This is a genomic window from Cobetia sp. UIB-001 (genome assembly GCF_044789135.1).
Lineage (GTDB): Bacteria > Pseudomonadota > Gammaproteobacteria > Pseudomonadales > Halomonadaceae > Cobetia > Cobetia amphilecti.
On record NZ_CP058244.1, the window covers coordinates 2,933,787 to 2,991,457 of the forward strand.

Annotated in this window: 45 protein-coding genes and 4 tRNA genes (2 of these 49 cut by a window edge); 20 read left to right on the forward strand and 29 right to left on the reverse strand. The window is 63.3% G+C overall.

Annotated elements, in window-relative coordinates:
* The 8 genes from lon to HA399_RS12260 form a co-directional block, all read right to left on the reverse strand.
* Nucleotides 1-1,965 carry the 5' portion of an endopeptidase La gene (gene lon, locus HA399_RS12225; protein WP_404325124.1) on the reverse strand. It extends 444 nt beyond the left edge of the window, so 1,965 of the gene's 2,409 nt are visible here — the first part of the coding sequence; its start codon is at nucleotides 1,963-1,965; the stop codon falls past the left edge of the window.
* Between the two features lie 232 nt (nucleotides 1,966-2,197).
* Nucleotides 2,198-3,487, reverse strand: coding sequence for an ATP-dependent Clp protease ATP-binding subunit ClpX (clpX, locus tag HA399_RS12230; protein WP_043331299.1), 1,290 nt, complete (start codon nucleotides 3,485-3,487; stop codon nucleotides 2,198-2,200).
* 84 nt (nucleotides 3,488-3,571) lie between these two features.
* A complete protein-coding gene (clpP, locus tag HA399_RS12235) occupies nucleotides 3,572-4,192 on the reverse strand; it encodes an ATP-dependent Clp endopeptidase proteolytic subunit ClpP (protein ID WP_043331300.1) in 621 nt (206 codons plus the stop codon).
* A 122-nt stretch (nucleotides 4,193-4,314) separates the two neighbouring features.
* Complete coding sequence (gene tig, locus HA399_RS12240; RefSeq protein WP_043331301.1) at nucleotides 4,315-5,667, reverse strand: trigger factor; 1,353 nt, start codon at nucleotides 5,665-5,667, stop codon at nucleotides 4,315-4,317.
* 316 nt (nucleotides 5,668-5,983) lie between these two features.
* Nucleotides 5,984-6,058, reverse strand: a tRNA-His gene (locus tag HA399_RS12245).
* 68 nt (nucleotides 6,059-6,126) lie between these two features.
* Nucleotides 6,127-6,201, reverse strand: a tRNA-His gene (locus HA399_RS12250).
* Nucleotides 6,202-6,294: 93 nt separating this feature from the next.
* Nucleotides 6,295-6,371: transfer RNA gene (locus HA399_RS12255), tRNA-Arg, on the reverse strand.
* An 86-nt stretch (nucleotides 6,372-6,457) separates the two neighbouring features.
* Nucleotides 6,458-6,534, reverse strand: a tRNA-Pro gene (locus tag HA399_RS12260).
* A gap of 620 nt (nucleotides 6,535-7,154) precedes the next feature.
* Here HA399_RS12260 and folD point away from each other — a divergent pair.
* Complete coding sequence (folD, locus tag HA399_RS12265) at nucleotides 7,155-8,024, forward strand: bifunctional methylenetetrahydrofolate dehydrogenase/methenyltetrahydrofolate cyclohydrolase FolD (protein ID WP_054555494.1); 870 nt, start codon at nucleotides 7,155-7,157, stop codon at nucleotides 8,022-8,024.
* Nucleotides 8,025-8,109: 85 nt separating this feature from the next.
* Nucleotides 8,110-8,820 carry a 5'-methylthioadenosine/S-adenosylhomocysteine nucleosidase gene (mtnN, locus tag HA399_RS12270; RefSeq protein WP_054555495.1) on the forward strand — a complete coding sequence of 237 codons (711 nt, stop codon included), beginning with the start codon at nucleotides 8,110-8,112 and terminating at the stop codon, nucleotides 8,818-8,820.
* Nucleotides 8,821-8,939: 119 nt separating this feature from the next.
* Here the strand turns inward: mtnN and cysS are convergent, their stop codons facing one another.
* Nucleotides 8,940-10,322, reverse strand: a complete 1,383-nt coding sequence (gene cysS, locus HA399_RS12275) for a cysteine--tRNA ligase (RefSeq protein ID WP_404326975.1) — start codon at nucleotides 10,320-10,322, stop codon at nucleotides 8,940-8,942.
* 202 nt (nucleotides 10,323-10,524) lie between these two features.
* On the reverse strand, nucleotides 10,525-12,204 hold the full coding sequence (locus HA399_RS12280; RefSeq protein ID WP_043331306.1) for a glutamine--tRNA ligase/YqeY domain fusion protein: 1,680 nt from the start codon (nucleotides 12,202-12,204) through the stop codon (nucleotides 10,525-10,527).
* Nucleotides 12,205-12,442: 238 nt separating this feature from the next.
* Between HA399_RS12280 and HA399_RS12285 the strand changes: the two genes are divergently transcribed.
* Nucleotides 12,443-12,937 (forward strand): peptidylprolyl isomerase, encoded by a 495-nt coding sequence (locus HA399_RS12285; RefSeq protein ID WP_043331309.1) that lies wholly within the window; start codon nucleotides 12,443-12,445, stop codon nucleotides 12,935-12,937.
* 152 nt (nucleotides 12,938-13,089) lie between these two features.
* Complete coding sequence (locus tag HA399_RS12290) at nucleotides 13,090-13,863, forward strand: UDP-2,3-diacylglucosamine diphosphatase (protein ID WP_054555497.1); 774 nt, start codon at nucleotides 13,090-13,092, stop codon at nucleotides 13,861-13,863.
* Nucleotides 13,864-13,964: 101 nt separating this feature from the next.
* Here the strand turns inward: HA399_RS12290 and HA399_RS12295 are convergent, their stop codons facing one another.
* The 3 genes from HA399_RS12295 to HA399_RS12305 all read right to left on the reverse strand — a co-directional run bounded on the left by HA399_RS12295 (nucleotide 13,965) and on the right by HA399_RS12305 (nucleotide 19,281).
* Nucleotides 13,965-17,879, reverse strand: a complete 3,915-nt coding sequence (locus tag HA399_RS12295) for an AAA family ATPase (protein ID WP_043331312.1) — start codon at nucleotides 17,877-17,879, stop codon at nucleotides 13,965-13,967.
* 78 nt (nucleotides 17,880-17,957) lie between these two features.
* Complete coding sequence (locus HA399_RS12300) at nucleotides 17,958-18,779, reverse strand: tRNA-(ms[2]io[6]A)-hydroxylase (RefSeq protein ID WP_404325125.1); 822 nt, start codon at nucleotides 18,777-18,779, stop codon at nucleotides 17,958-17,960.
* Between the two features lie 7 nt (nucleotides 18,780-18,786).
* Nucleotides 18,787-19,281 carry a DUF1289 domain-containing protein gene (locus HA399_RS12305; protein ID WP_404325126.1) on the reverse strand — a complete coding sequence of 165 codons (495 nt, stop codon included), beginning with the start codon at nucleotides 19,279-19,281 and terminating at the stop codon, nucleotides 18,787-18,789.
* A 420-nt stretch (nucleotides 19,282-19,701) separates the two neighbouring features.
* Between HA399_RS12305 and acnB the strand changes: the two genes are divergently transcribed.
* Nucleotides 19,702-22,305 (forward strand): bifunctional aconitate hydratase 2/2-methylisocitrate dehydratase, encoded by a 2,604-nt coding sequence (gene acnB, locus HA399_RS12310; protein ID WP_404326977.1) that lies wholly within the window; start codon nucleotides 19,702-19,704, stop codon nucleotides 22,303-22,305.
* Nucleotides 22,306-22,464: 159 nt separating this feature from the next.
* On the opposite strand, the gene HA399_RS12315 is transcribed toward acnB, so the two are convergent.
* Nucleotides 22,465-23,085: a porin family protein gene (locus HA399_RS12315; RefSeq protein WP_107336268.1), complete on the reverse strand. Its 621-nt coding sequence runs from the start codon at nucleotides 23,083-23,085 to the stop codon at nucleotides 22,465-22,467.
* A 347-nt stretch (nucleotides 23,086-23,432) separates the two neighbouring features.
* On the opposite strand from HA399_RS12315, the gene rraA reads away from it, so the two are divergent.
* Complete coding sequence (gene rraA / locus HA399_RS12320) at nucleotides 23,433-23,933, forward strand: ribonuclease E activity regulator RraA (protein ID WP_043331314.1); 501 nt, start codon at nucleotides 23,433-23,435, stop codon at nucleotides 23,931-23,933.
* Between the two features lie 91 nt (nucleotides 23,934-24,024).
* Here rraA and HA399_RS12325 read toward each other — a convergent pair whose 3' ends face one another.
* Nucleotides 24,025-25,305, reverse strand: a complete 1,281-nt coding sequence (locus tag HA399_RS12325; RefSeq protein WP_199852301.1) for a dicarboxylate/amino acid:cation symporter — start codon at nucleotides 25,303-25,305, stop codon at nucleotides 24,025-24,027.
* 383 nt (nucleotides 25,306-25,688) lie between these two features.
* The gene (gene ppsA / locus HA399_RS12330) at nucleotides 25,689-28,076 is read right to left on the reverse strand and encodes a phosphoenolpyruvate synthase (RefSeq protein WP_043331316.1); all 2,388 of its coding nucleotides are present in this window, start codon (nucleotides 28,074-28,076) and stop codon (nucleotides 25,689-25,691) included.
* Nucleotides 28,077-28,471: 395 nt separating this feature from the next.
* Between ppsA and HA399_RS12335 the strand changes: the two genes are divergently transcribed.
* The gene (locus tag HA399_RS12335) at nucleotides 28,472-29,305 is read left to right on the forward strand and encodes a pyruvate, water dikinase regulatory protein (RefSeq protein WP_043331317.1); all 834 of its coding nucleotides are present in this window, start codon (nucleotides 28,472-28,474) and stop codon (nucleotides 29,303-29,305) included.
* Nucleotides 29,306-29,426: 121 nt separating this feature from the next.
* Nucleotides 29,427-29,714: a pyrimidine/purine nucleoside phosphorylase gene (locus HA399_RS12340; RefSeq protein WP_043331318.1), complete on the forward strand. Its 288-nt coding sequence runs from the start codon at nucleotides 29,427-29,429 to the stop codon at nucleotides 29,712-29,714.
* A 134-nt stretch (nucleotides 29,715-29,848) separates the two neighbouring features.
* Here the strand turns inward: HA399_RS12340 and HA399_RS12345 are convergent, their stop codons facing one another.
* The 7 genes from HA399_RS12345 to HA399_RS12375 all read right to left on the reverse strand — a co-directional run bounded on the left by HA399_RS12345 (nucleotide 29,849) and on the right by HA399_RS12375 (nucleotide 37,793).
* A complete protein-coding gene (locus tag HA399_RS12345; protein WP_404325127.1) occupies nucleotides 29,849-31,228 on the reverse strand; it encodes an MATE family efflux transporter in 1,380 nt (459 codons plus the stop codon).
* 120 nt (nucleotides 31,229-31,348) lie between these two features.
* Complete coding sequence (locus HA399_RS12350) at nucleotides 31,349-31,762, reverse strand: rhodanese-like domain-containing protein (RefSeq protein WP_404325128.1); 414 nt, start codon at nucleotides 31,760-31,762, stop codon at nucleotides 31,349-31,351.
* Nucleotides 31,763-31,824: 62 nt separating this feature from the next.
* Nucleotides 31,825-32,739, reverse strand: a complete 915-nt coding sequence (gene mmsB / locus HA399_RS12355) for a 3-hydroxyisobutyrate dehydrogenase (protein ID WP_404325129.1) — start codon at nucleotides 32,737-32,739, stop codon at nucleotides 31,825-31,827.
* 85 nt (nucleotides 32,740-32,824) lie between these two features.
* A complete protein-coding gene (locus HA399_RS12360) occupies nucleotides 32,825-34,009 on the reverse strand; it encodes an enoyl-CoA hydratase/isomerase family protein (RefSeq protein WP_404325130.1) in 1,185 nt (394 codons plus the stop codon).
* On the reverse strand, nucleotides 34,006-34,824 hold the full coding sequence (locus HA399_RS12365) for an enoyl-CoA hydratase (protein WP_404325131.1): 819 nt from the start codon (nucleotides 34,822-34,824) through the stop codon (nucleotides 34,006-34,008). Before HA399_RS12365 ends, HA399_RS12360 begins: the two co-directional genes overlap by 4 nt.
* Nucleotides 34,825-34,877: 53 nt before the next feature.
* The gene (locus HA399_RS12370) at nucleotides 34,878-36,044 is read right to left on the reverse strand and encodes an acyl-CoA dehydrogenase family protein (RefSeq protein ID WP_404325132.1); all 1,167 of its coding nucleotides are present in this window, start codon (nucleotides 36,042-36,044) and stop codon (nucleotides 34,878-34,880) included.
* Nucleotides 36,045-36,197: 153 nt separating this feature from the next.
* On the reverse strand, nucleotides 36,198-37,793 hold the full coding sequence (locus tag HA399_RS12375) for a CoA-acylating methylmalonate-semialdehyde dehydrogenase (RefSeq protein ID WP_404325133.1): 1,596 nt from the start codon (nucleotides 37,791-37,793) through the stop codon (nucleotides 36,198-36,200).
* Nucleotides 37,794-38,107: 314 nt separating this feature from the next.
* Between HA399_RS12375 and HA399_RS12380 the strand changes: the two genes are divergently transcribed.
* The 3 genes from HA399_RS12380 to HA399_RS12390 all read left to right on the forward strand — a co-directional run bounded on the left by HA399_RS12380 (nucleotide 38,108) and on the right by HA399_RS12390 (nucleotide 41,683).
* The gene (locus HA399_RS12380; RefSeq protein WP_317292249.1) at nucleotides 38,108-38,629 is read left to right on the forward strand and encodes a MerR family DNA-binding transcriptional regulator; all 522 of its coding nucleotides are present in this window, start codon (nucleotides 38,108-38,110) and stop codon (nucleotides 38,627-38,629) included.
* A 364-nt stretch (nucleotides 38,630-38,993) separates the two neighbouring features.
* Complete coding sequence (locus HA399_RS12385; protein WP_404326979.1) at nucleotides 38,994-40,691, forward strand: AMP-binding protein; 1,698 nt, start codon at nucleotides 38,994-38,996, stop codon at nucleotides 40,689-40,691.
* Entirely contained in the window at nucleotides 40,688-41,683 is a 996-nt protein-coding gene (locus HA399_RS12390) for an SAM-dependent methyltransferase (RefSeq protein WP_404325134.1), read from the forward strand. The genes HA399_RS12385 and HA399_RS12390 overlap by 4 nt, the downstream gene beginning before the upstream one ends.
* 482 nt (nucleotides 41,684-42,165) lie before the next feature.
* On the opposite strand, the gene HA399_RS12395 is transcribed toward HA399_RS12390, so the two are convergent.
* Genes HA399_RS12395 through HA399_RS12405 form a run of 3 tightly spaced genes read right to left on the reverse strand, consistent with a single transcriptional unit; the run spans nucleotide 42,166 to nucleotide 44,638 of the window.
* Nucleotides 42,166-43,128, reverse strand: coding sequence for a biotin-dependent carboxyltransferase family protein (locus HA399_RS12395; RefSeq protein WP_404325135.1), 963 nt, complete (start codon nucleotides 43,126-43,128; stop codon nucleotides 42,166-42,168).
* Nucleotides 43,125-43,871 carry an allophanate hydrolase subunit 1 gene (locus HA399_RS12400; protein WP_404325136.1) on the reverse strand — a complete coding sequence of 249 codons (747 nt, stop codon included), beginning with the start codon at nucleotides 43,869-43,871 and terminating at the stop codon, nucleotides 43,125-43,127. The genes HA399_RS12395 and HA399_RS12400 overlap by 4 nt, the downstream gene beginning before the upstream one ends.
* Nucleotides 43,871-44,638, reverse strand: a complete 768-nt coding sequence (locus tag HA399_RS12405; RefSeq protein WP_054555509.1) for a 5-oxoprolinase subunit PxpA — start codon at nucleotides 44,636-44,638, stop codon at nucleotides 43,871-43,873. The genes HA399_RS12400 and HA399_RS12405 overlap by 1 nt, the downstream gene beginning before the upstream one ends.
* A 282-nt stretch (nucleotides 44,639-44,920) precedes the next feature.
* On the opposite strand from HA399_RS12405, the gene HA399_RS12410 reads away from it, so the two are divergent.
* The 5 genes from HA399_RS12410 (at nucleotide 44,921) to HA399_RS12430 (ending at nucleotide 49,773) form a co-directional block, all read left to right on the forward strand.
* Complete coding sequence (locus tag HA399_RS12410; RefSeq protein ID WP_404325137.1) at nucleotides 44,921-45,361, forward strand: VOC family protein; 441 nt, start codon at nucleotides 44,921-44,923, stop codon at nucleotides 45,359-45,361.
* Nucleotides 45,362-45,493: 132 nt separating this feature from the next.
* Complete coding sequence (locus HA399_RS12415; protein ID WP_107336255.1) at nucleotides 45,494-46,405, forward strand: LysR family transcriptional regulator; 912 nt, start codon at nucleotides 45,494-45,496, stop codon at nucleotides 46,403-46,405.
* 224 nt (nucleotides 46,406-46,629) lie between these two features.
* Complete coding sequence (locus tag HA399_RS12420) at nucleotides 46,630-47,649, forward strand: TRAP transporter substrate-binding protein (protein WP_404325138.1); 1,020 nt, start codon at nucleotides 46,630-46,632, stop codon at nucleotides 47,647-47,649.
* A gap of 260 nt (nucleotides 47,650-47,909) precedes the next feature.
* Nucleotides 47,910-48,467, forward strand: a complete 558-nt coding sequence (locus HA399_RS12425; RefSeq protein ID WP_043331335.1) for a TRAP transporter small permease — start codon at nucleotides 47,910-47,912, stop codon at nucleotides 48,465-48,467.
* Nucleotide 48,468: 1 nt separating this feature from the next.
* Entirely contained in the window at nucleotides 48,469-49,773 is a 1,305-nt protein-coding gene (locus HA399_RS12430) for a TRAP transporter large permease (protein ID WP_043331336.1), read from the forward strand.
* 364 nt (nucleotides 49,774-50,137) lie between these two features.
* Here the strand turns inward: HA399_RS12430 and HA399_RS12435 are convergent, their stop codons facing one another.
* From HA399_RS12435 to HA399_RS12445, 3 genes are all read right to left on the reverse strand, one after another.
* Nucleotides 50,138-50,305 (reverse strand): hypothetical protein, encoded by a 168-nt coding sequence (locus HA399_RS12435; protein WP_404325140.1) that lies wholly within the window; start codon nucleotides 50,303-50,305, stop codon nucleotides 50,138-50,140.
* 225 nt (nucleotides 50,306-50,530) lie between these two features.
* Nucleotides 50,531-52,096 carry a glycine betaine ABC transporter substrate-binding protein gene (locus tag HA399_RS12440; RefSeq protein WP_404325141.1) on the reverse strand — a complete coding sequence of 522 codons (1,566 nt, stop codon included), beginning with the start codon at nucleotides 52,094-52,096 and terminating at the stop codon, nucleotides 50,531-50,533.
* Between the two features lie 8 nt (nucleotides 52,097-52,104).
* Complete coding sequence (locus tag HA399_RS12445) at nucleotides 52,105-52,845, reverse strand: ATP-binding cassette domain-containing protein (RefSeq protein WP_131432512.1); 741 nt, start codon at nucleotides 52,843-52,845, stop codon at nucleotides 52,105-52,107.
* A gap of 533 nt (nucleotides 52,846-53,378) precedes the next feature.
* On the opposite strand from HA399_RS12445, the gene HA399_RS12450 reads away from it, so the two are divergent.
* From HA399_RS12450 to HA399_RS12465, 4 genes are all read left to right on the forward strand, one after another.
* Nucleotides 53,379-54,548 carry an isovaleryl-CoA dehydrogenase gene (locus HA399_RS12450; RefSeq protein ID WP_404325142.1) on the forward strand — a complete coding sequence of 390 codons (1,170 nt, stop codon included), beginning with the start codon at nucleotides 53,379-53,381 and terminating at the stop codon, nucleotides 54,546-54,548.
* Nucleotides 54,549-54,604: 56 nt separating this feature from the next.
* A complete protein-coding gene (locus HA399_RS12455; RefSeq protein ID WP_404325143.1) occupies nucleotides 54,605-56,212 on the forward strand; it encodes a carboxyl transferase domain-containing protein in 1,608 nt (535 codons plus the stop codon).
* 83 nt (nucleotides 56,213-56,295) lie between these two features.
* The gene (locus HA399_RS12460) at nucleotides 56,296-57,135 is read left to right on the forward strand and encodes an enoyl-CoA hydratase-related protein (RefSeq protein WP_404325144.1); all 840 of its coding nucleotides are present in this window, start codon (nucleotides 56,296-56,298) and stop codon (nucleotides 57,133-57,135) included.
* A gap of 166 nt (nucleotides 57,136-57,301) precedes the next feature.
* On the forward strand, nucleotides 57,302-57,671 hold the 5' end (the start) of the coding sequence (locus tag HA399_RS12465) for an acetyl/propionyl/methylcrotonyl-CoA carboxylase subunit alpha (protein ID WP_404325146.1). The gene runs 1,892 nt beyond the window's last position; 370 of the gene's 2,262 nt are visible here — the first part of the coding sequence; its start codon is at nucleotides 57,302-57,304; its stop codon lies off the right edge, out of view.

Genomic DNA, 57,671 nt, shown 5'->3' on the forward strand with positions numbered 1-57,671 from the left:
CTCGGCACGCGCACGTACCACGGTGTGGGCCGCACTCACCGATTCCTTCATGACGTCGCCCAGTGACCCGGTCTTGCTGACACGTCCCTTGCCCGGCGTGACGACAGACTCGATGGTCAGCAGCTCACCGCCGACGGAGGTCCAGGCCAGGCCAGTGACACGGCCGATCTGGTCCTCGGCATCGGCAAGGCCGAAGCTGTACTTGCGCACACCCGCGTAGCGCTCGACCTGCTCGGCCTCAAGGTGCATGGAAGACAGTGCACCCTCCTTTGCCTCGGCGACCACACGCTCACGCACGATCTTGCGGCAGACCTTGGCGAGCTGGCGCTCAAGTTCACGCACACCGGCTTCACGCGAGTAGTAACGGATCAGCTCGAGCACGGAGGCTTCGCTGAAGGTCAGCTCGCCCGGCTTCAGACCATTGGCCTTGAGCTGCTTGGGCGCCAGGTAGCGCATCGCGATGGCCAGCTTCTCGTCTTCGGTGTAACCCGGCAGACGGATGATTTCCATGCGGTCGCGCAGCGGGCCCGGAATGTTCATCGAGTTGGACGTACAGATGAACAGGGTCTCGGACAGATCGTAATCAAGCTCGAGGTAGTGATCGGCGAACTTGTCGTTCTGCTCCGGGTCCAGCACCTCAAGCAGCGCCGAGGCCGGATCACCGCGGTGGTCCATGCCCAGCTTGTCGATCTCGTCGAGCAGCACCAGCGGATTCTTCACGCCTGTCTTTGCCATGCGCTGGATGATCTTGCCCGGCAGTGCCCCGATATAGGTGCGACGGTGACCGCGGATCTCGGACTCATCGCGCACGCCGCCCAGCGCCATACGGGTGTACTGACGGTTGGTGGCACGTGCGATGGACTTGCCCAGCGAGGTCTTGCCGACACCCGGCGGACCGACCAGACACAGCACCGGCCCCTTGAGCTTCTTGACGCGCTTCTGCACGGCGAGATACTCGAGGATGCGTTCCTTGACCTCATCCAGACCGTAGTGGTCCTCGTCCAGCACCTTGGCGGCGTGGTCGATGTCATGACGCACACGCGTGCGCTTCTTCCACGGCACGTCGCACAGCCAATCCAGGTAGGTGCGCACCACGGTCGCCTCGGCGGAAGTCGGCCCCATCATCTTGAGCTTGTTGAGCTCCTGAGTGGCCTTCTCCTCTGCCTCCTTCGGCATGCCGGCGTCCTTGATGCGACGCTCGTACTGCTCGACCTCGTTGGGCACGTCATCCAGCTCACCCATTTCCTTCTGGATGGCCTTCATCTGCTCATTGAGGTAGTACTCGCGCTGCGACTTCTCCATCTGCTCCTTGACGCGGGTACGAATGCGCTTCTCGACCTGCAGCAGGTCGATCTCCGCTTCGATCAGCGTCATCAGGTGCTCGATGCGGTCACGCACCTTGTCCATCTCGAGCAGCGCCTGCTTGTCATTGATGCCCAGCGACAGATGCGCGCTGATGGTGTCCACCAGACGGCTCGGGTCTTCAATGCCCTGCAGGCTGCCCAGCACCTCGTTGGGCACCTTCTTGGAAAGCTTCACATACTGCTCGAACTGGTTGAGCAGCACGCGCACCAGGGTTTCCTGCTCCCGCTCGGACAGCGGCTGGCTGTCACGCAGCGCGACGTCGGCGATGGTGTGGCCGTCGTCGTGCAGGCGAATTGCCTGGATATCGGCGCGCGAGCTGCCCTCGATCAGCACCTTGACGGTGCCATCGGGAAGCTTGAGCAGCTGCATGATGTCGGCAACGGTGCCGATGGCGAACAGGTCTTCCGCCGTCGGGTCGTCCTGGCTGGCTTCACGCTGCGCCGCAAGCAGGATCTTCTTGTCGCCTTCCATGGCCACTTCGAGGGCCTGGATCGACTTTTCCCGGCCGACGAACAGCGGAATCACCATCTGGGGATAGACCACCACATCCCGCAGCGGCAGCAGCGGAAGTGTCAGGGTCTGATCTTCGTTCTGCTCCATGGCAGACGTTCCTCGGTATTCTGTGGGTGGGCCGCCTCACACGGCACTTTGTTACTGAGACCATGGGGGCAAGGTCATGATTTTGCAATGATCCCGACACGCCTGGCGGTAACTCAACGCTGAATGAAGCCGTGCGTGACCCGCGAATGCATCACAGTAAGGATGGCTTGCGAGCGCAAACGCAACGGGGGGCCTTGCGGCCCCCCGTTGGTGCGACTCAGGCCCGGACGTTTCAGCCGTCCTTGCCGGCCACCTTGCCCTGACTCTCTTCGTTCTTGGAGTAGATCAGCAGCGGCTTGCTGTCGCCGGCAATCACCGACTCATCCACCACCACCTTGCTGACACTCTCCTCGGACGGGATGTCATACATGGTGTCGAGCAGCACGGACTCGAGGATCGAGCGCAGACCACGTGCGCCGGTACGACGCTCGATGGCCTTGCGAGCCACGGCACGCAGCGCATCTTCGCGCAGGTCCAGCTCGACATCTTCCATCTCGAACAGGCGCGAGTACTGCTTGACCAGCGAGTTCTTCGGCTCGGTCAGAATCTGCACCAGGGCATCTTCGTCCAGCTCGGTCAGTGTCGCGATGACCGGCAGGCGGCCAACGAACTCGGGGATGAGACCGAACTTGACCAGATCACCCGGCTCGACGTCTGCCAGCACGCGACCCACGGTCTTCTCGTCCTGCTTGCTCTTGACCTCGGCATTGAAGCCGATGCCGCCCTTCTCGGCGCGTTCGCGGATCACCTTGTCCAGCCCGGCGAAAGCACCGCCGACGATGAACAGGATGTTGCCGGTATTCACCTGCAGGAATTCCTGCTGAGGGTGCTTGCGACCGCCCTGCGGCGGCACCGAGGCAGTGGTGCCCTCGATCAGCTTGAGCAGTGCCTGCTGCACGCCTTCACCCGAGACATCACGCGTGATGGAGGGGTTGTCGGACTTGCGTGAGATCTTGTCGATCTCATCGATGTAGACAATGCCACGCTCGGCCTTCTCGACATCGTAATCGCATTTCTGCAGCAGCTTCTGGATGATGTTCTCGACGTCCTCACCGACATAGCCCGCTTCGGTCAGGGTGGTCGCATCCGCGATGGTGAACGGGACGTTCAACAGGCGCGCCAGCGTCTCGGCCAGCAGCGTCTTGCCGCTACCGGTCGGGCCGATGAGCAGGATGTTGGACTTGCCCAGTTCCACTTCGTCCGCGGCCTTCTGACCGGCACGCAGACGCTTGTAGTGGTTGTACACCGCCACGGACAGCACACGCTTGGCGCGGTCCTGGCCGATCACGTAATCGTCGAGAGTGGAACGAATCTCACGCGGCGCCGGCAGGCGATCATCATCACCTTCGGCGTCGGCTTCGAGGACCTCTTCGCGAATGATGTCATTGCACAGATCGACACATTCGTCGCAGATGTAGACGGAAGGTCCCGCGATCAGCTTGCGCACTTCATTCTGGTTCTTGCCACAGAAGGAGCAGTACAGCAGTTTGCCGTTCTCGTCCTTGCCTTTGCCGTCAGCCATTCGCGTACCTCTCAATGGCGGCGACTCCCCGGGGAGCCGCCGGAAATGCATGTTTGCCGACGTCAGGTCAGCCGTTTACGCGGATCACTCCACGTCGGGACGGCGTTCCAGCACGGCATCGATCAGGCCGTACTCCACTGCCTGATTGGCCGCCATGAAGTTGTCACGGTCGGTATCATTGGCAATGGTGTCGAAGTCCTGGCCAGTGTGGTGCGCGAGAATGCGATTGAGCTTCTCACGGATGGTCAGGATTTCCTTGGTGTGAATCTCGATATCCGTGGCCTGACCCTGATAGCCGCCCAGCGGCTGGTGGATCATGACGCGGGAATTCGGCAGCGCGTAGCGCTTGCCGGCGGCACCGCCTGCCAGCAGCAAGGCACCCATGCTGGCTGCCTGGCCGATGCACACGGTGGACACGTCGGGCTTGATGAACTGCATGGTGTCGTAGATCGCCATCCCTGCAGTCACGGAGCCGCCCGGCGAGTTGATGTACAGATGGATGTCCTTGTCCGGGTTTTCAGACTCGAGGAACAACAGCTGAGCCACGACCAGATTGGCCATGTAATCCTCAACCGGACCCACAAGGAAGATCACCCGTTCCTTCAGCAGGCGGGAATAGATGTCATAGGCCCGTTCGCCGCGAGCATTCTGCTCGACAACCATCGGAACCAGACCGCCAGCATTCTTGATGTCGAAGTCGTTCATGGGGGCTTCCTTCATCCGATGACATTGATATCCATTGAGCATGCCACTTTACCCCGCCCACTGACCAGAGACCCGGCCGTAGCCGGGTCCTGGTCTAGCAAGCACTAGGGGTCAACCAAGCTTCAGGCTTGCTCGCCTTCGGCTTCAGCAGCCTCTTCTTCTGCTTCTTCCTGCTGCTGTGCAGCCTGCAGGGCTTCCTGGTAGGACATGGCAACGTCCTTAACCTGAGCCTGTGCCAGCAGCTTGTCAACGGCCTTCTCTTCAAGCAGCACGGACTTGAGCTGGTTGCGAGCCTGTTCGTTGGAACCATAGTACTCGGTGACCTGAGCCGGGTCCTGGTACTGCTGAGCCATTTCTTCAACGCGAGCATTCAGCTCTTCGTCGCTGACGTCCATCTCGTTGCTGCTGACGACTTCGCTGAGCAGCAGGCCAGTCTTGACGCGCTGGACCGCCTGGTCCTGGAACAGCTCGCCCGGCAGCTGGGAGACGTCGAAGTCTTCGCCCAGACCGAACTGCTGTGCAGCCTGACGCTTCAGACCGTCGATTTCCTGGTCGGCCAGAGCCTGCGGCACGAGGATGTCGTTGGCCTTGGTCAGTTCGGCCAGCACCTGCTGCTTGACGCGATTCTCGATCGCGTTCTTCAGCTCACGCTGCATGTTCTTCTTCACTTCCACCTTGAAGCTTTCGACATCGGCAGCTTCCAGGCCGAACTGGGCGATGAACTCTTCGTTCACTTCCGGCAGTTCCTGAGCCTTGACGGCGTGGACCTTGACCTTGAAGGTCGCTTCCTGACCGGCGAGGTGCTCGGCCTGGTAGTCAGCCGGGAAGGAAACCTTGATTTCCTTGTCGTCGCCGGCAGCAGCGCCGACCAGCTGCTCTTCGAAGCCCGGGATGAAGCTGTTGGAGCCCAGCACCAGCTCGTGACCTTCTGCCTTGCCGCCTTCGAAGGCCTCTTCACCGAGGAAGCCTTCAAAGTCGATCTTGACCTGGTCGCCGTCAGCGGCAGCGCGCTCGACGTCAGTCCAGGAGGCGTTCTGCTTGCGCAGGGTCTCGATCATCTCTTCGACGTCGGCATCGGTCACTTCAGCCTGCGGACGCTCGATTTCCGCGCCTTCGATCGGCTTCAGTTCGATTTCCGGGTAGATTTCCAGAGTCGCGACGAACTCCAGATCCTTGCCGGCTTCATCGACGGTCGCGTCGATCTTCGGCCAGCCAGCCGGGTTCAGTTCGTTTTCGGTGACGGCGGTCACGTAATGCTGGCGCATGATCTCGCCAACGATTTCGTTGCGCACGTCCTTGCCGTAACGCTGTTGCACCACTGCCATCGGCACGTGGCCCTTGCGGAAGCCGTTCAGACGAACGGTCTTGGCAGTTTCCAGAAGACGGGCGTTGACGGCCTGGTCGACTTCAGAAGCCGGCACCGTGATGGTGACCGTGCGCTCGATCGGAGAAGTCGTTGCGACAGAAGCTTGCATGAAAGTTCCTCTACCCACTGGTGGCGTTCGAATCATAAAGGCGAAGATTGTAGAAACCCCGCCACGCGCTGGCAAGCGCGGATATGACCCTCTCATATGGTGCCTTGGTCCAAGTTATTCAAGGACCCCGGCCATTTTCTGCTCCACCTACCCGCCAGACAGGCACCTGGAGCGCCCGGCAACCCGGAATCGTCATGCATGGAGCAGTGCGAAAAAAACCAAAAAAAAGGAGGAGAAAGCCATTGGCCTTCTCCCCCTTTTGCGGCATGCCGCCCGCCCAAGTGGGCCAGGCAGCATCCTGATATTCATCGAGACGTGGGGTGGATGATGGGGTTCGAACCCACGACCACCGGAGTCACAATCCGGGGCTCTACCACTGAGCTACACCCACCACTTCTGGAGGTTGGACAGAAAGCCTGCCGTCTCCATCTCGTTGATACTGCTCAAGCTGACATGCAATGGGGTGGATGATGGGGTTCGAACCCACGACCACCGGAGTCACAATCCGGGGCTCTACCACTGAGCTACACCCACCACTGCATGAACATCTTCACATCGTCTGGTCGCAGTCATCAGGCTCAATGAAGAGCATTCCGACATCCACTTCGATGACAAACGTCATCTCGATGGCACGCCCAGCAGGACTCGAACCTGCAACCTACGGCTTAGAAGGCCGTTGCTCTATCCGGTTGAGCTATAGGCGCAGAAACTAATGCTGCGAGTCAACCTCCGGACAAAGCCCTGAATACTGTTCCAGAAGACCGAAGCCTTGCGATACGTTGTATTCAAGTGGTCGGGATAGAGGGATTCGAACCCCCGACATCCTGCTCCCAAAGCAGGCGCGCTACCAGACTGCGCTATATCCCGAAACCGTCTTCAACCGACCGTCGAACCCCGTCGATGCGAGGCGTATTCTACCGAACTTTCGTCTGCGGTCAAGCCCTTACGTGAATTCTTTCCAAAAGAATCGTTTGCCCCTCGCGCTGTCATGCCAATGTCATGTCGCGGGCTTTCATCCCTGCAGCCCCCCCAACATCTCTCCTTGCTGATAGAAGGCGCCACGCCTGTCATCGCTTCTGCCGCTGACGCAGTGATGACTTGCAACGGCTGAGCGCCCCCGGTGGACTGACGATCGTCCCTTCGCCTTCTGCCCCTCTGCCATTCACCCTCTCCCATCCGCCCTCTCCCATCTGCCCCAGCCTTCTCCTTACCCCGCTCTCTGCTTCACCCTTTGTCTCTCCCTTTGCTTCTACCTCTGCTGCGCCTCTACAGATGGAGCGTCAAGGCGACAACCGCATGACATGACCCCACTCTCGCCTGCCTCCTGGCGCCGTCTTCTGGCCTGTCGGGCGCCCGTGAAAGACCTGACGGCCATGACAGCTTTCGACCAAGGTCGTCATTCGGCGTTGACTGGAGGGCAAGGCATGCGAAAATTGGCCATCGTTGTCCCTCCTGCATTTATCGCCCACGAGAAGGAATGATCGCTGATGTCAGCACAACTGATAGATGGCAAGGCCATTGCCGAACGCGTACGCCAACAGGTAGGCCGTCAGGTCGATGCGCGTCGTGATGCCGGTGAACGTATTCCGGGGCTTGCCGTCGTGCTGGTCGGTGAAGACGCGGCGTCCGAGGTCTATGTCCGCAACAAGCACCTCGCCTGCGAGAAGGCTGGCATCCTCTCCACCCAGCACCGCCTGTCCGCTGACACCACTCAGCAGGAACTGGAAGCCCTGGTCGACCAGCTGAATGACGACACCAGCATCGACGGCATCCTGGTGCAGCTGCCGCTGCCGGCGCATCTCGACTCACGCCCGATTCTCGAGCGCATCCGCACCGACAAGGACGTGGACGGCTTCCACCCCTACAACCTCGGTCGTCTGGCGCAGCGCCTGCCGGTAATGCGCCCCTGCACCCCCAAGGGCATCATGACGCTGCTGTCCGAGAGCGGCCTGCAGGTGCGCGGCATGGACGCCACCATCGTGGGCGCCTCCAACATCGTCGGTCGCCCGATGTCACTGGAGCTGATGCTGGCCGGCTGCACCACCACCGTCTGCCACCGCTTCACCAAGGACCTGGAGAGCAAGGTGCGCCAGGCAGACCTCGTCGTGGTCGGCGTCGGCAAGCCGGGCCTGGTCAAGGGTGAGTGGATCAAGGAAGGCGCCATCGTCATCGATGTGGGCATCAACCGCCTCGACAACGGCTCGCTGGTCGGTGACGTGGAGTTCGCCCCGGCGGCGGAGCGCGCAGGCTGGATCACGCCGGTACCGGGCGGCGTCGGCCCGATGACCGTTGCCTCGCTGCTGGAGAACACCCTGTTCGCCGCCGAGCTGCACGATGCCCAGCTGGCCGGCAAGTAAGCACCCACCCTCTCGCTGACACCTCCCCTGGCCGCGGGGCATCGCATGTCAGGATGCCCCGCAGGCCCTGCTTCAGGATTTCACCATGCCCCTCAAGACACTTGGCATCATCGGCGCCATGGCCGAGGAAGTCGCCATCCTCGCCGAGCTGCTGGAAGACAGCACCACGACTCAACATGCCGGCTCCACCTTCCACGTCGGCCAGCTGCACGGCCTCAAGATCGTGCTGCTGCAGTCCGGCATCGGCAAGGTCAATGCCGCCGTGGGCGCCTGCCAGCTGATCGAGCGCTACCAGCCGGACGCCATCATCAACACCGGTTCCGCCGGGGGCTTCGCCTCTGATCTGGAGATCGGCGACGTGGTCATCTCCAGCGAAGTGCGTCACCACGACGTCGATGCCGTGGTGTTCGGCTACGAATACGGCCAGGTGCCGCAGATGCCGGCCGCCTACCCGTCAGACCCGGCACTGGTGAAGATCGCGCGTGAGTGCGTCGAAGCCCAGGGCGAGATCAAGGCACGTGAAGGCCTGATCTGCACCGGCGACATCTTCATGGCAGACCCGGAGCTGGTCGCGCTGACTCGCTCACGCTTCCCGGACATGCTGGCCGCCGAGATGGAAGCCGCCGCCATCGCCCAGACCTGCTTCGTCTATGAGATGCCGTTCGTGGTCATCCGTGCGCTGTCTGACATCGCCGGCAAGGACAACAACAGCCAGTCCTTCGAGGAATTCCTGCACGTCGCCGCGCGTCAGTCCTCGCGCATGGTCGAGGCCATGGTCAAGCGCCTCGCCAGCTGATCAGCCGCTGCCTGAAAGCGACCCCGCTCGACTGGCCAAAAAAAACCGCCGCCCCTCTCGGGACGGCGGTTTTTTTCGCGGTGACATTTTCGCGGCGACAATGCGTCATGCCAACGGCATCAGCCTTCCAGCACCCAGGTCGTCCCCTCGCGGGAATCCTTGAGGATGATGCCCTGAGCGGCCAGCTCGTCACGGATACGGTCAGCACCCGCGAAGTCCTTGGCCTTCTTGGCGGCAGCACGCGCCTCGATCTGCGCCTGGATCTCGTCTTCCGACAACGCCAATGCGGCAGTATCGCCCTTGAGGAAGACCGCCGGATCCTGGCCGAACAGCCCCAGCAGACCGCCCAGCGCGGTCAGTTCGAAGGCCAGCGCCGGCGCCTGCTGCGGTGCCTCCTTCTTGGCACGGTTCAGCTCGCGGGCCAGCTCGAACAGCACCGACAGCGCACCGGCCGTATTGAAGTCGTCATCCATGGCAGCCACGAAGCGTGTCCGCCAGTCGCCTGACACCTCGCCTTGTTCGGGCGTGACGTTCTCCAGCGCATTGTAGAAGCGCTCCAGCGAACGACGCGCCTCATCCAGCGAGTTGGCTTCATAGCTGATCGCACTGCGGTAGTGGCTGGCCACCAGCAGATAACGCACCACTTCCGGGTTGTGCTGCTCCAGCACATCACGAATCGTGAAGAAGTTGCCCAGCGACTTGGACATCTTGTCCTGCCCGACACGCACCGCGCCGGCGTGCATCCACACATTGGCATACTGCTGGCCAGTGGCGGCTTCGGACTGGGCAATCTCGTTCTCGTGGTGCGGGAAGGTCAGGTCCGGCCCGCCGCCGTGGATATCGAAGGTGTTGCCCAGGCAGCAGGTCGACATCGCGGAGCACTCGATATGCCAGCCGGGGCGACCCGCACCCCAGGGGGATGGCCAGCTGGCCTCGCCCGGCTTGGCGGCCTTCCACAGCACGAAGTCGAGCGGATCTTCCTTGGCCTCTTCCACTTCCACGCGCGCGCCGGACTGCATGTCATCGAGCTGACGGTTGTTGAGCTTGCCGTAGCCCTCGAAACGACGCACACGGTAGTAGACATCACCGTTGCTGGCCGCGTAGGCAAAGCCCTTGTCGATCAGCGTCTCGGTCATCGCGATGATATCGCCGATGTGCGCGGTCGCCCGTGGCTCGCGATCAGGACGCAGGATCCCCAGACGCCCCTCGTCTTCGTGCATCGCCTGGATCATGCGCTCGGTCAGCGCCTCGAAGGCTTCGCCATTCTCGTCGGCACGCTTGAGGATCTTGTCGTCGATATCGGTGATGTTGCGCACATAGGTGACGTCATAGCCACGCGCACGCAGGTAACGCGTGATGATGTCGAAGGCCACCATCACACGCGCATGGCCGATGTGACAGAGGTCATAGACCGTCACGCCACAGACGTACATGCGCACCTTGTTGCCTTCCAATGGCACGAAGGGTGCCTTGGTCCGGCTCAGGGTACTGTAGATGGACAGTGTGCTCGCGGCATCTTCGAGTGAAATCATTCAGTCATCGCCCTTGGCTACTTTGCTGACAGCACTCTGCCAGCCTTGCGAAATGGAGCGGCCCGCAGGCCGGTCATGCAGCTTCGTCATCGAAGGTACAGGATCAGCCTGCGGGCCGTGAAGCGGGTCAAAAGTCATGCCAGCAGACCTCCCGCAGGAGGCCTGGCTGCCATCACCCCTTCTTCTGGGCCTTGGCCCAACCGTCCTTCAGGCTGACGGTACGGTTGAAGACCAGCGCGCCATCGACGCAGTCATGGCGGTCGGCGACGAAGTAGCCGATACGCTCGAACTGGTAACGCGTTTCCGGTGCGGCATTGCGCAGGCTCGGCTCACCGAAGCCCTTGACGATGCTCAGCGAGTTCGGATTGAGGTGCTCAAGGAAATCGACATCCTTGTCACGGTCCGGCTCGGCTTCCAGGAACAGGTTCTCGTACTGACGCACCTCGACCGGCACCGCGTGCTCGGCGCTGACCCAGTGGATGACACCCTTGACCTTGCGGCCTTCCGGGTTCTTGCCGAGGGTATCGAGGTCGACACTGCAACGCAGCTCGACGATCTCGCCGGCCTCATCCTTGATCACTTCATCACAGCGAATGACGTAACCGTTGCGCAGACGCACTTCCTTCTCGGGCGCGAGACGGAAGAACTTCTTCGGCGCATCTTCCATGAAGTCATCGGCGTCGATCCACAGCTCACGGGTCAGCGGAATCTGGCGCGTGCCCATGTCGTCACGTGCCGGATGGCCGGGCACCTCGAAGACTTCCTCATGACCTTCCGGCAGGTTGGTCAACACCACCTTGAGCGGATTGAGCACGCACATGGCCCGCAGCGCGTTGTCTTCCAGGTCGGAACGGATGGCGTGGTGCAGCATGCCGATCTCGACCATGCCGCCATCCGCGCGGCTCACGCCGATCATGTCGCAGAACTTGCGAATGGAAGCGGCCGTGTAGCCACGACGACGCATGCCCGAGATGGTCGGCATGCGCGGGTCATCCCAGCCATCGACGACGCCTTCGTCCACCAGCAGCTTCAGCTTGCGCTTGGAGGTGACGGTGTAATCCAGGTTCAGACGCGCGAACTCGATCTGACGCGGCGTGACCGGTACCGGCAGGTTGGCCAGGAACCACTCATACAGCGGGCGATGGTCCTCGAATTCCAGCGTGCAGATGGAATGCGTCACGCCTTCCAGCGCATCGGACTGACCATGCGTGAAATCGTAGGACGGGTAGATCTTCCACTTGTCGCCGGTCTGGTGATGGCTGGCATGGCGGATACGATAGAGGATCGGATCACGCAGATTGATGTTGGGCGCCGCCATGTCGATGCGGGCACGCAGCACCTTCTCGCTCTCGCCGAATTCGCCCTTCTTCATGCGCTCGAGCAGATCGAGGTTTTCCTCGGGGCTACGCTCACGGTAAGGGCTCGGGCGACCCGGCTCCTTCAGCGTGCCACGATATTCACGAATCTCGTCCGGCGACAGGTCATCGACATAGGCCTTGCCTTCACGCACCAGGTGCTGGGCCCAGGCATAGAGCTGGTCGAAATAATCGGAAGCGAAGCGCACCTTGCCGGCCCACTCGAAGCCCAACCATTCGACGTCTTCCTTGATGGCGTCGATATAGGCCTGCTCTTCCTTGGCCGGGTTGGTGTCATCGAAGCGCAGGTGACAATCGCCACCGAGCTGCTGCGCCAGACCGAAGTTCAGACAGATCGACTTGGCGTGCCCGATATGCAGGAAGCCATTGGGCTCCGGCGGGAAACGCGTGACAACCTTATCGGCACGGCCGGCCTCGAGTTCTTCGCGGATCTGGTTAAGCACGAAGTTCGGGGCGCTCTGGGTCTCGGTACTCATGAAGTTTCGCTGCACCTCTGTGTGGTTCCTGGGCGTCGTATTGCGGGTCGTCATGTGGTTGAACGAACGTGCGCAAGGACAACAAGACGGATGATCGGGGCTGCATCCACGCGCCTGCCGCCCGCTCAGGCTTTCGTGTCTGGATGCAAAGCCGCTATTATAGCGCGACGCCCGCAGGCGATGCCATGAAGCCGCGCCTGCCTGACACTTGAGCAAGACAGATGACCGGGAAGCCCGAATGATCGTTCTTCACACCAACTACGGCGATATCACCCTCGAACTCAACCACGAGAAGGCCCCGAAGACCGCGGCCAACTTCGAGCAGTACGTGCGTGAAGGCCACTACAGCAATGTCCTTTTCCACCGCGTCATTCCGGGTTTCATGGTTCAGGGCGGTGGCTTTGACACCGACTTCAACCAGAAGCCGACCAATGGCGTGATCGAGAACGAAGCCGACAACGGCCTCAAGAACGACCGCGGCACCGTGGCCATGGCTCGCACCATGGACCCGCACTCCGCCAGCGCCCAGTTCTTCATCAACGTCAATGACAACGACTTCCTGAACTTCACCAGCAAGACCAGCCAGGGCTGGGGTTACTGCGTGTTCGGCAAGGTCGTCGAAGGCATGGACGTGGTCGAGAAGATCGAAGCGGTCAAGACCACCCGTCGCGACGGCCACGCCGACGTGCCGGCAGAAGACGTGATCATCACCAGCGCTGAAATCACCGAATAAGCGATTTCGCCTGATCACGCCGCAAGGCGTGCCTGCCGCCCGGCCTTGCCTCGTGATCGCGAGTGTCAGGCTGGGCGGTTTGCGTTATGAACTCCCACGGCAGTGCGCCCTTGCGATGCCCTGCTGACCGCCCACCTTCGCGGACCCCGACCATGAACACGACTGCCACCACCCTCTTCATCTCCGACCTGCACCTGCAACCCGACACGCCCGAGATCGCCCAGGGCTTCCTCGACTATCTGGCACGCCTGGCGACCTGCCAGCCTGCCGTCGAGCGTCTGTTCCTGCTGGGTGACATCTTCGAGGTCTGGGTCGGCGATGACTATCGCAACGACTTCACCGACAGCATGAGCGCTGCGCTCAAGCGCATCGCCGAGCGCGGCACCGCGATCTTCTTCATGCACGGCAATCGCGACTTCCTGGTCGGCGAGACCTTCGCGGCCGAGGCCGGCGTGACGCTGCTGCCCGACCCGAGCGTGATCGAGCTGGACGGCGAGCGCGTGCTGCTGATGCACGGCGACAGCATGTGCACCCGCGACGAGGCCTACATGAAGTTCCGTGCCATGACCCGCGACCCTCAGTGGCAGGCACAGATTCTGGCCATGCCGCTGGAGCAGCGTCTGGCGCTGGCCCAGTCACTGCGCATGCAGTCCGGCGAGACCAACAGCGAGAAGGACGAGGCGATCATGGACGTCACGCCCGAGGAAGTGGTGCGCGAGATGCGTGAACACGACGTGCGCACGCTGATCCATGGCCATACGCATCGCCCGGCGGTGCATGAACTCGAGATCGATGGCGAGCCGGCGCGCCGCATCGTGCTCGGCGACTGGCGCCCGACTCAGGCCTTCGACATCATCGCCCGTGGCCAGGGGCCGGAGCTGCGTGAATTTGCGCTGCCGCTGGTCGATGCAATTACCCACGGCTGATCGCTTGCACACACCAAAAAGCCCCGCTGCCGATCACGGCAGCGGGGCTTTTTTCTTACGCTCTCACAGTATCAGGCGCTTCGCTGCGCCAGACGCTGCGCTCAGGCCGGTGACGACGCCTTGCGGCGCGCACGCCCCTCGGCGATCTCCACCAGCTGATGCCAGCCCAGTACCGCAGGGGCATCGGCGCTCGGCAGCTCTTCCAGCAACACCTTCAGACGCTGACACCGCTCGGCATCATGGGCATCGACCAGACGCAGCCAGGTGGCAAGCCCCATGGCCTCATGGTGAGTGTTTTCCTGCTCGATGGAGTAGGACAACCCCTGCTCGATCAGGGAGCGCACCTTCTCCAGCGGCAGCCCCTGAGCACTGCGCAGGCTCGCGACCAGATAGCTGACTTCTGACAGGTAGAAGGAATTGCGCTCCTGGGCGACCAGCAGCACCTTCTCCATGTATTCCTCGGCGGCAGCGTGCTCGCCCAGTGCCATCACGGCATCCATGTACCACAGGTTGGGACGCTGATGACGCTCGCGTCCGGTCAGCTCCGCGAACTCGTTCATGCTCGACTGCAGCATGGACAGGCCATCGCGGTCGCCGTTCATCGCTCGCGCCCAGCCCAGCACACCATGCGCGGCCATGTGCCACAGGTGAAGGTCCGCTGAACGCGTCACTTCCAGGGCCCGCTCGGCGCGCTGGGTCGCCAGATGGGTGTGGCCCAGCTGACGATACAGGGAGGTGGAGAACATCAGCGCCATCGCCAGCGAACCGGGCTGACCGATCTGCTCGGCCATGCGAATCGCCGCCTCGGCCTGCTGCTCGGCCTTCACGTAGTCGCAGCGCAGGCACGATGTCCAGCTCTGCAGACAGGAGGCCGCCACCTGCGGGTGATCGCTGAACGGCAGCCATTCGAGCACCATCGGATGGTTGACCGGATCGATCTCATCCAGGTGCTCGCCCGCCACACGCACGCGACCGGCCCAGAACTCGCAGTGGGCACGCGCATAATCGGCCAGGCGACGATAGCGATCATCGGAAAGCTCTTCCGCCAGCTCGCTGAGGCCCGAGGCCAGCGCGAAGGCATCGGCGTGGGCATGACGCTCGCTGCAGCCGACCCACAGGCCCCATTTGACGATGAAGGCCTGCTCGAGGTCCGGCTCGTCGTCCTCGACCAGCGCAGGGCTGCTGAGCAGGTTGCGTGCCTGCACGAAGCTCTCGTGGGCAATGCGTGAGCCATGGCCTTCCAGCGCGAAACCGGACTGACCACGTACCGTCAGCAGGCTGACTTCGCGCTCTTCCTGACCATCGACATGCTTGAGGCAGGCCAGGCCGTTGTCCGCCATCTTGAGCGCGGTGCGGTTGGCGCTGATCTTGAGCGCCTCGCGCGCCGAGAGCTCGAAGTAACGCGCGGCACGGCTGAAGTTCTGCGACTTGCGCAGGTGAACGGCGAAGTAGCCGGGGTGACGACTGATCCAGGCGGGATACTTGTCCTCGATCAGCGCGACCACCTGATGGTGAATCCGGCGCCGCACATCCCGCGGACACGACAGGTAGGCCGCTTCCTGGATCAGCTGATGGGTAAACTGGTAGTCGAATTCACTGTCGCTGCTGCAGGCCTCGATGATCTCCAGGCGCTGCATGTTCTCGATGGCGCGCTTGAGGCGGCCCTCCTCGAACTCACAGCTCTGGCGCACGAAGCTCAGCTTGAAGACACGCCCCAATACCGCGGCGGCGTGGGCGACATCGCGCCCTTCTTCCAGCTGATCGATACGACTGGAGAGCAGGCCGATCAGGCCCTTGGGCAACTCGTCGAGCTGCACCGGACGCCCTTCGCGGCGGTCCATGTCGAGACGCCGGCAGATTTCCTGCAGGTAGAGCGGCACGCCATCGCAGCGCTCGATGAGCTGACTGCGCATGCGCGGACTCAGGTGCAGGCGATAGCGACGTGACAGGTGTGACAGCAGGCGCGAGACCTGCATCGGATCGAGGCGACCCAGTGCGATGTGCTGGTCCCAGTTGAGCTTGACCGCCAGGCTGTCGCGACCGTTGTGGCTCGCGGCCAGCATGAAGCCGATGTTGATCGGCAGACGCGCCTGCAGGCCAGCCAGCACCTTGAGCGACGGCTCGTCGAGCCACTGCAGGTCATCGATCATCATCACCAGCGGACGTAGGCTGGCTGACTTCTCGATCACCAGATGCAGCACGCGCACGACGCGTTCGACCGTCTCGCTGGACTGGATCAGCACTTCGTCTTCGGCAGTATCTTCCGCCGTGCCGAGCACCGCATGGAAGGAGCGACGCACTTCCTCGCTGATGCCCTGCAACGCCTCGGAAGACTCGAACAGCTGCTCGACGCTTTCGCGATCGATATTGCCGTCCAGACGCCAGCGAATCAGCGCCGTGACGACACTGTAGGGCTCCAGCTGCGAGAGACGCGTGGTCGGCATCCAGCACAGCCCGACATCCTGGCTCTGCTCCAGCTGACGGAAATTGACCATCAGGGCCGACTTGCCCATGCCGGAGTTGCCACTGACCAGCACGCTCTGGCGCAGGCCGATGCTGGCGCGGGCCAGCGCATCGCGTAGACGACGCAGCTCGCCCTCGCGACCGATCAAGGTCGGCAACGAGGATTCGCGAGTGGCGACACTGCTGCCCAGCACCAGCGCACGCAGACGCACGCGACCGTCAGCGGCCAACAGGCGCGAGGTCAAGCGGGGCTGCAGGTCCAGTGCCGGCGGCATGTGCTGACTGGCTTCCTGGGAGATCACCAGCTCGCTGCCTTCGGCGGCGGTCATCAACTCGAGGGAGTATTGCGTGACCTGACCCAGTGGGTCGGCCAGCTGACGCTCCGGCAGATAGATGACCTGACCGGAGTGCAGGCCCGCCGACAGCGAGAAGGCCGGCGGTTTGCCTTCACCGTCCCACAGCTTGGCGATCTCATCGGGGATCGCCTTGCTGCAGTGCTCATAAAGTGCGACCAGCTCGGCGAGCTGATGCGCCGGGCCGTGGGTGCCGAAGCATGCCAGACCCACGCCACCCGTGGCGCCCGGCAGCCAGAAGCCGCCCAGGTGATGGCACTGCTGCTCCAGCCAGCGCAACAGTTCGATCTGCAGCGTCAGACAGGCACGCGCCCAGACGCGGTCACGATGACTGTCCTTGACGCTCAGACGAATGGCCATGACCGACAGCTGACGGTGATCGATTTCCTCTTCGCGCAGCGGCGCGCTGTCCAGCGACAGGGTCCGTGAGATGGCGCCCTGCGGCGTCATGGCACTCATGGTCTCGCTCTTGCCATCGGACCAGTAGCGCGCCAGCTGCAGGAAGCCGGGGTCCGGCTGCTGGCCGGAGAGCGCCAGCTGCTGCAGGAAGGCATTGAACTGCTCATGGGCCGCGGCCGACTGGCCGCCTTCGGCCAGCTGACGCACGAGACGCTCATGGAAAGGGCCGTAACCGGAGAAGCGGCTGACCAGCGTGCGCAGCACGTCATCGGGCAGCGGCTCGTCCGTGGCCAGCACCCGCTCGGCGAACTGGATGACGCGCTGACGCCACTCGCCACGCACCTTGATCATCCAGCGCTGGAAATCAGGGCACTGGGTCAAGGAAAGCTCCTCGACCAGGTCGCCACGATACAGGGTGAGAATCTCCCCCAGGGTGGCGACGGAGGGCGGTGCCAGCAGCAGGCCGTTGAGCTCGTCGAGGTCAAGCTCCCAGTGCTCCGGCAGCGAGAGCGCGATGGTCTGGCGCGATACCGTCAACAGGTTGTCGGCCTCTTCGCCGAGACTCTGACGCAGACAGTGCAAGGCGTGGCGAAGGTTGGTCCGTCCGGAGGACAGCCCCTGATCCGGCCAGAGCAACTCCGCCAACCCGGCACGGGAGACGGCCTGATCATGCAGCAGCAGATGCAGAAGTAGCGCCTTGACCTTGTCGTAGCTGAACTGAGTCAGCGTGTCATCACCCAACGTCAGCTGGAAATGTCCCAGCAGCGCCAATTGAGCTTGACCAGATGTTTCCTGCGTCATGTGTCATCCATTTCAAAGTCGCGAACGAAACGCCAGCCCTGCCACGGCGCCGGTGATCCCCTGTCCTTGATCCTTGCCTTAGTCTCTCGTGCCTTGATCCATCGCGTCCCGACCCACCCTGGCCGAGGCGCGCGCTGCCCGTCGTGCGCTCGGCTGACCACTGTGGAAGCGGAAGACAGCATCGGGGGTTTCGATCAGCTCTCGTTCCACTTCACGTAGCACCGCGAGACGGGGTTCCAGTGGTTCATTGGTGTATTGCTCTGCCAACATGAGGTAATCCTCATAGTGACGTCCTTCTGACTTAACCAAAGTGCGATAGAACTTTGCAAGCTCTGGTTCCAGATACGGGATGAGGCGCGCGAAGCGCTCACACGACCTTGCCTCTATCAGGGCGCCGATCAGCAGGATGTCCACCAGGCGTTGCGGGTCTTCGTCCCTGACCTGCTGGCGCAGGGCTTCGGCATAGCGCGAGGCCTTGATATGCCGATAGACGATGCCCCGCTTTTCCATCAGCCCGACCACCTGCTCGAAGTGCAGCAGCTCTTCGCGCGCCAGCTGTGACATCTTGGTCAACAGCAGTGGCCGGTTCACGTAGCGGTACATCAGGCTCATGGCGGTGGAGGCGGCTTTCTTCTCGCACTGCGCATGGTCGATCAGCAACAGCTCCGGATTCTCAAGCGCCGCCTCGACCCAGCTCAGGGGCGTCCTGCAGGGCAGAAAGGCCAGCAGCGACGCCGGCAGCAAGGCATCGGTATCTTCATCGCTTGGCCCCTGGGACGCTGCGATCACGCGCGCCCCAGCCTCACTCTCGCCATACTGGCCAGCATGAACATCATCATGCTGCTTGCTCTGCTCAGGCGCAATCACATTGCGCTCGGTCACGTCGGTCATTGAATTCATTGTCACGTCAGTCTTTTGTCTCGCTCGCTTGCGTCTGCTGCTGACTGACAGGAGACACCTCAACGACGGAGTTCATATCATTATCGGCACGCTTTGCCGCTTCCACCATGATTTCATCGTTTATATGGGCAAAAAGCTGTTCGGGCTCAAGTTCTCGCGCATGGGCCAGTGGTGAGATGCCATATGCCGACAGGTCCTTGATGCGGGTGCGCCCGACACGCAGCAGCTCAACGGCGCGTGACAGCGCCGACTGATCGGCACGGAAACGGATGCGATGGCGGGTCAGCTGCTCGGCCAGCATGGCGTCATCGGCGACGCGCAGCCAGCGGGCGGCGACCTGACTGCGCAGCTCGTCCAGTGCCAGCATGCGCTCGGCGCGCTGGTCACTGTCATAGCCGAACCAGGCCAGGATCTCATGATCATGACGCTGGCAGCCGCGACAGACGCTATCGCCGACCGTAGTGGAGCAGACACCTACGCAAGGAGAAAGAATACGGCTCATGTTGCCCTCGGGGGAGGCGGAAAGTGTGATTCGGGGTAACCCCCATCATACCGTGCGTACCTGAGAGCCGACAGCATCGCGCCGTCGGTGCCCAAAGGACCTCTTGTCAGCACCGCGCTGGGCGTCATCAGCGCGTCATCAGCGTTGCCGCATAGTGTTTGCTCAGCGTGATTTCCTGACAATCAGATGAAATATCAGAATGTTATGCCGTAATAGGCGACCAAAGTCTCAGCCCCCGCCACTGGGCGCTCCTTAACATTGTCGACAAAGTTGAGTAGACTCGCATTCGCCCCGTAGCGCCTGATTCGCTCGCAATAAGACGCTTGAATTACCCGCAAGAAGCCTCGAGGTGCCCCGCCCTGCGTCTTCAAGACGACTGGCCCGCGCATTTCGACACGATTACAGATGAGGGTCTCCCACGTGCTTGAAGCCTACCGTCAACAGGTTGAAGAACGCGCCCAGCAGGGCATCCCGGCAAAGCCGCTGACTGCCGAGCAGACCGCCGAGCTGGTCGAACTGCTCAAGAATCCGCAGGCCGGTGAAGAAGAGTTCATCCTCGATCTGTTCACCAATCGCATTCCCCCGGGCGTTGATGAAGCCGCTTACGTCAAGGCTGGCTTCCTGACCGCCATCGTACGTGGCGAAGCCGCTTCTCCGCTGATCGACAAGACACATGCCGTCAAGCTGCTCGGCACCATGCAGGGCGGCTACAACATCGCCACGCTGGTCGAGCTGCTGGACGACGAAAGCCTGGCCAAGGAAGCCGGCGAACAGCTCAAGCACACCCTGCTGATGTTCGACGCCTTCCACGATGTCGCTGACCGCGCCAAGGCCGGCAACGCCGTCGCCCAGGCCGTGCTGCAATCCTGGGCCGACGCCGAATGGTTCCTGTCCAAGCCGGCGCTGGCCGAGAAGATCTCGCTGGCCGTCTTCAAGGTGCCGGGCGAGACCAACACCGATGACCTGTCTCCGGCGCCTGACGCCTGGTCACGTCCGGACATCCCGCTGCACGCCAACGCGATGCTCAAGAACCCGCGTGAAGGCATCAACCCGCAGGAAGATGGCGTCGTCGGCCCGCTGGCCCAGATCGAGGAAGTGAAGGCCAAGGGCTTCCCGGTCGCCTACGTCGGTGATGTGGTCGGTACCGGCTCCTCACGCAAGTCCGCCACCAACTCCGTGCTGTGGTTCTTCGGCGACGACATTCCGTTCGTGCCCAACAAGCGAGCCGGCGGTTTCTGCATCGGCAACAAGATCGCGCCGATCTTCTTCAACACCATGGAAGATGCCGGCGCCCTGCCCATCGAGATGGACGTCGAGAAGATGGCCATGGGCGATGTCATCGACATCTACCCGTACGAAGGCAAGGTCTGCCGTCACGACACCGACGAAGTCATCTCCACCTTCTCCCTCAAGACTCAGGTCCTGCTCGACGAAGTGCGTGCTGGCGGCCGTATCCCGCTGATCATCGGTCGCGGCCTGACCGACAAGGCGCGTACCGAGCTGGGTCTGGAGGCGTCTGACGTCTTCCGCCTGCCGGAGCAGCCGAAGGACACCGGCAAGGGCTTCACCCTCGCACAGAAGATGGTCGGCAAGGCCTGCAACCTGGAAGGCGTGCGTCCGGGCATGTACTGCGAGCCGAAGATGACCACCGTCGGCTCCCAGGACACCACTGGCCCGATGACCCGCGACGAGCTGAAGGATCTGGCATGTCTGGGCTTCCAGGCCGACCTGGTGATGCAGTCCTTCTGCCACACCGCTGCCTACCCGAAGCCGGTCGACGTCGAGACTCACCACACCCTGCCCGACTTCATCATGAACCGCGGCGGCGTCTCCCTGCGTCCGGGCGACGGCATCATCCACTCGTGGCTGAACCGCATGCTGCTGCCGGACACCGTCGGCACCGGTGGTGATTCCCACACCCGCTTCCCGATGGGCATCTCCTTCCCGGCGGGTTCTGGCCTGGTGGCCTTCGCCGCCGCCACTGGCGTGATGCCGCTGGACATGCCGGAATCCATCCTGGTGCGCTTCAAGGGCGAACGTCGTCCGGGCATCACCCTGCGTGACCTGGTCCACGCCATCCCGCTGTACGCCATCAAGCAGGGCCTGCTGACCGTCGACAAGGCCAACAAGAAGAACGCCTTCTCCGGCCGCATTCTGGAAATCGAAGGTCTGGAAGATCTGACGGCTGAACAGGCATTCGAGCTGTCTGACGCCTCTGCCGAGCGTTCCGCCGCCGGTTGTACCATCACGCTGTCCGACGAGAGCGTGACCGAGTACTTAACCTCCAACATCACCCTGCTCAAGTGGATGATCGCCAACGGTTACGGCGATGCCCGTACCATCGAGCGTCGTATCGCGGGCATGGAAGAGTGGCTGGCCAACCCGAGCCAGATGCGTGCCGACAAGGACGCGGAATACGCCGAGATCATCGAGATCGACCTCGCCGAGATCGATCAGCCGGTGCTGTGTGCGCCGAACGACCCGGACGATGCCCGTCTGCTGTCCGACGTCGCCGGTCAGAAGATCGACGAAGTCTTCATCGGCTCGTGCATGACCAACATCGGTCACTTCCGCGCTGCAGGCAAGCTGCTCGAGAAGCAGCCGGCCGGTAGCCTGAAAACCAAGCTGTGGCTGGCTCCGCCGACCAAGATGGACCAGCACCAGCTGACCGAGGAAGGCTACTACGGCATCTACGGCCGTGCCGGCGCGCGCATGGAAATGCCGGGCTGCTCACTGTGCATGGGTAACCAGGCACGTGTGGCCGCCAAGTCCACCGTGGTGTCCACCTCCACGCGCAACTTCCCGAACCGTCTGGGTGACGGCGCCAACGTCTTCCTGGCCTCTGCCGAGCTTGCCGCCATCGCGGCCGTGGTCGGTCGTCTGCCGAGCGTCGAGGAATATCAGGGCTACATGGGCGAATTCGATGCCATGGCGGGCGAGATCTATCGCTACCTGAACTTCCATGAGATCGAAGAGTTCCAGAACGCCGCTTCCAACGTGATTCCGGTCACCCAGGAAGCCTGATCAGGCGGGGAGTCATGCGCCACTGCATGACTCCCCTCTGACAGTAGCATTGGCGTCATGCCAACTGGCGTCATGCCAGACAACGAAACGGGCCGCCCCTCAAGGGACGGCCCGTTTTTTCATGCCTGCGACAAGCTCGGTGGGTGCAAACGCCCTGCCTCAGAACTTGTAGCCGACCGAGGCGGTGAAGGCATCCACCTGATAATCGCTGTCGAAGTCATAGCGCTCGTACTCGGCACGGATCAGGAACGGGTCCAGATTGACCTGCGCACCGGCGCCATAGACCGGATCAAAGCCGTCGTTGTCCTTCAGATCGACGCTGGAATTGCCCAGATTGCCATCGACATCGGTTTCCCACTTCGCCATCCCCGCCTTGGCGAACAGCGAGAAGTACTGACCGATGGGCAGGATACCCACCACGTTGACACCGTAGGCCTTGGACTCGAGATCGGTATTGCTGAAGTCATTGCCCTTGAGCTGGACAGTCCCCAGATCGGTGTAGAAAGCCTCAGTGGCGAAGTACGGATTGTACTGATAGCCCACGAAGGCCTTGTAGACGTTGTCGTCATCATCCACATCGAAGTCATCGCTGCCGGATTCGATGAAGTCACCGGCCTCATCGGAATCATCATTCTCAAGGCTGGAGAAGCCGGTACCGGCACCGATGTAGAGCCCTTCGCTGGCATTGCCAGCTGCCTGAGCATGACCACTGAGCGCCAGAGCGAGAGCGGCGAAGGAAACGGTAGCCAACGGGGCGGCCAGAAGACGTGACTTGCTCATGTATTGCTCCTTGATCCAATGGGCGGCACAGGCAGCTGCCGGCCAGGTACTGACGGCCAGGTACTGACGGCAAGGCCGCGTCTGTCATGGGTTGCAGGAGCATCGTGGTAGATATAGAACAGTGTTTCAAGAGTGGCGTTTTGACTACTTGTGACGTCGCAAGCCGGCAACATGTCCTCGTGACCTTCCCGCTCCCCCCGCTTGCGAGTGCCCGAGGCCCGCTTAGCCCTTCGCAGAGATGCAAAGCCCTGGCGTATCGGGCATTCTCGGGGTTGTGGCATTGCAGCAATCAAAGCGCTCCGTCCCTCAAGCGGCCTGCCTCGGCCGCCCAGCACAAGGAATCCGACATGACGCATCCCATCTCCACCCCCGACCTCTGCGATGAGTTCCCCGACGTGCAGGTGCTCGAGCCACTGTTCATCAACTACGGCGGCGTCGAGTCCTTCGGCGGCGAAGTCGTGACCATCAAGTGCTTCGAGGACAACTCGCTGGTCAAGGAAGCCGTCGCGGAGCCCGGCGCAGGCCGCGTCCTGGTCGTCGATGCCGGCGGCTCGATGCGCTGCGCCATGCTGGGCGACATGCTCGCCGAACAGGCCGCCAAGAGTGGCTGGGCCGGCGTGATCATGTATGGCTGCATCCGCGATGTGGATGAGATCCACGCCACCAATCTCGGCGTGCAGGCACTGGGCTGCTACCCGCGCCCCAGCATCAAGCGCGGCGAAGGCCAGCGCGATATCCCGGTCACCTTCGCCGGCGTCACCATCGTGCCGGGCGACTATCTCTACGCCGACAACAATGGCGTCATCACCGCCAAGGAAGCGCTGATCCGTACCCAGCCGACTCCCTGAGTCGCCGTCTCGCGCCGCGGTGCACGCCGCAATGAAAACGCCCCCGCAACCAGGCAGGTTGCGGGGGCGTTTCGCGTTCAGAATCGCGGACTCAGCGAGTGCTGGCAGGCTCAGCGGTCTGTGAACCGGCTTGAGCACCGGCCTGAGAGGCCGCAGCCGCATCATCGGCACGCGCGAAGCGGTCCACCACGGCGGCGCAGGCAGCGTCACCGGTGATGTTGAGCGCGGTGCGCGTCATGTCGAAGATACGATCCAGCGCGAACAGCAGCGGCAGGCCTTCGATGGGGATACCGGCAGCCAGCAGCACGGCGACCACCAGGAACGACGGCCCCGGCACACCGGCCTGACCGATGGCACCCAGAGTCGCGGTGAACACGATGGCGGCGTAGGCGGAGAAGCCGAGGTCGACATTGAAGACCTGGGCGAAGAACATCGCCACCAGCCCGTAATAGATGGCATTGCCGCTCATGTTGATGGTCGCGCCCAGCGGCAGCACGAAGGCAGAGGTGGCGTTCTTGAGGCCCAGCTCCTTCTCGCAGACTTCCATGTTGACCGGCAGGGTCGCCATGGAGGACGCCGTGGACAGCGCGACGGCCTGCGGCTTCTTCATCGCGGACATGAAGCGACCCAGCGGCACGTCAGAGCCGAACTTGACCACCAGCGGGTAGAACACGAAGCCGTAGATGAGGATGGCGCCCATGTAGACGAGGAACAGCTTCATCACCAGCGTCAGTACATCGAAGCCGAAGGTGCCGACGGCGTCCGCCATCAGGCCGAAGACGCCGATCGGCGCGATCAGCATCACCACGTTGATCATCCACACGAAGGCTTCGATGACGGTGTTCAGGCCTTCGATCAGCGGCTTGCCACGCTCACCGGTCTTGGACAGGCCAATGCCGAGGAACAGGCAGAACACCAGAATCTGCAGGATATTGGCATCGGTGAGTGCACCGAAGATATTGGTCGGCACCATGCCCAGAATGGTGTCCATCACGCCCGGCACGCTGCCCTTGTCAGCGTAGGCATTGGAGAACATGCCCTTGGCGCTTTCCAGGTCCACTCCGCTGCCCGGCTGGAAGACATGCCCCATCACCAGCGCCAGCATCACGGCCACGGCAGAGGTCAGCATGAAGAAGGCGAAGGTGGAGATACCGATCTTGCCGGCAGAAGGGCTGTCGCCCAGATTGGCGGCTCCCGACACGATGGAGACCGCGATCAGCGGCACGACCAGCATCTTGATCAGGTGAATGAACAGCTCACCCAGTGGCGCGAACATCGAGGCGTCTTCGCCCATGTACGCCCCGACACCTGCACCCAGGATCATGGCGATGACTACCTGGACGCCGATGTTTTTCCATAAAGACTGTTTCACGTTACGACTACCTTGGATTGTGTCTGAAAGGTCGGTTGTTGCGTGCCACCGCAGTGCTGGCTACCGGTGAGGCCTGCCGTCATTGCCACCATGGATATTGTGGTCAGCGGGGTGGCTGGGATTATAAATGACTGCCTTTTTCACATAAGGTAGAAAGATAATCATTTAGTCGCGCAATCGAGATCATTTTGTAGCCATTTGTTACCAACTGACGTCTTTGTGCTGCTTTCTCCCCCATTGGTCTAATGCCTGAGCTGACCAATCATTCAGGTTTCAGGCACGAAACGAAAAGCGCCCACCGCACATTGAGTGCGATGGGCGCCCTGGGTGACAACGACCGTCTGCGCCTCAGCGCGTCAGGTCACCATCCTGGGAAACCTGGGTTACACCAGCTCCTTGTCCGCCAGCATGAACCAGGTTTCCAGCACGGAATCCGGATTGAGGGAGACGCTGTCGATGCCCTCTTCCATCAGCCACTTGGCCAGCTCCGGATGGTCCGACGGGCCCTGACCACAGATGCCGACGTACTTGCCCTGCGCCTTGCAGGCACGGATCGCCATCGACATCAGCTGCTTGACCGCCGGGTTACGCTCATCGAAGAGGTGAGCGACGATGCCGGAGTCGCGATCCAGCCCCAGGGTCAGCTGGGTCAGGTCGTTGGAGCCGATGGAGAAGCCATCGAAGTGCTCGAGGAACTGATCCGCCAGCAGCGCGTTGGTCGGCAGCTCGCACATCATGATGACGCGCAGGCCGTTCTCGCCACGTACCAGACCATTCTCGCCCAGCAGCTTGATGACCTGCTCCGCCTCGCCGGTGGTACGCACGAAGGGCACCATGATCTCGACGTTGGTCAGCCCCATCTCGTCACGCACGCGCTTGAGGGCACGGCATTCCAGATCGAAGCAGTCGCGGAAGGTGTCGGACACGTAGCGCGAGGCGCCACGGAAGCCCAGCATCGGGTTCTCTTCGCCCGGCTCGTACATCTTGCCGCCGATCAGGTTCTCGTACTCGTTGGACTTGAAGTCCGACATGCGCACGATGACCTTCTGCGGGTGGAAGGCGGCCGCCAGGGTGGAGATACCCTCGACCAGCTTGTCGACGTAGAAGTCGACCGGGCTTGCGTAGCCGGCGGTGCGCGCATCGATGGTCTGCTGCAGATCGATGGGCAGGGTGGCGTAGTCGAGCAGCGCCTTGGGGTGCACGCCGATCATGCGGTTGATGATGAACTCGAGACGCGCCAGGCCCACACCGGCATTCGGCAGACGCGAGAAGCTGAAGGCGCGGTCCGGGTTGCCGACGTTCATCATGATCTTGAACGGAATCTCCGGCATCTCGTTGACGCTGGTGACGGTGCGATCGAAGTTGAGGATACCGTCATAGACATGACCGGTATCGCCTTCGGCGCAGGAGACCGTCACTTCGCGGCCTTCGGCGAGCACCGAGGTCGCGTCGCCACAGCCGACCACGGCCGGAATGCCCAGCTCACGCGCGATGATCGCCGCGTGGCAGGTACGTCCGCCACGGTTGGTGACGATGGCGGAGGCGCGCTTCATGACTGGCTCCCAGTCCGGATCGGTCATGTCGGTGACCAGCACGTCGCCGACCTGCACCTTGTCCATCTGCTCCGGGTTGTCGATCACGCGCACCGCACCCTGGCCGATACGCTGGCCGATGGCACGCCCGGTGACCAGAGTGCGTCCCTTCTCGCGCAGCTGGAAGCGCTCGAGGTTGCCGCCCTCTTCCTGGCTGACGACCGTTTCCGGACGCGCCTGGACGATGTAGAGCTTGCCGTCGTCGCCATCACGCGCCCATTCGATGTCCATCGGACGCTGGTAGTGCTTCTCGATGATCATGGCCTGGCGCGCCAGTGCCTCGACATCGGCATCGCTGATGCAGAAACGGTGACGGTCCGGCACCGGCACGTCGACGGTCTCGACGGAGCGACCCGCACTGGTGTCGTCGGTGTAGACCATCTTGATCAGCTTGGAGCCCAGGTTGCGGCGCAGTACCGCCGGGCGGCCGGCGGCCAGCGTGGTCTTGTGGACGTAGAACTCGTCAGGATTGACCGCGCCCTGCACCACGGTCTCGCCCAGACCCCAGGAGCCGGTGACGAAGACGGCGTCGCGGTAGCCGGATTCGGTGTCCAGGGTGAACATCACGCCGGAAGCGGCCGTCTCGGAGCGCACCATCTTCTGTACGCCGGCAGACAGCGCGACCAGTGAGTGATCGAAGCCCTTGTGCACGCGGTAGGAGATGGCGCGGTCGTTGAACAGTGACGCGAACACCTCGTGAACCGCACGCTTGATGTTGTCGAAGCCTTCGATGTTGAGGAAGGTTTCCTGCTGACCGGCGAAGGAGGCATCCGGCAGATCTTCCGCGGTGGCGGAGGAGCGCACGGCGACCTTCAGGTTCGGGTGCCTAGCCTGAAGCTCGGCATAGGCACGTTCCATCTCGGCCTCGAAGGCCGGCGGCAGCGGCGTGTCGATGATCCACTGACGAATCTCGGCACCGACGCGCGCCAGTTCGACCACGTCGTCCACATCGAGGGCATCGAGGGCGGCATTGATACGCTTGTCGAGGCCTTCGTGGGCCAGAAACTCGCGATAGGCATAGGAGGTAGTCGCAAAGCCGCCGGGCACGGTGACACCGGCATCGGCCAGATTGGAGATCATCTCACCGAGCGAGGCGTTCTTGCCGCCAACGCGATCAACATCGTTCATGCCGAGCTGATCGAAATCGACGACGTATTCGGATGTGGCTTGCTGTGACAAGGGAACCCCCTGGTACCAATGGATGGAAACGAATGACCGATGGAGGACGATGAACCGCCTTCCGTTCAGCAATGACGCCACCCTAACAAGCTCTCTCTAGTATTAGCCATTGGTCTAACCGGCTAGTCAGTGGAGGAGGACTACAACCCTGAGCCTGTTTCAGACATTCTGTCGCCATCGTCGGCGAACATGTCGACAAGCCAGGAACGGCCGCTACAGGAATGTAGTCATGCGGCGCTTTTTTAGAGAACGGGAACACGGGATTTCTCATATCGCGCCACTGGCCCTGTGCCGGATATTGCAAGCTCGACAGTGAACACCGACACTTGGGGTCTTCACGGGGCAACAGCCTGAGCGGGCTGGTGTCTTCGATTCGTTCTTCACGAGTGCCCGTCATGACCCGAACCGCCTTCTTCATTTCCGATGGCACCGGCATCACCGCCGAGACGCTGGGACGCAGTCTGCTCGCCCAGTTCGAGAATACCGACATCCGCATGGTGACCAAGCCCTACATCGATTCGGCCGAAAAGGCGACGGCACTGGTCAAGGCCATCGAGAGCGCGCATGCCAATGACGGCGAGCGCCCGATCATCATCGACACCATCGTCGACCAGAACATCCGCGACATCATCTCCGAATCCTCCGGCTTCAAGGTCGACATCTTCTCGACCTTCCTCAAGCCGCTGGAAGAGGAACTGGACACCCACTCGTCCTACAGCGTCGGCAAGACCCACTCCATCGGGCAGGACGACGTCTACATGAATCGCATCGATTCGGTGCATTTCGCCCTCGACAACGATGATGGCGCGCGCACGCATCAATACGACAAGGCCGACGTCATCCTCATCGGCGTCTCACGTTGCGGCAAGACCCCGACCTCGCTGTATCTGGCGCTGCAGTTCGGTATCCGCGCGGCCAACTACCCCCTGACTGAGGATGACCTGGACGAGTCCGGCACCCTCAAGATGCCCGCCTCACTGGCGCAATATCGTCACAAGCTGTTCGGGCTGACCATCGACCCGCGCCGTCTGGCCGCCATCCGCACCGAGCGTCGCCCCAACAGCCGCTACTGCTCGATCGATCAGTGTCTGCAGGAAGTCGAGCAGACCGAGGCACTCTTCCGCCGCTCCAAGGTGCCCTACATCGATACCACACGTTTCTCGATCGAAGAGATCTCGACACGCATGATCGCCGAGACCGGCCTGGCACGCCGCTTCTCACCGCGCTGACCCCGACGCCAGATCATCACAAGTCGATCACAGCAACACACGTCGACCACAACAACACACGTCGACCACGACGACAGACATCGACCACAACAACAGCGCTACTCACCCAGGAAATCCTCCCATGTTCAACACCAACCACTACTTCGACGGCCAGGTGGCCTCCATCGCCTTCCAGAGCGCCGACCTTCCTGCCACGGTCGGCGTGATGGCCATCGGCGAATTCGTGTTCGCCACCAGCCAACGCGAATACATGACCCTGATCAGCGGCGACATGCAGGTACTGCTGCCGGGCGCGGAAGAGTGGTATCAGCTCGCCGCCGGTGAAAGCTTCATCGTCGAAGCCAACCAGAGCTTCGAGGTACGCACTACGGTCGAGTCTGCCTATCTATGCAAGTACGAAGACGCTTAAGGCACTGGAAAACAGCCGCCTAAAGCGCTGGTAAACAAAGCCCAAGGCACTGAAAGCCAGACATGAAAAAGCCGCCGTCCCCTCTCGGGTCACGGCGGCTTTTTCGTCACGACGACTGTCTCTCGCTACCAGGCTCAGGCGCGCTGCCTGAGTACCGAGCGCAGCGCCAGATAACTGATGCCGCCCATCAACAGGTAACTTGTCGCTACCCCGGCAAAGATGCCGATCACGCCATACAGGGCGCCGCCAAGCCAGGCCAGCGGCACCAGCAAGGCGAACAGACGCACCAGCGAGAGCATCATCGCGCGGCGCGGCTTGTGCAGCGCATTGAGGCTGGAATTGGCGAGAATGATCACGCCCTGGGCCCCGAGGGCGGCGGGTATCAGCCACAGATAGGTGCTGACCAGCCCCGCGACCTCCTGACTCTCGGCGAAGCGCGCCGCGATCCACTCACCGCCCAGCCCGAGCCCCAACCAGACCACCAGCTGCCAGACGAGAATGAAGGCCAGCACGCCGTGGATGGCGCGCCACACACGCCTCTGCTGCCCGGCACCGTCGTTCTGGCTGATGAAGGGCGACAGCGTCATGGACAGCGCCAGCACCAGAATCAGCGCCAGCGACTCGATGCGCGAGCCGATACCGTAAGCCGCCACCGCCGCGTGACCATGCTGACTGACGATACGCGTGACCAGCGCGGTGGCAATCGGCGTCATCACGCTGGTCAGCGCGGCAGGCAGGCCGATCGCCCCGACTTCACGCCATGACGTCACCAGCCGCGTCACACTCAGGTGACGGAAATCGAGCCGCGCGCGCAGCAGTGGCAATGCCAGCAAGCCCAGTGTCATCGCCAGCCATGACAGCACCGTGGCCAGCGCCGCGCCCGCCACGCCCATGCCCTGCCAGCTACCGATGCCGAAGATCAGCAGCGGGTCGAGCAACGCATTGAGCACCCCCGCCGCCGCCATCACCAGCGAGGGCACCAGCGTATTGCCCTCGGCGCGCAGCACGCTGCCCAGCACGCGCGGCAGCAACACGAAGGGCGCGCCGAAATACCACACCTGCATGTAATCGCGGATATGCGGCATCAGGGTGTCATCGGCCCCCAGCAGCCCGAACAGCGGCTCGATGCTGGCAAGCCCCAGCACCAGCATCACCAGCCCCAGCAGCAGCCCCAGCAGACTGGAATCCGTGGTGCGCGCCTTGACGGTCTCGAGCTCGCCTCGCCCCAGCCGGCGCCCCACCACCGCGGTGGTGCCGATGGACAGCCCGATGGCGATGCTGATCACGCCGAAGGTGACCGGGAAGGTCATGGTCACCGCCGCCAGCTCCGGCGTGCCCAGCTGGGCGATGAACCAGGCATCCACCAGGTTGAACAGCATCATGGTGACGATGCCGCCGATCACCGGCCCCGTCATGCGCGCCAGCGTCGAGGCGATCGGGTCGCGCACCAGATCGCGCGTGCCACGCCGAGACGAGGCACGTTTGGGGGTGGCAGGGGTATCAGGGTCAGACATACAGGCTCCGGACAGAAAACGACCCCGACCGGCGAGGCGCCAGCGGGGTCGAACAGTGTAAAGCATCAGCGTGTCAGGTGAGGGGCAACGCCGGATCGCGCCGAGCCTCCCCGCGCTGCGTCAGTTGCCCTGCATGAAGGGCGAGACGACCTCTCCGCCCGCCTCACGCCAGGCCGCGAAGCCGCCCCCCAGATGGGCCACCGGCCCGAAGCCCATGTCCTTGAGCGACTTGGTGGCCAACGCCGAGCGCAACCCACCGGCGCAGAACAGCACATAGCGCCCTTCGCGCGCGAAGTCGGCGCGGTGATAGGGCGAGGCCGGGTCGACCCAGAACTCCAGCATGCCGCGCGGCGCGTGGATGGCGCCGGGGATGCGCCCTTCGCGCTCCAACTCACGCACATCGCGGATGTCCACCAGCGTCAGCGGCGTGCCGCCAGCGCGGGCCTCTTCCAGCGCCTCGCGCAGCGCGCGGGGCGACAGGGTCTCGATCTCCGTCTCGGCGGCGGCCACCAGCTCACTGACCGGTCGAATCATGGGGTGCTCCTTGCAGATGATGTTGTCCTCGGGTGCATGTCAGCGGCTGACTGCGTGCCAGCTCACGCATCCGCCTCGCCACAGCGATAGAAGCGCTGGATGCTCGAGAAATCGAGGCGTCCTGCGCCCTGGGCGGCATGCTGGACGAACAGATTACGCGCCTGGGAGCCCATTGGCACCGCCGATTTCGAGCCCAGCGCCATCTCCCAGGCAAGGCCAAGATCCTTGGTCATCAGATCGACCAGGAAACCGCCCTGATAATCATTGGAGGCCGGCGCGGCTTCCATCACGCCGGGCCAGGGATTGTAGACGTTGAGCGCCCAGTTGCCGCCGGATGACTGCTTCATCACCTCCGAGAGCACGGCCGGGTCCAGCCCGTTCTTGACCCCCAGCGCCAGCGCCTCGGCGGTGCCGCTCATCAGGATGCCCAGCAACATGTTGTTGCAGATCTTGGCGACCTGGCCGCTGCCGGCCGGGCCTGCATGGAACAGATTCTTGCCCATCACTTCCAGCAGCGGCTCGGCACGCGCATAGCCGTCGGCCTCACCGCCGACGATGAAGCTCAGCGTACCGGCACGTGCACCACCGACCCCGCCGGACACCGGAGCATCCATGAAGGTGATGCCACGCTCGGCGGCGTGACGCGCGACCAGACGGGCATCATCCGGCGCGATGGTCGAGGCGTCGATCACCAGCACCGAGGGGTCGAGCGTGGCCAGAAGGCCACCCGTACCGTCTTCCTTGTCACCCAGATAGAGCTTTCGCACGTGCTGACCGGCTGGCAGCATGCTGATCAACACCTCGACACCCTCGACGACCTCTCCGGGGGATGCCGCGCGGGTGGCGCCCGCCTCGACCAGCTCGCTCATGGCCGACTCGACCAGATCGAAGACCCTTACCGCATGGCCAGCCTTGACCAGATTGAGCGCCATGGGCCCGCCCATGTTGCCGAGTCCGATGAAACCGATGGATGTCATGGCAATGCTTCCTTGTGAACAGATTCTTGTTGTCATTGGCGTCCGGCGGCAAGCCTGCGCCTGCCGCCTGTACTGAAAAGCGCGCTCAGAGGTCCATCAGCGGATGCTCATCCTCTTCCCACAGCGGTGCGAAGAAGCCGTCGATGTATTCCTCGGAGACCTGGGCGATCGAGGCATAGGCCCACTGCGGCTGCTTGTCCTTGTCGATCAGCAGGGCGCGCACCCCTTCGGCAAGCTCGGTGCCCATGCAGCAGCGCACCGACAGGGTCAGCTCGTCGCGGAAGGCCTCCGCCAGCGAGGAGTGGCGATGGCGCCCCAGCATGCGAAACACCAGATGCGGTGAACTGGGGCAGCCGGCCAGCAGGCGCTCGCGGTTGGCGCTCAGCCACGCATTGCAGTCACTGCGCGCCTGGGGGTCATCGATGATTCGTTGGCAGGCCTTCTGCACTTCACGCCCGGCGACCAGCTGCTGAAGGTGATCGAAGAGCGGCAGCACCTGTCCCGGCGGCGCCAGTTCACGACGCTCGAACTCGCTCAGCACCTGACTCAGATGACGCGACGGGTGACGGCCGAATTCACCCTCGCACAGCGCCTGCTTGAGCGCCTCGCGCTGTTCATCGGGAATCAGGCGTGTCGCAAGCCCCAGATCCAGCGCATCGCGGGCATTCAGCTGCGCACCGGTCGCGCCGAGATATTCTCCGATGCCACGCGGCAGGCGATTGAGCAGCCAGCTGGCACCGACATCCGGATACAGGCCGATGCTGACTTCCGGCATCGCCAGTCGCGAACTCTCGGTGACCACGCGCTCACAGCCGCCGGCGAACAGCCCCATGCCGCCGCCCATCACGATGCCGCCACCCCACACCAGCAGCGGCTTGGGGAAGGTATGCAGGCGGTGATCGAGCCGGTATTCGGCGGTGAAGTAGCGGGTGGCGAAGAAATCATCCAGCGCCTCGAGGGGGTCTGCGCCTTCGCTGGCAGGCGCCGTGGTCATCGCCTGATAGAGCGCCACGATATCGCCACCGGCACACAGCGCACGCTCGCCGGCGCCTTCCAGCCACACCATGGCGATGCTGCTGTCCAGCTCCCAGGCATCCAGCTGCGCCTCGATGCGCTCGATCATGGCCAGCGACAGCGCATTCAGCGAACGCGGCGCGTTCAGGCGCATGATTCCCAGCTGCTTGCCGTCACGGGCGCGACGCGTCTCGAACACCACGGGCGCCTCGACATCGGTCGCGGCCTTGGCGGTGACACCTTCTATCTGGCTCATGAGCGCCCTCCTCCCTTCACCTCTTCCTGACGCGAGACCCACTGCGGGGCGCGCTTCTCGAGGAAGGCACTCACGCCTTCCTTCTGGTTGGGGTCATCGAACAGCTCGACGAACAGCTCGCGCTCCATGCGCAGGCCATCGCTCATGCCGCGATGGCGCGACGACATGATCAACGCCTTGCAGCGTGCCACCGCGCTCGGGCTCTGGTTGGCGACGCTCTCGGCAATCACCAGCGCGCGCTCGAAGCTCTGGCCGGTCTCGACCACCTCTTCGGCCAGCCCGATGCGACCGGCGGTCTCCGCGTCTACCTGTTCACCACACAGGATCATGCGCTTGGCCCAGCCTTCGCCGACCAGCCACGGCAGATGCTGGGTGCCGCCCGCACACGGCAACAGCCCCACCTTGGCCTCCGGCAGCGCCAGCCTGGCCTGCCGCTCGACGATACGCATGTCGCAGGCCAGCGCGCACTCGAGTCCGCCGCCCATCGCGTAGCCGTTGACGGCGGCGATCGTCACGCCCGGGAAGTTGGCCAGCCGCTCGAAGGCCAGCCCGAAGCGACGCGCCATGGTGGCGGCGACGCCCTTGTCACCATCGGCGAAGGTCTTGAGATCGGCGCCGGCGGAGAAGAACTTGTCGCCCTCACCGGTGATCACCACCGCACTCACGCTGCCATCGCCCTCCAGCTCGTCGAGCAGCTGCTCCAGCTCGATCAAGGACGCTTCCGTCCAGGTGTTGGCCGGCGGGTTGTTGATGGTGACCCGGGCGATATGACGATCCTTCTCGAGAACGAGGCATGGCCCTTGACTGGATGACATCATGTAACTCCCTGAAAGATGGTAACCAATGACGAATTGAAGTGGAGGCGGCGTTACGCCAGCGACTCGATCATGCCCGGCGTCAGAAGACGGCGCGCGATGATCAGACGCATGATCTCGTTGGTGCCTTCCAGAATCTGGTGCACACGGGTGTCACGCACCAGCCGCTCCAACGGGTACTCGCGGATATAACCGTAGCCGCCATGCAGCTGGAGTGCCTGATTGCAGACCTCGAAGCCCATGTCGGTGGCGAAGCGCTTGGCCATCGCACAGTGGGCGCTGGCCTCGGCGTTACCCTCATCGAGCTTGAAGGCCGCCAGCCGCACCAGGGTGCGCGCCGCGGTCAGTTCGGTGGCCATGTCGGCCAACTTGAACTGCAGGGCCTGGAACTGGGCCAGCTCACGTCCGAACTGCTTGCGCTCGCCGAGATAATCCCGCGACAGCTCCAGCGCCTTCTGGGCCGCGCCCAGTGAACAGGTGGCGATGTTGATGCGTCCGCCATCCAGCGCCTTCATCGCGAAGCGGAAGCCCTCGCCCTCCTCGCCCAGACGATTGGCCGCCGCAACCCGCACGCGATCAAAGCTCACCAGCCGGGTCGGCTGGCTGTTCCAGCCCATCTTGTCTTCCTTCTTGCCGTAGCTGATGCCCTCGGCGTCAGCCGGCACCACGAAGGCCGAGATACCCGCCGCGCCGCTGTCTGGCTCGCCGGTACGCGCCATCACCACCAGCACGTCCGTGGCGCCGGCACCGGAGATGAACATCTTGGAGCCACTCAGATAGTAGTCGTCGCCCTCGCGCTCGGCGCGGGTACGCAGACTGGCGGCATCACTGCCGCTGCCCGGCTCGGTCAGGCAGTAGGAGCCGAGCTTGTCGCCCGCCACCATCGCCGGCACCCACTGCTCGCGGCAGCTGTCCGTGGCGAAACTGGCGATCATCCAGCCCACCATGTTGTGGATGGTGATGTAGGCGGTGGTCGAGATGCAGCCGGTCGCCAGCTGCTCGAGAATGATGGAGCTGTCGAGGCGTGGCAGGCCAAGGCCGCCATGCTCCTCGGGGACGTAAAGCCCCATGAAGCCGGCCTCGCCTGCCTTGCGGAGTGTCTCGATGGGGAAGTGGGCCGTGGCGTCCCACTCGGCGGCATGCGGGGCAAGCTCGGCATCCGCGAAGGCACGCGCCCCCTCCTGGAGGGCACGCTGGTCATCGGTCAGCGAAAAGTTCATGCAGCTGCCTCCTGTTGTCCTTGTTCTGTCGGCCCGGGTCTATCGCCCGGGCCTGTCAAAGCGGCTCAGCGCATCTGAGGAGCCATCAGCGCATATGAAGAGCCCTCAGCGGTCTTGTGAAGAGAGCCCTCGGCGGTGTTGTAAAGAGAGCCCTCAGCGCATCTGGATCGAGAAGTTGGGCTGATTGCCCTCGGCCGGCGCATCGTCGAACCAGCGCGCCGTCACCGTCTTGGTCTCGGTATAGAAGCGCACCGCCTGCTTGCCATAGGCATGCAGATCGCCGAAGAAGCTGCCGCGCCAGCCGGTGAAGGAGAAGAAAGGCAGCGGCACCGGAATCGGCACGTTGATGCCGACCTGACCGACCGCGATCTCGTTCTGGAAGCGCCGCGCCGCGCCGCCGGAGCGCGTGAAGATGGAGGTGCCGTTGCCGTAGGGGTTGTTGTTGATCAGCTCGATGGCCTCGGACAGGTCCGCCGCCTCCATGCAGCACAGCACCGGCCCGAAGATCTCCTCGCGATAGAGCACCATTTCCGGCGTCACCCTGGAGAACAGACACGGCCCCAGCCAGTTGCCATCGGGATAGCCCGCCACCGAGACGCCGCGACCATCCAGCAGCAGCTCGGCACCTTCCTGCTCGCCCTGCTGGATCCAGCCGGTCACGCGCTCCAGCGCCTGCGGCGAGATCAGCGGCCCGTAGCTGGCGCCCTTGTCATCCCAGGCGCCCGGGCGCACCTCGGCCAGGGCGTCACGCACGCGCTCGATCAAGGCCTTCGAATCACCGACGAAGACCGCCACCGAGATCGCCATGCAACGCTGACCCGCCGCGCCGACACTGGCACCGACCAGCGCGTTGACGACCTGGTCGGCCGGGGCGTCCGGCATGATCACCATGTGATTCTTGGCCCCGGCAAAGCACTGGGCGCGCTTGAGGTTGTCGGTGGCGGTGCGATAGATGTGCTGCCCCACCGGTACCGAGCCGACGAAGCTGACGGTGCGCGGAATCTCGTGGGCGAGCAGATGATTGACCTGATCGCGTCCGCCCTGCACCACGGTCAGGATGCCTTCGGGGGCACCCGCTTCCATGAACAGCTCCGCCAGCCGCAGCGTGGTCAGCGGCACCTGCTCGGACGGCTTGAGCACGAAGGCATTGCCACAGGCGATGGACAGCGGGAACATCCACAGCGGTATCATGGCGGGGAAGTTGAACGGCGTGATGCCCAGACAGACACCCAGCGACTGGGTCACGGAATAGCTGTCGATGCCGGTGGCGACGTTCTCCACCGTCTCGCCCATCAGCAGGCTGGGGATGTTGGCGGCGTGCTCGACCACCTCGATGCCGCGCCACACATCGCCCTTGGCGTCCTCGAAGGTCTTGCCCAGCTCGTGGGAGATGATCTCGGCCAGCTCGTCATGGTGCTGCTTGAGCAGATGCTGATAGCTGAGCATCAGCCGGGCACGGGTCGGCACCGGCGTGTTGCGCCAGCGCTGGAAGGCCTGCTCGGCGTGGTCCAGCGCTTCATCCAGCTCACTCAGCGGTGACAGGGGCACGCGGGCGATCTCGCCGTTGGTGGCCGGGTTGGTGACGCTCAGGTGCTGATCGGCGCGACTTTCGACAAACTGACCATTGATCAGCTGAGGCAGCACCAGCGGTGCGCTGTCACCGGCGACCACGGCGCGCAGGCGTGACAGCAGCTCCAGTGAACCGGTAGAGGGCGCGGCAGTAGAGGGCGTGAGAGACGTCGAAGACATGGCGTGGCATTCCTGTGGCTGTTGTTATTGGGAGGAAGACAGTGTGTCAACAGAGCCGAAGTCGTCAGGCGAGCCGCCTTGCAGAGCTGAAGACGTTGTGCAGAACCAGGCCGTCCTGCAGAAAACGGCAAGCCGAGACTGTGATCTGATTCAACCTAGCATCTGCTTGGTTGGCTGCAAATACTATTACCCTTTACGTTAACGTAAACAATGCTAGTCTGTAGAAAATTCACGGCCAGACGCCGCTGGCACTCACTGCGCCAAGGAGCATTCCCCTCTCCTTGGCGCGCACAGCATCCGGAGCGGCAGCGCCCATGACAGATACGATGATGACCCCAAGTCCTGACCCCAAATCCCGGGCAACGCCTGATGGCGCGACACACGATACCGGTGTGGAGTCCCTGCTGAGCACCACCAGCACCAGCGACGCCATCCGTCCGACCCAGCGCACCTGGAGCATCGGCGAGCTGGCACGGCATTTCGACGTGACCACGCGCACCATCCGCTTCTACGAGCAGGAAGGTCTGCTGCACCCGGAGCGGCGCGGTCAGACGCGCGTCTATCGCGACAAGGACCGCGTGCGTCTCAAGCTGACCCTGCGCGGCAAGCGACTGGGCTTCTCGCTGGCCGAGATTCGTGAAGTGGTCGACCTCTACGACGCCGCCGACGGCGGTGGCGAGAAGCAGCTCACCCGCCTGCTTGGCATCCTGAGCGAAAAGCGTGAAGGCCTTGAGCGTCAGCTGCGCGATCTCACCGCCATGCAGCGCGAGCTGGATGACGTCGAGACACGTGCCCGCGAAGCCCTAGCCCGCCTGGCCGGCGACAGCGAGAGCTGATTGGAATCCACAACACCAGACCCCACTCGCGCCAGCAACAGCTATATAACTGCCGGCTACACAAGTGACAGCGACTAGACTGCCTATAGAGAATCGTCTGTCGAAAACTGACCAGCGCCTCGCGAGTGCGGGCGACAGCAGACTGCCGGAGAGCAGCGCGTCGCCCGCTGATCACGCGACTCATGACAAGACGACAGCACGACCAGACGACAAAAACGAAAAGAACGAAAAGAACGACAACACTGCGTCACCGCCTCCCTGAGGCGGCTCCCCCTGACAAGCCTTGCCTCACCAATAACAACCAAGGACACAGGAAAGCACCATGTCACAGGACGCCATCGCCACACGCCAGCCTGCCAGCGAAATGGCACACGCAAGCCAATCAGCCAGCTATCTCAGCGCTACCTCCGACACGCCACTGATGGGAGAAACCATCGGGGATTGCCTCGATCGCATCTGCGCGCGCTGGCCCGAGCGCGACGCCCTGATCAGTCGCCATCAGGGACTGCGCTACACCTGGGCCGAACTGCACGCAGAGGTCGAGCGCGTGGCGCGCGGCCTGCTGGCGATGGGCATCGAGCGCGGCGACCGCGTCGGCATCTGGGCGCCCAATCGCGCCGAATGGACGCTGATCCAGTACGCCACCGCCAAGATCGGCGTGGTGCTGGTCAATCTCAACCCGAGTTACCGCGGCCATGAACTGGCCTACGCCCTCAAGCAATCCGGCGCGGCGACGCTGATCTTCCAGTCTCGCTTCAAGGCGTCCGACTATGTGGCGATCCTCGAGGAGCTGTTCCCTGAGGCCAGGGAGGCCCGCGGCCGTGATGGCATTCACAATGGCGCGCTGCCGGACCTCAGGCGCCTGATCTGCTTCGAGGCCGAAGATGCCCTGCCCGGCATGCTCAACTGGCAGGATGTGCTCAGCGGTGCCGCTAGCGTCTCCGTCGAGACACTCAGCGAGCTGCAGGCCAGTCTGACCTTCGATGACCCGATCAACATCCAGTACACCTCCGGCACCACCGGCGCCCCCAAGGGCGCGACCCTCTCGCACCACAACATCCTCAACAACGGCTTCTTCGTCGCCGAGCGCATGAATCTCAGCGAGCACGACAAACTGGTGATGCCGGTACCGCTCTATCACTGCTTCGGCATGGTGATGGGCAATCTGGGCTGCCTGACCCACGGCGCCGCCATCGTCTATCCGGAAGCGGGCTTCGATCCGCTGGCCACCCTGCAGGCGGTCAGCGAGGAGAGCGCCACCGCGATGTTCGGCGTGCCGACGATGTTCATCGCCGAACTCGAACACCCGCGCTTCGCCGAATTCGACCTCACCAGCCTGCGTACCGGCACCATGGCCGGCTCCATCTGCCCCATCGAGGTGATGCGCCAGGTCATCGAGCGCATGCACATGCGCGAGGTCACCATCGCCTACGGCATGACCGAGACCAGCCCGGTCAGCCTGCAGACCACCCGTGAGGCGCCGCTGGACAAGCGTGTCTCCACCGTCGGCACCCTGCACCCGCATCTGGAGATCAAGATCATCGACCCTGACAGCGGGCGCGTGGTACCAGTCGGCGAGAAGGGCGAGCTGTGCACGCGGGGTTACAGCGTGATGCTGGGCTACTGGAACAACCCGGAGGCCACCGCCAAGGCCATCGATGCCGGCCGCTGGATGCATACCGGCGACCTCGCTACGCTGGATGAAGACGGCTACGTGACGATCGTGGGACGTATCAAGGACATGATCATCCGCGGGGGCGAGAACATCTATCCGCGCGAGATCGAGGACTTCCTCTATACCCACCCGGCAGTGTCGGACGTGCAGGTGATCGGCGTGCCCGATGAGCGGTATGGCGAGGAAGTGATGGCATGGGTCAAGCTCAAGGAAGGCGAGCATCTCGATGAACCGGCGCTCAAGGCGTTCTGCCAGGGACGTATCGCTCACTTCAAGGTGCCGCGCTACATCAAGTTCGTGGAGGAATTCCCGATGACCGTGACCGGCAAGATCCAGAAGTTCAAGATGCGCGAGGCCGCGACGCAAGAACTGGGACTGGCCAGGTGAGCACGTCACGTGAGGAGGAGGATGACGCCCCCGCCACACGCCACCTGAGCAGCGCTCGTCAGCAGGTCGCCCACTATGCGGCGAGCCACCATCATGCGGCCCTCGACGAGGCGCTCGAGACGCTGATCGATGCCCACCCGAGCGGCGCACTGCCGATCATGGCACTGGCCGGGCTGGACCAACTGCATCTGGGTGGCGTGACAGGCACCCGCGAGCTGCTGGCCCTCGCCCAGCTGGAGCCCCAGTCGCGGGGGCTGGCGATGCTCGAACTCGGCGCCGGCCTTGGTGGGCTGGCACGGCATATTGCCAGCCAGTCGCGTGACACGGGCGCAAACCACCACATCACCACGCTGGATCTCTCGAGCAGCCTCTGCGAGCTGGCGATCGCCCTCAACCGGGCCACCGGACTGCGCGAGTCGATTCGCGTGCTGGAGGGCGACGCCTGCTACCCCGAGCTGCATCCGGCACTCTCGGGCCGCCGCTTTGATCGCCTCTTCAGCCAGCATCTGCTGGTGCATCTGAGCGACAAGGTCAGCACGCTCACGCAGTGGCATGACTGTCTCGAGCAGGATGGCTATCTCCTGCTGCACGAGCCGGTGCTCAGCGTGCAGGCGCAGGCGTTTGGCGAGCGCCCTGCCCTGCCACTGCCCTGGGCGCTGTCACCGCGTGGCGACCAGCTGGCCAGCTGCGAGGAGCTGCATGAGGCGATGGCCAGCAGTGGCTTCGAGGTCGATGCCCATGTCGAGCTGACCGATCAGGTGCTGAGCTGGCAGGCGCGGCGCATGCGCGAGAGCACCCGCGAGCAGCCCGGTGCCTACCGTGATGAAGCGCCTGTGCCCTCGCCGGCCATGCTGGCCGCCCGCGGCCTGACGCCGGAACTGGTGTTCGGCCCGGCCTTTTCCCAGATGCAACGCAACCTGATGCTGGCCCTGGAAGCCGGCTGGCTGGAGGTTCACCTGTGGCGCCTGCGCAAGCGTCCTGCCAGGCAGTGAAAGGCGCGATGAATCAGCAGAACTCACCGCAGGGATGCGGCGAGGAAAAAATTAGGAAACAGCGCTCGCAAATGACTGGCATCCGCCTGCCTCAACCGTTATTCTTGCCAGTACAGTCCCGTTCGGGGGATAAGCCGTTCGTTACCCGTCAGCATGTGAGGGTAATGTGCCCGACATGATGACCGCATTGCTTCGTGTTTCATCGATACCCACGAGTCAGTGCAACGTTTCCCGATGCTCGCGCAACGTTTCTCCGGGAATCTGTTCATCAAGGGTGTGATCTGATCAATCACTCCCAACAGCATCAAAGATTCCCTCACGGGAAAACCGAAAGGGCCTCCACTTGGAGGCCCTTTTTTTGTCTGCACGCTTCGATCCAGGCGCTCAGGTCTGCACGCGTTGATCTGCAGGCTCGGGTCTGCACGTTCAGATCTAGACGCTCTGATCTGCAGGCGTCGAGCTGAAAGCTCCGCTGCGGCGCATCACGACTGCCAGCCGGCCAGCACCTCGAGGTGATCACGACGCGCCTGTCCCGGTGTCACGGCCGCCAGTCGCACCCGAGTGCCCGGCACACATTGCCCGAGCTGTGCACAGGCCAGTGGCGTCAGCGCGCCAAGGCGCGGGTAGCCGCCGATGGTCTGGCGATCATTGAGCAATATGATGGGCTGGCCATCGGCCGGCACCTGCACGGCGCCCAGCGGAATACCCTCGGACACCATGCCCGCTCCTTCACGCTCGAGACGCGGGCCGGTCAGACGCACGCCCATGCGATCGGCGCGCCCATCCACCGCCCATTCGCTGTTGAAGGCGCGATAGAGGCTGTCGCCACTGAACTCGGCGATCTGCGCCCCCACGACCAGCGGCAATTCAAGCGCCTCGCCTTCCCTGGCGGCCAGCGACTGCTGCCATGCCTGTGCCGAGGCTGGCAGCTCGCGCAGCGACAGCTCATTGCTGGCAGCGGTCAGCACATCACCGCTGGCCAGTGCCCGCCCTTCGCCATCCAGCCCGCCGAGGCCATCGCGCACCGTGCTGGCGGCACTGCCCAGCACCGGGGCGACATCCAGGCCACCGGGGAAGGCCAGATAGGCGCGCAGGCCAGCAACGGGACGCTCGAACTTGAGCTGCTGTCCGCTGGTCACCTCGAAGGCCTGACCCGGCGCGAGCGCCTCGCCGTCGAGGGTCGCGGCCAGGTCCGCACCGCACAGCGCCAGGGTGCCGGCCTGTTCGACCTTGAGCAGCAAGCCGCCGCCCATGGTGATCTCGAGTCCCGGCGCATCATGGGCGTTGCCCAGCAGCCAGTTGGCCCAACCCAGCGACACCCAGTCCGCTGCCCCACCCTGGGTCACGCCCAGATGACGCACGCCCAGACGGCCAGCGTCCTGCACCAGTGCCAGGGCACCACTTCGCTCGACGCGCAGCGTCGTCTTCGTCTTCACGTCGCTCATGCGCGTTCCTCCAGCGGGGTGACATCGCCGCCCAGGCGAACGAATTCCTCTCGGCTCACGGAGACAAAGCGCACGCGATCACCGGGCATGAAACGGCTGGACGGTTCACCGGCCTCATTGCGCCCGAACAGCGTGATGGGCGTACGGCCCAGAATGTTCCAGCCGCCGGGTGAGCGAGACGGGTAGATGGCGGCCTGACGGTCGGCGATGCCGACGCTGCCGGGGGCGATCTTCTGACGCGGCGTCTTGAGACGCGGCGTGGTCAGCGCCTCTTCCAGCACGCCCATGAAGGCGAAACCGGGCGCGAAGCCGAGGGCGAACACGCAGTAGTCATGCGCCCCGTGGCGCTCGATCAGTGCCTCGACGCTGATGCCCAGCCGCGCGGCGATCGGCGCCAGCTCCGGCCCGACACTGTCGTCATACCAGACGGGCACTTCATGCAGCTGGCCCTGCTGGCCACTGCCCGGCGCGAGATCCGCCAGCGCGGCCTGGATGCGGGCACGCGCCTCGCCTTCTTCCAGCGCGGCCACATCGTAGTGCAGCAGCAGCGTGGTGTAGGACGGCACCAGATCGACCAGCGACGCGCCGAAGGCTTCACGCAGCGCACTGTCGGCGGCCAGCACCCAGGCCATGTTGGATTCCTCGATGCGATCGAACAGCCGGATGATCAGCGAGTCCATGCCGACGGTCTCGAGGCGCAGTTGCGGTGACGTGCCACGGCCGTGGCTGTCAGCCCCCGCCATCAGGCACCCGCCAACGTATCGAAGGCTTCACGGATGGCGCGCACCGCGGCCACGGACTCGGCGTTGTCACCGTGCACGCACAGCGTATCGGCGGACAGCACCAGGTCACCGCCGCTGCTGTCGGTCAGCGCTTCACCACGCGCCAGCGTCACGGACTGGGCGATGATCACCTCGCTGTCATGATGCACGGCGCCCGGCTCACGACGCGACACCAGGTGGCCGCGTGAGTCATAGGCACGGTCGGCGAAGGCCTCGAACCACAGCGTGATGCCCATCTCGTCGGCCAGCGCCTGCATCGGCGCGGGGTTGGCGGTTGCCATCACCATCAGCGGCAGGCTGGCGTCATAGCGCACCACGGCCTGCATGACGGCGCGCAGCAGCGTCGGGTCGGCGGCCATGTCGTTGTAGAGCGCACCATGCGGCTTCACGTACTGGACACGAGTGCCTTCGGCGCGACAGATGCCATCGAGCGCGCCGATCTGATAGAGCAGCATGTCCTCGACTTCGGCAGGCGAACACGCCATCGAGCGACGGCCGAAGCCTTGCAGGTCCGGGTAGGCCGGGTGCGCACCGATGCGCACGTCATGCTTGACCGCCAGACGCACGGTGCGACGCATGATGGTGGGGTCGGAGGCGTGGAAACCACAGGCGATATTGGCGCAGTCGACGAAGGGCATGACCTCTTCATCCAGACCGATCTTCCAGTTGCCGAAGCTTTCGCCCATATCGCAGTTGAGCAGGGGGAGGGAGGGAGCAGAGCGGGACATAGCGGAACCTCACAGGTCAGATCTTGTGTGTTGTTATGCCTCCACTCTATGTAAGGGGCCGCCTTGGTATCCAATCGTATTTTATGATTCGTCATATCGGTGAAATCTTTCATCATCTTGCGCCATGAAAGCACCGGCCGTGTATCGCTTGCCCGACAGCGCGCGTCATGCTTCTGTCTTGGGCGAGCCGAGCGGTGACTTCAGGGCCTGTCAGCCCGCCCACCGCTGGTCTGAAGTCATTCTTTGCGCAGCCGAATCCCCAACAACAACAGGAGTTTCACCATGGCCGTCAGCGACCCGTTCCACCTCGCCATCCAGGTCCGCGATATCGCCGAGGCACGCCGCTTCTATGGCGAGTTTCTGGGCTGCCCCGAGGGCCGCTCGTCCGACAGCTGGGTCGATTTCGACCTCTATGGCCACCAATTCGTCTGTCACCTGAATCCGGCGCTGGCCGACCCGGCAAGCGCCGTCGCTCAGCACCGCAATCCGGTCGATGGCCATGGCGTGCCGGTGCCGCACTTCGGCGTGGTACTGGAGATGGAGGCCTGGCAGGCACTGGCGGACCGCCTCATCGCCGAGGGCGTCACCTTCGAGATCGAGCCCCATATCCGCTTCAAGGGCGAACCCGGCGAACAGGCGACGATGTTCTTCCTCGACCCCACCGGCAATGCACTGGAATTCAAGGCCTTCAAGGACCGCGAAAGCCAGCTGTTTCGCAAATGACGTGAGCGACCCGCGCAAGCGAATGAGCCCGCGCCCGGCCTGACGCGGGCCATGCCCCGTGATGAAAGCTGACGCCCCGCGCTGCATGCGGCAAGATGGGCGGTCTTCACGATTCATCACGGGGCATCTGCCATGTTCGACTTCAAGGAACTCGAGGCCTTCGTCTGGGTGGTCCGGCTTGGCTCGTTCCGCAAGGGCGCGACCAAGCTTCACCTGACCCAGCCCTCCATCTCGGACCGCATCAACCGCCTGGAAGCCACCGTCGGCGAATCCCTGCTGGAACGCGCCACCCGCCCCATCCAGCCCACCCTGCGCGGGCGAGAGTTCTTCGCCCACGCCGAGCGCCTGCTCAGTGGCCGCGACGAAGCCATGCGTCTGTTTCAGGAAGAAGGCGCCTTCTCAGGCACCCTGCGTCTGGGCGTGATCGAGACCATCGCCAACAGCTGGTTCCCCGCCTTCATGCGCCAGCTGGCCGAACGCTATCCCAAGCTGACGCTGGAAATGACCGTCGACATCTCGCCCTCCCTGCATCAGCGTCTGGCCGACAATGATCTCGACATGCTGTTCGCGATGGACAGCGCCGCCATGGGGCCCTACGCCACCCAGACTCCGCTGTGCACCTTCGAGATGGGCATGTTCGCCTCGCCGACCCTCGCCGAGCAGCTGGCCGAGGATGGCGAGCGCTTCGCCTCCACGCCATTCATCTCCTTCAGCAAGCAGGCGCGCCCCTATACCGAGCTGGTCAGCTATCTGTCGGAACAGGGCATCACCCAGCCCAAGGTGCACTGCACCAGCACCCTGATGACCATCCTGCGCATGAGCAGCGAAGGGCTTGGCATCGGCGTACTGCCGGTCGCCACGGTGGAGGATGTCATCAGCCACGGCGAACTGGTGCGCCTGCCACTGAAGACCCCATTGCCGCCAATGGTCTATGAAGCCATCTGGCGCAATGCCAACTATCCCGATTTCTGTGCCAGCGTGGCACGTCTCGGCCGCCAGTGTGCCGAGACCTACTCGCAGCAACACGCGCATTCCGATCCCTGATCAGGCCGCCTGCCATGCGCTGAGTCAGGGTTGATCGCGCCCTGCCCTGCATCAGATCAGCGTCAGACCAAGGTCTAACAATATCGTCAAAGGCTTTCATGCGACGACACTGTGAAAGATTTCATCGATACTACGCATCAGAATTAACGATTGGACGGGATGGCCCGTCGCTTGAAGAATGAAATTGTCTGCCGACAACATTCAATAATAATGAGGAACAAGACATGCGTAAGCCCAACGATTCCCTCACTCGCAAGACCCCGACAGTCAAGTCCTTCGTCTGGCTGGCGACAGTGGGTGCCCTGGCCTTCAGTGGCTCGGCACTCGCGGCACAGTGGAACCTCGCCACACCGTATGGCGATGCCAGCTTCCACACCAAGAACACCAAGCAGTTCGCCGAGGACGTCACCGAGGCTACCGATGGCGAGCTGACCGTGACCGTGCACAGCGGCGGTTCCCTGATCTCCCACGGCGAGATCAAGCCTTCCGTGCGTCGCGGCACCGTCCAGGCCGGTGAGATCTTCCTGTCGATTCTCTCCAACGAATCGCCGGTCTACGAGCTGGACACCCTGCCGGGCGTCGCCTCCAGCTACGAAGAAGCCTTCGCCCTCTGGCAGGCCTCCAAGCCGGACATCACCGAGCTGTTCGCCAAGGAAGGTCTGATGCCGCTGTACGCGGTCGCCTGGCCGGCCCAGGGCATCTACACCGATTTCGACCTGACCGACGTCTCCCAGCTCAAGGGCCTGCGTATCCGCGCGCCCAACATCAACACCCAGCGCTTCGTCGAGAACGTCGGCGGCAAGCCCACCGAGACCGAAGAAGCCGACATCCCCACCGCCTTCAGCACCGGCCGTGTCGACGCGATGATCACCTCCAGCTCCACCGGCAAGTCCATGTCGGCCTGGGATTACGTCAAGCACTACAACGACGCCAAGCTGTGGCTGCCGAAGAACATCGTCTTCGTCAACAAGCGCGCCTTCGATCGTCTCGACGAGAGCACCCAGCAAGCCGTGCTCGATGCCGCCAAGGCCGCCGAGACCCGCGGCTGGGAAGCCAGCAAGGCCGATGCCGACGAGAGCGCCAAGGTGCTGACCGAGAATGGCTTTACCATCAGCGAGCCTGACGCCAAGCTGGCCGAAGACTTGAAGGCCGCCGGTGACAAGCTGTTCCAGGACTGGAAGTCGCGTGCCGGTGAAGAAGGCCAGCAGCTGCTCGAGCGCTACCGCGCAGACCTGGATGTCTGAGATTCGCTCGCAAGCCCGACTGCCCGGCGCTGAACGCTGGTCACGTCGCTGAGCGCATCGACCGTGCACTGCCTGAGCAACGTCTGAGCATTGCCTGAGCGCTGCAGATGTCCTGATTGACCCCAGCTGCAGCGTTGCTATCCCGCCACGCGATATGCCACTCGAGACCCCGACACCTGCCGTCCGCCGGCAGGTGACCCACGGACAAGCCTGTGCGCAGCATCGCGTGGCCACCCTCACCTTCCCTGTGAGCGCCCGTCATGACCTATTTCTTCGACAGACTCTATCGCCTCGGTGCGTGGGGTGCGGCGGCCTGCATGCTGCTGATCTGCACCCTCGTCAGCCTGCAAGTCTTCCTGCGCCTGATCGACGCCATCATGGTGATGTTTGGCGCCGAGCGTCTCGGCTTCGAGATCTCCGGCGTGTCGGAAATGGCTGCCTTCCTGCTGGTCGGCGCCACCTTCCTGAGCCTCGCCTACACCTTCACGCATCACGCCCATATCCGCGTGACGCTGGTCATCAACCGCCTGCCGGCCGCCGTGCGCGTATGGATCGAAAGCCTCGCGCTGCTGATCGCACTCGGCCTGAGCGTGTTGATCACCCATGAACTGGTACTGCTGGTCGGCGAGAGCCTCGAGTACCACGACATCTCCTCCGGCCTGCTGGCGCTGCCGCTGTGGATTCCGCAGAGCGTGCTGGTCGCCGGTACCGGCCTGCTGTGCCTGGCGATTCTCGAGACCCTGATCGCCACGCTGCGCACCGCCTTCACTGCGCCCTCAAGCTATGTGGCGCCCGAGCCCGAAGACGGAGCCGAATGACATGCTGACACTCATCCTCGTCACTCTGCTGGCCCTCGCCTTGCTGCTCGGCAGCGGCGTGTGGGTCGCCTTCTCACTGATCGGCACCGGCTGGATCGTGCTGACCTTCTTCTCCACCTTCGAGACCGGCCCGATCCTGGCCTCCGATTTCTGGGGTGCCAGCTACGGCTGGGACCTGACCGCCCTGCCGATGTTCGTGTGGATGGGCGAGATCCTGTTCCGCTCCGGACTGGCCGACAACATGTTCCGCGCGCTGGCACCGTGGCTCAATCGCCTGCCGGGCCGCCTGCTGCACTCCAACATCATCGGCAGCGGTCTGTTCGCCGCCGTGTGCGGCTCCTCCGCCGCCACCTGTGCCACCGTCGGCAAGATGACGCTGCCGGAACTTGAACGTCGCGGCTACGACAGCAACCTGGCCATCGGTACCCTCGCCAGTGCCTCGACCCTCGGCCTGCTGATTCCGCCGTCGATCATGATGATCGTCTACGGCGTGGTCACCGAGCAGTCCATCTCGCGTCTGTTCATCGCCGGCGTCCTGCCGGGCATGCTGCTGCTGGCCCTGTTCATGGGCTACCTGGCGATCTGGTCGAAGGTCGTCGGTGAGCCGCAGGGCCGCGCCGGCCATGACGAGCCGCACATGGGCTTCATGGCCAAGCTGCGCAACAGCGCCCAGCTGATTCCGCTGCTGGCACTGATCGGCGGCATCCTCGGCAGCATCTACGGTGGCCTGGCGTCACCCACCGAAGCGGCCGCGGTCGGCGTGGTACTGTCGCTGATCATCGCGCGCCTCAACGGCCACATGACCGCCGCCACCTTCAAGGAATCGCTGTTCGCGGCGCTGCGCACCTCGTGCATGATCGCCTTCATCATCGCCGGTGCCTCCTTCCTGTCCTCCGCGATGAGCTTCACCCAGATTCCGATGCAGCTGGCCGAAGGCATCGCCACCCTGGGACTGTCGCCGACCATGCTGCTGGTGGTGCTGACGCTGTTCCTGCTGATCCTGGGCTGCTTCCTCGACGGCATCTCGCTGATCCTGCTGGTGACCTCCATCATCATGCCGGTCATCGAAGCCGCCGGTTTCGACCTGATCTGGTTCGGTATCTACCTGATCATCGTGGTCGAGATGTCGCAGATCACCCCGCCGGTCGGCTTCAACCTGTTCGTGATCCAGAGCCTGACCGGCAAGGACATCATCACCATCACCAAGGCGACTCTGCCGTTCTTCCTGCTGATGATCTTCTCCATCGTGCTGATGCACGTCTTCCCGGAGATCGTGCTCTATCTTCCGCAGGCCATGAACAACTGATCATCTGACCCCGATGCCATGGATGGCAGCTGGTAGCGCTTCCAGTCTCAGGAACCGCAGCTGTCGGCACCTCTATCGGTCGACCCTTGCCTCAAGGGCGCCGAGCGTCACGGCAGACATACGGTGACGTGCTTGCAGACCTCCCCCTCGGGGAGGTCTTTTTTATGCCACCTGTCCAGCGCTTGCCGCTCGCCGCCCACATAGCACTGCGACTGAAAGCACCGTCCTCGCACACACAGCCTTGCCCCACACAGCTCAGCTCAGATCGGCACACGCATACGCACACGCACACGAAAAAGCCGCCCCTTCCTTGCCGTGAGGCAGAAAGGGGCGGCTTCTTCGTCAACCGACAGGCGAGGCTAGATCAGGACAGATGATCCGCCGGTGCGCTGGCCGGGGTGTCGATCATCGCGTGACCTTTGCCGCCACCGCCGTGACCACCATGGCCGTGGCCATGACCGAACAGACCACAACCACTCAGGGCCAGAGTCGCCGCGACCAGTGCAATCGGAAACAGATTTTTGATACGCATGAATCTCTCCTTCAAAGGGGGTAGAGGCTGCTGCAAGGCCGGGCCGTACAAGATTGCCCGGCGCTGTCTGCAAGCCCTGTCAGCAAGCCCTTACTTTCCCCTTCACATTACTCTGATCGACGACCAACGTTAAACCTTCGCAGCAGCCTTCCTTTTTTACTGCACGCCTTGTACAAGAGTTGCGACATGATTGTCGTGTAATGTACTACGCCGTTTTTTTCCGGCTCAGCGAGCCTTCAGGCCCCGCATATGCGCCGGTATCACCAGGCGCTCGAACAGCTCGAACAGCAGCTCGGCACAGATGGCCAGCAATGCCGCGGGAATCGCCCCGTAAAGCACCAGATCATAGTCATTGAGCGAAAGCCCGGTGACGATCGGCTCGCCCAGCCCCCCGGCGCCGATGAAGGCTGCCAGCGTCGCGGTGCCGATATTGATGATGGCGGCGGTCTTGATACCGGTGAGCAGATTGGGCGTCGCCAGCGGCAGGATGACGTGACGCAGCTGCTCACGACGCGTCAGGCCCATGCCACGTGCCACCTTGACCAACAGCGGGTCCACCGTCAGCAACGCGGTGATCGCCGCGCGGATGATCGGCAGCAAGGAATAGACGAACAACGCGATCACCGCCGGTACCACCCCGATGCCGAACAGCGGAATCATCAGTGCCAGCAGCGCGATGGAGGGGATGGTCTGCAGCAGGCCGGTGACGTAGAGCACCACCCGCGAGACCTTCGGATTGCGATAGACAAGCAGTGACAGCGGCAGGCCGACCAGACACGCCAGCAGCAGCGCGGACAGCGTCAACTGCAGGTGCTCGATCAGATTGGTGCCCAGCTTGTCCCACTTGGCGCCGCTGACTTCACGCTGCTCGGTGGTGATGCCCTGCTCCTGAATGAAGCGACTGGCGACCTGGGCGAAGCTCTGCTCATCGGTGGAAACGCGGGCGTTGAGCGCCTGCATGCTGTCTTCATCGAGGCTGCCCGCCAGCTGGTTGAGCGCCGCGACGGCATCTTCCGGCAAGGCGGCATTCACGAAGGGCACCGCCAGATACTCGGGGAAGTAGCCCTTGTCATCGTCGAGCAGCACGAAGTCGAAGCGCTTGATATCGCCCTCGGTGGAATAGGCATCGGTGGCGTCGATCTTGCTCTTGCGCAGCGCCTGATAGGCGATGCCGTGCTCGATGCCACGCGGCACCTGGGAAAGGCCGTATTCCGCGGCCAGCCCCGGCCAGCCATCCGGACGCTTGATGAACTCATGCGACATCGCGACGGACAGATCCGGGTGATCGGCCATATCGCCGATGGTACTGATGCCCAGCGACTCGGCCTGATCGCGGCGCATGCTGACGGCGTAGGTATTGTTGAAGCCCAGCGGCTCGAGCACGCGCAGGCCCTGCTCGCGGCTCAGCTCGTCAAGCTTCTCGAGCGGAGGCACGTCATCCAGCTTGAGAATGGCGTGGGCCAGGGTGCCGGTGTATTCGGGATAGACATCCAGCTCGCCTTCCGCCAGCCCCTGATAGGTGATGATGGTCTGCCCCAGCCCCAGACGGCGCTCGACCGTGAAGCCGGCGTCCTCCAGCACCTGCGCGAAGATCTCGCCCAGCAGATGCCCTTCGCGGTCAGCCTTGGAGCCGACCACGATCGGCTTGTCCTCGGGCCATGTCGCGGCTTCCTCTTCCGCGCTGGCAAGCGGGCTGGTCACCAGCGCCCCAAGACTGGCAAGCGCCAGACCGGCGACCATCAACGCGCCGGACAGCCCGCGGCGCGAGCGTTGCAGGACGGGAGTCGTCATCAGCGTCTTCATGCGCGAGCCTCCAGCAGTCGGGCCACGCGCTCATCCGCTGGCGCCGTGGTGATGGTGTCGGGACTGGCGGCCTGCAGCACCACGCCGGGCGCCATCACCACCATGTGATCGGACAGGCTCAGCGCCTCGTTCATGTCGTGGGTGACCATCACCACGCTGCGCGGCTCCTCCTGCTGCATGCGCTGGAACTGGGCATGCACCTCGATGCGCGTGATCGGATCGACCGCCGAGAAGGCCTCATCGAGCAGCAGCAACGGTGGCTCCAGCATCATGGCGCGACACAGCCCGACGCGCTGGGCCTGACCGCCGGAAATCTCGTGGGGATAGCGCGTCAGCAGCGCCATGTCGAGATCCATCATCTGGAACAGACGCGCGATACGTGCCTTGACGCGCTCGGCGCTCCAGCCTTCGCGGTCAGCAAGAATGGCAACGTTGTCGCGCACGCTGAGATGGGGAAAGAGGCCGATCTGCTGGACGGCATAGCCGATGCGGCGGCGCATGGCTGGCAGGTTGGCGTAATCGACGGCGGCGCCGAACACCTTCACCTCGCCTTCATCCGGGCGGATCAAGCCATTGATCAGCTGCAGCAGGGTCGATTTGCCACAGCCGCTGGCACCGACCAGGGCGGTGATGCGGTCACGCGGCAGTTCAAGATCAATGCCTTCAAACAGGCGCTGACCGGCAAAGCCCTTGTGCAGGCCGCTGAAGCGGACTGCCGGGGCGGTGTCATCACTCATCGAGTAGGTCCTTCTAGGCAGGTGAGCATGAGTCTGGAATGGTGGAATGCGCTGGCGAGTCAGCGCACTTGCACACTAAAGAGTGCCGGTGACACCAGGCAGGGGACGGGAATGCTCCCCACTGACGCCCTCACGACTTCCTCAATCAACAGTGACTACAGCGTCTCAGCTTATCAAGTCACCCCGGCGATGCCGGAGCAATTTCGTTTCCTGAGCTGACTTTCTCGACTTGAGTTTCTCTACCTGACACTCCCCTTCCCGAGTCTCCCTGCTGACCTTCTGCCGCAAGCCCTGCGACCTTGGTCAAAGCGCCGCATAATGACCTTTACGTTAACGTCAACTTTGACCTAGAGTAATTTCCATCACACGCCAAGGCGGCCCATGGCGGGCGGACTTGATAAGCCCTACGTGACAGACCGTTCGCGACAGACCCTTCGCGACTGACCGTTTGCGACAGACGTTCGCCATCAGGTCATCACAGCCCTTGGCGGGCCTTGCTCATCGCGCTTCACCGATCTACAGGATGCCAGATCATGCACAGCCTCTATTCACCGCTGGATTTCGGACTCGACGAGACACACACCCTGCTGCGTGAGCAGGTCAACGCCTTTGCCCGCGACGAGATCGCCCCGCGCGCCGCCGAGATCGATGCCAGCAATGCCTTCCCCGATGACCTGTGGCAGAAGTTCGGCGACATGGGCTTGCTCGGCATTACCGTGCCCGACGAGGACGGCGGCAGCGGCATGGGCTATCTGGCGCACTGCATCGCGATGGAAGAGATCTCGCGCGCCAGCGCCTCGGTGGCGCTCTCCTACGGCGCGCATTCCAACCTGTGCGTGAACCAGATCAAGCTCAACGGTACTCCCGAACAGAAGGCACGTTATCTGCCGAAACTGATGAGTGGCGAGCATGTCGGCGCGCTGGCGATGTCAGAACCCGGCGCCGGCTCTGACGTGGTCTCGATGCAGCTCAAGGCCGAGCTGCGTGGCGATCACTACGTGCTCAACGGCAACAAGATGTGGATCACCAACGGCCCGGATGCCCACACCCTGGTGGTCTACGCGAAGACCGACCCGGACGCCGGCTCCAAGGGCATCACCGCCTTCATCATCGAGCAGGACTTCCCCGGTTTCTCCACTGCCCAGAAGCTCGACAAGCTCGGCATGCGCGGATCCAACACCTGCGAACTGGTCTTCCAGGATTGCCAGGTGCCGGTCGAGAACGTGCTGGGTGAGGTCAATCGTGGCGTCAAGGTGTTGATGCGCGGGCTCGATTTCGAGCGCACCGTACTGGCCGCCGGCCCCATCGGCATCATGCAGGCCTGCATGGACATCGTGGTGCCCTACCTGCATGAGCGTCGTCAGTTCGGCCAGGCCATCGGTGAATTCCAGCTGGTGCAGGGCAAGGTCGCCGACATGTACACCACGCTCAATGCCTGTCGCGCCTATCTGTATGCGGTCGCCAACGCCTGTGATCGCGGCCAGACCTCACGCAAGGACGCCGCGGGCGTGATTCTCTACTGCGCCGAGAAGGCCACCCAGATGGCGCTGGATGCCATCCAGCTGCTCGGCGGCAACGGCTACATCAACGAGTACGCCACCGGGCGCCTGCTGCGAGACGCCAAGCTTTACGAGATCGGCGCCGGCACCAGCGAGATCCGCCGCATGCTGATCGGGCGTGAACTGTTCAACGAGAGCGCCTGATACCTCTCGTCATCCCCTACTCTTTTTCGTCCCCCTTCGCCGCTGGAGCTTGCTCGATGGCCATACTGACCTCCCTGATCAATCCGCGCAGTGACCAGTTCCGCGCCAATGAAACGGCGATGCAGGCCGAGGTCGATCGCCTGCACCAGCTGCTGGAGGCCGTCGCGGCCGGTGGCGGTGACAAGGCGCGTGAACGTCACGAGTCGCGCGGCAAGCTGTTCGTGCGCGAACGCATCGACCACCTGATCGATGAAGGCTCGCCCTTCCTCGAACTCTCCGCGCTGGCGGCCCACGACGTCTACGACAGCCCCGTCCCCGGCGCGGGCCTGGTCACCGGCATCGGCCGCGTCAGCGGCGTGGAGTGCGTCATCGTCGCCAACGACGCCACCGTCAAGGGCGGCACCTACTTCCCGATGACGGCCAAGAAGCATCTGCGCGCCCAGGAAATCGCCCGCAAGCATCGCCTGCCCTGCCTCTATCTGGTCGATTCCGGTGGCGCGCATCTGCCCCACCAGGACGAGGTCTTCCCGGACCGCGACCACTTCGGCCGCATCTTCTACAACCAGGCCACGCTGTCTGCCGAGGGTATCCCGCAGATCGCCGTGGTGATGGGGTCATGCACCGCAGGCGGCGCCTACGTGCCGGCGATGGCGGACGAATCCATCATCGTGCGCGAGCAAGGCACCATCTTCCTGGCGGGGCCGCCGCTGGTGAAGGCCGCCACCGGTGAGGACATCAGCGCCGAGGCGCTGGGCGGCGCCGAGGTGCACTGCAAGATCAGCGGCGTGGCCGACCATCTGGCCGACAACGACGCCCATGCCCTGCAGCTGGCTCGCCGCGCCGTGTCGCGCCTCAACTGGCAACGCAAGGGCCAGCTCGCGCTGCGTGAATCGCGTCCGCCACGCCTGGACCCGCAGGAGCTCTACGGCATCGTCGGCACCGACCTCAAGAAACCCTACGACGTGCGCGAAGTGATCGGCCGCCTGGTGGATGACTCGGACTTCGACGAGTTCAAGCGCGAATACGGCGAGACGCTGGTCACCGGCTTCGCGCATCTGCATGGCCATCCGGTCGGCATTCTCGCCAACAATGGCGTGCTGTTCTCGGAAAGCGCCCTCAAGGGCGCGCACTTCATCGAGCTGTGCACCCAGCGCCGGATTCCGCTGATCTTTCTGCAGAACATCACCGGCTTCATGGTCGGCTCGCGCTACGAGCACGAAGGCATCGCGAAGCACGGCGCCAAGCTAGTGGCAGCGGTGGCCTGCGCCAGGGTACCCAAGTTCACGGTGCTGATCGGTGGCAGTTTCGGCGCGGGCAACTACGGCATGTGCGGGCGCGCCTATGACCCCAACCTGCTGTTCATGTGGCCCAACTCACGCATCTCAGTGATGGGCGGCGAGCAGGCCGCCAACGTGCTGGCACAGGTCAAGCGCGACCAGCATGCCCGCGAGGGGCGCGAGTGGCCCGCCGAGGAAGAAGAGGCCTTCAAGGCGCCGGTACGCGAGCAGTACGAGCGTCAGGGCCATCCGACCTATGCCAGTGCGCGCCTGTGGGATGACGGCGTGATCGACCCGCTGCAGACCCGCGACATCCTGGGGCTGTCACTGGCCGCGGCCATGAATGCCGAGATCGAGGACAGTCGCTTCGGTGTGCTTCGCATGTAAACCATCAAGCGCTACAACAATGATTGTGACCTGCACCGAATACCGATAGTCATCTTCAAGCTAACAGAATGGAAGAAAGCACGATGACAGAGCCGCGCCAATCGAGCCGACTCGAGATAGATCAACACGGCGTCGCCCGCCTCACTCTGCTGCGCCCCGAGGTGCACAACGCCTTCGATGACCTGCTGATTGCGGAGCTGAATCAGCACCTGGAGAGCCTGCACGCCAGAGCGAGTCGCGATGAAGTGCGTGTGGTGGTGCTGGCCTCCGAGGGCAAGAGCTTCTCGGCCGGCGCCGATCTCAAGTGGATGCAGCGCATGGTCGAGTATTCGCTGGAAGATAACCTCGCCGACTCACGCGAGCTTGCGCGACTGATGCAGCTGCTCGATGAGCTGCCCTGCCCCAGCGTGTGTCGTGTCCAGGGCGCCACCTTCGGCGGTGCCGTCGGTCTGGCGGCCTGCTGCGACATCGTGATTGCCGCCGAGCGAGCGCGCTTCTGTCTCTCCGAAGTGCGCATCGGGCTGGCACCGGCTGCCATCAGTCCCTACGTGCAGCGCGCCATCGGCTCACGCCAGATGCGCCGTTATGCCCTCAGCGCCGAGGTGATCGACAGCGCCACCGCGCAGCGCATCGGCCTGGTCCACGAGACCTGCCCCGATGAGCTGCTGGAGGCGCGCGTCACGGAGATGGTGCAGACCCTGCTGGCCACCTCGCCTGCCGCCAGTCGCGCCACCAAGGCCCTGCTCAGCGAGGTGGCTCAGGCCCCAGCCAGCGCCGCGACCCGTGAACGCTGCTGCGAGGTGATCAGCCAGCTGCGCGTCAGCGAGCAGGGTCAGGCCGGTCTGGCCGCCTTCTTCGCCGGCACGCCGGCGCCCTGGGTGCCGACCGAGAACCAAACAACCGAGACGTCGAAATCTTCGTGAACACCAGAGGCCTGAAGCCGCTGGCAGCATGTCGACGCTCTCGGCACTGGCCATCACTCTCGGTCATCACTCTCGGCCATCCACCTCGGCCATGCCTGCCGGATTTTTTCTTACGAGCTTTTCTCTTCCTGATTTCCCTAGCCACCTTCGCCACAGGACGCTTGCCATGAACGCCAACCGCGAGACAGACCAGACCCTCCCCGCCGGTTGCGGCGAGATCCGCAAGCTGCTGGTCGCCAACCGGGGTGAGATCGCCGTACGCGTGATGCGCACCGCTCGCGCGATGGGCATACAGACAGTGGCGGTCTATTCCGATGCCGACGCCGATGCCCTGCATGTGCGCGAGGCCGACGAGGCCGTGCGTCTCGGCCCCGCCAGCGCCCGCGAAAGCTATCTGGATATCAAAAAGGTGATCGCTGCCGCACGCAAAAGCGGTGCCGATGCCGTGCATCCCGGCTATGGCTTCCTGTCCGAGAACGCCGCCTTCGTCAGCGCGTTGGCCGAGGCCGGCATCATCTTCGTCGGCCCGCCCCAGA

Coding starts and splice junctions, on each gene's coding strand:
- clpX (WP_043331299.1), bottom strand. CDS start 3,487: ATGGCTGACGGCAAAGGCAAGGACGAGAACGGCAAACTGCTGTACTGC.
- clpP (WP_043331300.1), bottom strand. CDS start 4,192: ATGAACGACTTCGACATCAAGAATGCTGGCGGTCTGGTTCCGATGGTT.
- tig (WP_043331301.1), bottom strand. CDS start 5,667: ATGCAAGCTTCTGTCGCAACGACTTCTCCGATCGAGCGCACGGTCACC.
- folD (WP_054555494.1), top strand. CDS start 7,155: ATGTCAGCACAACTGATAGATGGCAAGGCCATTGCCGAACGCGTACGC.
- mtnN (WP_054555495.1), top strand. CDS start 8,110: ATGCCCCTCAAGACACTTGGCATCATCGGCGCCATGGCCGAGGAAGTC.
- HA399_RS12280 (WP_043331306.1), bottom strand. CDS start 12,204: ATGAGTACCGAGACCCAGAGCGCCCCGAACTTCGTGCTTAACCAGATC.
- HA399_RS12285 (WP_043331309.1), top strand. CDS start 12,443: ATGATCGTTCTTCACACCAACTACGGCGATATCACCCTCGAACTCAAC.
- HA399_RS12290 (WP_054555497.1), top strand. CDS start 13,090: ATGAACACGACTGCCACCACCCTCTTCATCTCCGACCTGCACCTGCAA.
- HA399_RS12295 (WP_043331312.1), bottom strand. CDS start 17,879: ATGACGCAGGAAACATCTGGTCAAGCTCAATTGGCGCTGCTGGGACAT.
- HA399_RS12300 (WP_404325125.1), bottom strand. CDS start 18,779: ATGAATTCAATGACCGACGTGACCGAGCGCAATGTGATTGCGCCTGAG.
- HA399_RS12305 (WP_404325126.1), bottom strand. CDS start 19,281: ATGAGCCGTATTCTTTCTCCTTGCGTAGGTGTCTGCTCCACTACGGTC.
- HA399_RS12315 (WP_107336268.1), bottom strand. CDS start 23,085: ATGAGCAAGTCACGTCTTCTGGCCGCCCCGTTGGCTACCGTTTCCTTC.
- rraA (WP_043331314.1), top strand. CDS start 23,433: ATGACGCATCCCATCTCCACCCCCGACCTCTGCGATGAGTTCCCCGAC.
- HA399_RS12335 (WP_043331317.1), top strand. CDS start 28,472: ATGACCCGAACCGCCTTCTTCATTTCCGATGGCACCGGCATCACCGCC.
- HA399_RS12340 (WP_043331318.1), top strand. CDS start 29,427: ATGTTCAACACCAACCACTACTTCGACGGCCAGGTGGCCTCCATCGCC.
- HA399_RS12345 (WP_404325127.1), bottom strand. CDS start 31,228: ATGTCTGACCCTGATACCCCTGCCACCCCCAAACGTGCCTCGTCTCGG.
- HA399_RS12350 (WP_404325128.1), bottom strand. CDS start 31,762: ATGATTCGACCGGTCAGTGAGCTGGTGGCCGCCGCCGAGACGGAGATC.
- mmsB (WP_404325129.1), bottom strand. CDS start 32,739: ATGACATCCATCGGTTTCATCGGACTCGGCAACATGGGCGGGCCCATG.
- HA399_RS12360 (WP_404325130.1), bottom strand. CDS start 34,009: ATGAGCCAGATAGAAGGTGTCACCGCCAAGGCCGCGACCGATGTCGAG.
- HA399_RS12365 (WP_404325131.1), bottom strand. CDS start 34,824: ATGTCATCCAGTCAAGGGCCATGCCTCGTTCTCGAGAAGGATCGTCAT.
- HA399_RS12370 (WP_404325132.1), bottom strand. CDS start 36,044: ATGAACTTTTCGCTGACCGATGACCAGCGTGCCCTCCAGGAGGGGGCG.
- HA399_RS12375 (WP_404325133.1), bottom strand. CDS start 37,793: ATGTCTTCGACGTCTCTCACGCCCTCTACTGCCGCGCCCTCTACCGGT.
- HA399_RS12380 (WP_317292249.1), top strand. CDS start 38,108: ATGACAGATACGATGATGACCCCAAGTCCTGACCCCAAATCCCGGGCA.
- HA399_RS12385 (WP_404326979.1), top strand. CDS start 38,994: ATGGCACACGCAAGCCAATCAGCCAGCTATCTCAGCGCTACCTCCGAC.
- HA399_RS12395 (WP_404325135.1), bottom strand. CDS start 43,128: ATGAGCGACGTGAAGACGAAGACGACGCTGCGCGTCGAGCGAAGTGGT.
- HA399_RS12400 (WP_404325136.1), bottom strand. CDS start 43,871: ATGGCGGGGGCTGACAGCCACGGCCGTGGCACGTCACCGCAACTGCGC.
- HA399_RS12405 (WP_054555509.1), bottom strand. CDS start 44,638: ATGTCCCGCTCTGCTCCCTCCCTCCCCCTGCTCAACTGCGATATGGGC.
- HA399_RS12410 (WP_404325137.1), top strand. CDS start 44,921: ATGGCCGTCAGCGACCCGTTCCACCTCGCCATCCAGGTCCGCGATATC.
- HA399_RS12415 (WP_107336255.1), top strand. CDS start 45,494: ATGTTCGACTTCAAGGAACTCGAGGCCTTCGTCTGGGTGGTCCGGCTT.
- HA399_RS12420 (WP_404325138.1), top strand. CDS start 46,630: ATGCGTAAGCCCAACGATTCCCTCACTCGCAAGACCCCGACAGTCAAG.
- HA399_RS12425 (WP_043331335.1), top strand. CDS start 47,910: ATGACCTATTTCTTCGACAGACTCTATCGCCTCGGTGCGTGGGGTGCG.
- HA399_RS12430 (WP_043331336.1), top strand. CDS start 48,469: ATGCTGACACTCATCCTCGTCACTCTGCTGGCCCTCGCCTTGCTGCTC.
- HA399_RS12435 (WP_404325140.1), bottom strand. CDS start 50,305: ATGCGTATCAAAAATCTGTTTCCGATTGCACTGGTCGCGGCGACTCTG.
- HA399_RS12440 (WP_404325141.1), bottom strand. CDS start 52,096: ATGACGACTCCCGTCCTGCAACGCTCGCGCCGCGGGCTGTCCGGCGCG.
- HA399_RS12445 (WP_131432512.1), bottom strand. CDS start 52,845: ATGAGTGATGACACCGCCCCGGCAGTCCGCTTCAGCGGCCTGCACAAG.
- HA399_RS12450 (WP_404325142.1), top strand. CDS start 53,379: ATGCACAGCCTCTATTCACCGCTGGATTTCGGACTCGACGAGACACAC.
- HA399_RS12455 (WP_404325143.1), top strand. CDS start 54,605: ATGGCCATACTGACCTCCCTGATCAATCCGCGCAGTGACCAGTTCCGC.
- HA399_RS12460 (WP_404325144.1), top strand. CDS start 56,296: ATGACAGAGCCGCGCCAATCGAGCCGACTCGAGATAGATCAACACGGC.